This is a genomic window from Novosphingobium sp. PP1Y, from assembly GCF_000253255.1.
Classification (GTDB): Bacteria; Pseudomonadota; Alphaproteobacteria; order Sphingomonadales; family Sphingomonadaceae; genus Novosphingobium.
This window is the reverse complement of the sequence record NC_015580.1, coordinates 3,143,002-3,198,671: the sequence shown is the minus strand read 5'-3', so window position 1 is coordinate 3,198,671 and position 55,670 is coordinate 3,143,002. Positions and strand designations below refer to the sequence as shown.

The following is a 55,670-nucleotide window of genomic DNA, read 5'->3' as shown; positions in this document are numbered from 1 at the left end:
CCATCGTGCCGATGTTCCATGCCAACAACTGGGGCATGCCCTGGGGCTGCGCGGCGACCGGGGCAAAGCTGGTCTATAGCCAGGTCAACGATCCGTCGGCGCTTTGTGCGCTTATCGAGCAGGAGCGGGTTTCGCATGTCGCCGGCGTGCCGACGGTCTGGTTCGCCTTTCTCCAGCACCTCGACGAGACGGGCAAGGACATGCCGCCGATCGCTTACGCCATATCGGGCGGCGCTGCCTTTCCGCGCAGCGTCGTGGAACGGCTGATGCGCAGCGGTGTGCGGGTGGGCCATGCCTGGGGCATGACCGAGACTTCCCCGATCGCGACGGTTTCCTATGAAGGGGCCGATTGGGACACGCTGTCGTTCGACGAACAGGTCGATCGCAAATGCCTGCAGGGCAGGGTGGTCTATGGCAGCGAAGTGCGCATCGTTTCGCTCGATGACCATGAAACGCCGCTGCCTCACGATGGCAAGGCCTCGGGCGCGCTGCAAGTGCGCGGGGCCTGGACGATCAGGCGCTATTTCAAGGCGGAAGAAGATGCTGCGAATGAACAGGGCTGGTTCGATACCGGAGACGTGGCGGCGATCATGCCGGACGGTTCGGTCAGGCTGACCGACCGCACCAAGGACGTCATCAAGTCGGGCGGGGAATGGATAAGCTCGGTCGAACTGGAGAACGCCGCGGTGGGGCACCCGGACGTCGTCGAGGCGGCGGCCATCGGAATTGCGCATCCCAAGTGGGACGAACGGCCGCTCCTCATCGTCGTGCCGCGCGGTGGCAGCAGTCTGCACGGTGAGGACGTGCGCGAATTCCTGCGCGACAAGGTCGCCAGCTGGTGGCTGCCCGATGCGGTGGAACTGGTGAATGCCCTGCCGCACACGGGCACCGGAAAGATCAGCAAGAAGGACCTTCGCGTGCAATACAAGGACTACACGCTGCCGGTATGACGAAGGCGGCCGCTAGGCGGGCAGCCGCCTCGGCTCGAATTACTGGTTGGCCGCGTTGCCGGCAGCGGTCTCGGCGGCGTCGCCGACCTGTTCGGCCGCGTTGCCCACGCTGTTCGCCGCATTGGCGATGGCGTTGTCCTTGGCTGCTTCGCTGCTCGATGTCTGGCTGAACAGGTAAATCCCGCCGATAACCGCGACGAGGACAATGACCGCCATGACGATTCCGGTTCCACTGGAAGAACTCTTCTCGTGAATTACAGTCGTGTGCGGAGCCTGCGACGTTTCGCGTGTGGTTTCGTGGGTGGTGTATTCTTCGGCCATGAAGACCTCCTTTTGAATTCCTTGTCTGCAGCGAAGAACTCGCCACCCAGCGAGTTGTTTCAAAACTGACATGTCCTGCGCCGAATCGAGCCTGTTCAGGGACGAGACGTGCCTAGAGGAACGACAACTGTCCGCTTGCGTCGGGCGCCTTGAAACCGGAGCAGTCCAGATGGAGATCCGGCGGGCCGAAGCCATGCCGTTTGGCCGCAAGCCGGAAGCGATTGCGGAACAGATCGGCCCACACGCCGCTGGGGCGCATGCGCTCAAAGAAACGCGGGTCGTTGTCCTTGCCGCCGCGCATCTCGCGAATCGTCGCCATGACCTTGGAGGCTCGCTCGGGGAAGTGCACTTCCAGCCATTCGCGAAACAGCGGCGCAACTTCGTGGGGCAGGCGCACCATGATCCACATGGCGCCGCGCACGCCTTGCCCTGCCGCGGATTCCAGTATCGCCTCCAGGAATTGGTCGGTGATCGCCGGGATTACCGGAGCGATCGAGACATGGGCGGGAATTCCGGCCTCGACCAGCTTGCCCAGCGCGGCAATTCGCCTGGCCGGGGTGGCCGCCCGAGGTTCCAGCAGGCGCGAGAGGTGGGCATCGAGGCTGGTCACTGAAATGCCCACGCCCACCAGATCGAATTGCGCCATCTCGCGCAGGATGTCGAGATCGCGCAGGACCCGGTCCGACTTGGTGGTGATCGTCACCGGGTGGCGCGTCTCCAGGCAGACTTCGAGGATCTCGCGCGTGATGCGGTAGTGCGCCTCGATCGGCTGGTAGGGATCGGTATTGGTTCCCATCGCGATCGGTGCCGGCCGATAGCCTGGCTTTGCCAGCGTGGTGCGCAGGAGCCTTGCCGCATCGGGCTTGGCGAAGAGCCTGGTTTCGAAATCGAGGCCGGGCGAAAGGTCGTGAAAGGCGTGGCTGGGCCGCGCGAAACAGTAGATGCAGCCATGTTCGCAGCCGCGATAGGCATTGATCGAGCGATCGAAGGGAATATCCGGCGATTTGTTGAAAGACAGGATCGTGCGGGGATGCTCCTCGGTCACGCTCGTGGCCGGGTTGCGGGGAGGGCCGTCGATGTCGGCGACGCTGTCGAGCCAGTCCCCGTCGGCTTCCCGTCCGGGCAGGTTGAAGCGAGAGCTTGGCGCCCCGCTGGCAGCGCCTCTTCCCTTGAGAGGTTGCATGCCACGATGTGAACATAAAGAGAACAAAAGTCAAGGGCGCTACCTGCGCCGCATGACGTGCAGGTAAAGAAAAAGCCCTCCCCGCGTGGGGGAGGGCTCTTCCTGTTCCGGCAGCCGGAGCTGCTCGAATCCATGGACCGTAAAGGTCAGGCCCAGGAGGCCATTTCCTTCTCGAGGTTCTCGACGATGGCTTCGAAGAACTGCTCGGTGGTCATCCAGCTCTGCTCGGGACCGATCAGCAGCGCGAGGTCCTTGGTCATCGCGCCGCTTTCGACGGTCTCGATGCAGACGCGCTCGAGGGTCTGGGCGAACTTCACGACGTCCGGCGTGTTGTCGAACTTGCCGCGGTACATGAGGCCACGCGTCCAGGCGAAGATCGAGGCGATCGGGTTGGTCGAGGTCGACTTGCCCTGCTGGTGCTGGCGGTAGTGACGGGTGACGGTGCCGTGGGCGGCTTCCGCTTCGACGGTCTTGCCGTCGGGTGCCATCAGGACCGAGGTCATCAGGCCCAGCGAGCCGAAGCCCTGTGCAACGGTGTCCGACTGCACGTCGCCGTCGTAGTTCTTGCAGGCCCAGACGAACTTGCCCGACCACTTGAGCGCCGAGGCGACCATGTCGTCGATCAGGCGGTGCTCATAGGTGATGCCGGCTTCCTTGAACTTCTCGGCGAAGCCCTCGGTGTCGAACACTTCCTGGAACAGATCCTTGAAGCGGCCGTCGTAGGCCTTCATGATCGTGTTCTTGGTCGACAGGTAGACCGGCCACTTCAGGCCGAGGCCGTAGTTGAACGAAGCACGCGCGAAGTCGCGGATCGATTCGTCGAGGTTGTACATGGCCATGGCGACGCCCGGAGCCGGGAAGTCGAACACGTCGAGGTCGATCTTGTCGCCGTTTTCACCGTCCCAGACGAGACGCAGCTTGCCGGGGCCAGGGATCAGGGTGTCGGTGGCGCGGTACTGGTCGCCGAACGCGTGACGGCCCACGACGATGGGGTCGGTCCAGCCCGGAACCAGGCGGGGAACGTTCGAGATCACGATGGGTTCGCGGAAGACGACGCCGCCGAGGATGTTGCGGATCGTGCCGTTGGGCGACTTCCACATCTTCTTGAGGCTGAATTCCTCTACGCGGGCTTCATCGGGGGTGATCGTCGCGCACTTCACGGCAACGCCATACTGCTTGGTGGCGTTGGCGGCGTCGACGGTGATCTGGTCGTCGGTCTCGTCGCGCTTGGTGACCGAGAGGTCATAGTACTTGAGGTCGATGTCGAGGTAGGGGAGAATCAGACGCTCGCGGATCCATTCCCAGATGATCCGGGTCATTTCATCGCCGTCCATCTCTACGATGGGATTTGCTACCTTGATTTTTGCCATGCTTGAAAGCTCCCCTGGGGATGAGAATTTGGGCGTCTCTTAAGGAGAGGGTGGACGCTTAGCAAGGCAAGGAACGGCATTTTGGCGCCAGTTCGCCTGCGCGGTGGCGTCGATCCGATCTTCCCCGGAGGCGTTGGCGCGCTCCGACCGATTGCGACCGGTCACCATGCCGGTCCCGGAAAGCAGAAAACCCGCCGCTTTCGCGACGGGTTTCTAGCCATCAGGCCTGGGGAATGGTGGGCGTAGCAAGGATTGAACTTGCGACCCCTACGATGTCAACATAGTGCTCTACCACTGAGCTATACGCCCATTCCGTCCAGAGCTCCTTGCGGGCGTTCCCGCTCGGAGGACTGGCCCTCTAGCGTCATGTTTCAGGTGATGCAAGCCGCTTTGGCAGGAATTTTTCAATTAAAGTCGAGCGTGCTCGGGAAGGCCGAAAACCCGCTGCACTTCCATGACAAGATCGCGAAGATGGAAGGGCTTGGAAAGGACTTTCGCCTGCGGTGCCTCGCGGCTGGCGCGCAGGGTGACGGCGGCAAAACCGGTAATGAACATGACCTTGGTCATCGGCGAGACTTCGGCGCAGCGCTGCGCCAGTTCGATGCCGTCCATCTCTGGCATGACGATGTCCGAAAGCAGCAGGTCGAAAGTCTCGGTTTCCAGATGGGGCAGGGCGCTTGTGCCGCAATCGACGGCAACCACATCGTATCCGGCATTTTCCAATGCCCGTGCCAGATAGGTGCGCATCGCCTCATCGTCTTCGGCTAGCAGGATGCGGATCATCGCCTTGTCGTCCCGTATTTCCATGTCGTTGAACGTGGTCGCTTTCGGTGCGACCGGAAGATGGGTCATACGCTAGGACGGGTTAACATTCTCGTCTGGATTTGGGACTGACCGGGAACGGGACGTTTTGACAGGCGAAAGTGAAAGGACCAGTTTCAAGGGCATGGTGAGCAAAGTGGGCGAGAGTGATTCGCAAAGACGAACGGGAGGGCAGATTCCCGGCGCTCCGGCGAGCCCGGCTTTCACGATCACCGCAGCCGAACCCTCGGCGATACCCGTACTCGTTGCCGTCCCCCATGCGGGCAGGGTCTACCCCAGCGGCCTGCTGCGCGAGATGCGCCATCCCGAGTCGGTCTCGCTGCGGCTGGAGGACCGTTACGTCGATCGTCTTGGCGAGGAGATCGCGGCGCGAACCGGGGCGAGCCTGCTGATGGCCCACGCCCCGCGAGCGATGATCGATCTCAATCGCGCGCCCGAGGATATCGATTGGGAAATGTTCGAGCGTTCGGCGCGGCCCGAGCGCAATGGAGAGATGCCGAGCCGGCGGGTCCTGAGCGGGCTGGGGCTGATTCCGCGGCGCTTGCCCGGCCTGGGAGAACTGTGGCGTTCGCGCCACGCAAGGCAGGATCTTACCGCCCGGGTCGATGGGATTCACGCGCCTTATCATGACGCCCTGGCCGAGCAGTTGGGCAATCTGCGTGAGCGCTGGGGGGCGGCACTGCTGCTGGATTTGCATTCGATGCCGCCGTTGCCGAATCGATTCGGCGTTACGGGCGCGCAATATGTCGTCGGCGACCGATTCGGTGTGACTTGCCACGGCAGCGTGATCGCCACGGCCTTTGCCCATTTCGCGGAGCACGGCCTGCCGGCTGCACACAATCGCCCTTATGCCGGGGGTTACGTGCTTGAACGCCACGCGCAGCCGCAGCGCGGGCTGCATGCTTTCCAGCTCGAGATCGACCGCAGTTGCTATCTCGATGCGAATCTTTCCGAGCCGGGAGAGGGCCTGCCGCGAGTCGTCGATGTGCTCGTGGCAATGGTCCAACGTCTGGCGGCTGTCGTCGCCGATCTCGGGCAGGCTGCCGGCGGCAGGGAGTGGCCGCTGGCTGCAGAATGACTTGCGCGCATAAGTTGGCGAAATCTGGCGGTTTTCGCCGGGTTTTCTGAAAACTCTCTCTGGCCATTAAAAAACCACCTCGTGCGATGCACGAGGTGGCCAAGGTTCAGGGAGGAGGTGCACGATGTGCACCAACCCGACCGGGCCATGAGGGTAGCGCCGATCAGGCATTGCAATAATATGCAGGCCTGAGGCGAGATTCAAGAGGTTCTTTAAAACAACTCGGAATCGCTTTGCACGAAGTTTCCGAACCGACCGTGGCGAATTGGACGAGAGTGTGACAAATTTGTCAAAACCCTCGTCCGCATCGGTTTTTCGGTCAGGCGTTGGCCGGCACCAGAGGGCCCTTGCCCTGGCTGATCTGGCGGCCGAAAATGTCACGCACGAGTTCGAGCGAGAACAGGTGTGCGTAGATCAGCGGCAGCATCCCGTTCTGGTTCCACTGGCGCAGGATGTCGCCGCGCATCTCGCGCAGCTTTTCCTCGTTGACCATCTGGAAGCCGCGATAGTTGAAAGGCTGGCCCTGGCCGGTCTCGATGTTCAGCTCGCCGTCCATCAGCAGGTCGTGCTTCTTGAGCTCGGCGATGAAGTTGGCGGTCTTGTTGCCCGCGATCTCGAAGTTCTCACAGAACTGGAGCATGTTCTTGGTGGCTTCGGCCGGATCTGCGCCGTCGAAGAGCGCCTGGCCTTCGTCAAGCTCGCCGACAAGGTCGCTGGTCGGGTCGAAGCACAGCGAGAGTTCATCGCTTTCCTGACGCAGCTTGGCGAGCATGAAGGGGTAACGACGGACATAAGCCGGGATGTAGACCGGGGAGTTCACGGTGCCGTCTTCGTCGACAAAGACGTTCACGCCCTCGTTCATGCCCATCAGCGCGAGTGGGACCGGATTGTCGCCAGTGGTGAAGATGATGGGGAAGTTGCGCTGGGCCTGCGGGAATTCCTCGACCGTGAGCGGGACGGAATTCACCCCGACCAGCCAGGTGGCCTTGTCGGTCGCGCGCGTCTTCCACGAGGCATGCTGCTGTGAATTGAGCGGGATAAGGTCCTTGTAGAACAAGGGCAGGGCAGAATTTTGCGGCGCGCTGGCCATTACGATCTTCTCCGCAGGCTGGGTAGATTTTTGGATAGGTCGCTTTAGTGGCTGGGTTGCAGGCGCGCAAGCGCGCTGGCCGCGTTGCGCACGGGCACAGGACCTCCTTTTTGCGGAGCGCTTCAGATCAGTTTGCCGGGGTTGAGAATGCCCTTCGGATCGATTGCCTGCTTGACCGCCCGCAGCATGGACAGAGCGACCGGATCGCCGAGACGCGCCAGTTCGTCGCGCTTCATCTGCCCGATGCCGTGCTCGGCCGAAATCGAGCCGCCCCACTCGGTTACGAGATCGTGCACATAACGGCTGATGTCCTTGCCCGGGCCGGTCTGCCAGGCGAGTGCGTCCTCCACGTTCGGCGCAATGACATGATAGTGCACGTTGCCATCGCCCAGGTGCCCGAAAGCGACGGCTTCCGTGCCGGGCCATTTCGCCTCGATCATCGGCGCCGTCGTCTCGACGAATTCTGGCATCTTCTCGACCGGCACGGAAATGTCGTGCTGCATCGCCGGTCCGCGCTCGCGCTCGGCGGGAGAAATCGATTCGCGCAGCAACCAGAAGGCTTCGGCCTGGGCTTCGCTGGCCGACATGACGGCGTCTTCGACCAGTTCGCTCTCGAAAGCCGCGGCCATCATGGTTTCGCACCGCTCGCGCAGCGTATCGGCCGCGGCGCGATCGGCCACGACTTCGATCAGTACGTGCCAACCGTGGCGCCCTTCCAACGGCGCGCGGGAATCGGGCAAGTGATGCAGCACGGCATCGAGACAGGCCTGGGGTAGCACCTCGAAGCCTTCGAGCGCCTCGCCCATGGCGTCTTCGCAAAACAGCATGAGCTTGCGCGCATCGCCAAGGGCGGGCACGCCTGCCCAGATCACGACGCGGTCGGCGACGGCGGGCAGCAGCTTGAGCGTGGCCGCGGTGACGACGCCCATCGTGCCTTCTGAGCCGATCAGCAATTGCTTGAGGTCGAAGCCGCGATTGTCCTTCTTCAGCGGCGTCAGCATCGAGAAGACCTGGCCGTCAGGCAGGACAGCCTCGAGGCCCAGGACGAGCGCGCGCATGGAGCCATGGCGCAGGACCTGGCAGCCGCCGGCGTTCGTGGAGATCAGGCCGCCCACGGTCGCAGAACCTTTTCCGCCCAGGGTGAGCGGAAAGCGCAGGCCCTTGGCATCTGCCGCTTCGTGCAGTGTCTGCAGCACCACGCCGGCCTCGCAGGTGGCGCGGCGACCTTCGGTGTCGATCTCGCGAATCGCGTTCATGCGCCGCAGCGAAAGGACCACAGCTGTGCCCGATTCGTCCGGGGTGGCCCCGCCCGACATGCCGCTGTTACCGCCTTGCGGCACGATAGGTACGCCATGGGCCCCGCATAGCTTGACGAGGGCGACGACTTCGGCGGTGCTGGCGGGAGAGGCCACGCCGATCGCGCGCCCGGTGTAGCGTCCGCGCCAATCGGTCAGCGAAGGTGCAACAAGATCGGGGTCGCGCGTGATTCCGCGAGGGCCAAGCAGGGAGAGGGCTTCTTCGAAAAATGTGTCGGAACCGTTCATGAGTTCGCTATGCCACAGCGAACTGGCCGTTTCATCCTCAATCCTTGCAATTGCTTGCACGCCTTGCCTGACCGTGCGCGATGTGATCGACTTCCGTTTCAAGTTAAGCGGTGGTTCAAGCTCATGGGCTATGGCTGCACTTACGGCGTCACCGTGTTCAGGGAACCTGCTCGACGATGAATCTTGCGACTGCGATGCTTTATCCGATCATGGTGCTGCTTCCGGCAGCAGGCCTGGTCGATAGCGAGCGGTCGATGGATAAGAGCGGATTCGATGCGGGCTGGCTGCCCGACGATGACGGCACGGCGGTCTATTCCAGGCGCGAAGCCGATGCCGTGCCGTTCAGTGACGAGACGCGCGCCGCGCTTCCTGCCTGGCCATTCACCGTTTCTGCCTTTCAGCGGGTGGAGCCGCAGGATGCATGGCAGGTCAGGATCGAGCAGCGCATGACGATCCGCATTACCCCACGCAGCCCGCGCACCGCGCCGCCCGACATGTTCGTGGGCCTTCCCGATGGCGAGATCGGTTCGCATTTTTCCGAGCGAAAGATCGGCAAGTGTCTGTCGATCGCGGGCATCGCCGGGGTTCAGCCGGATGGCGACAATCGCCTGCTCCTGTTCATGCGCGACCGGCGTCTCGTCAGTGCCGAACTGGAGCGGGCCTGCAGGGCACGGGACTTCTATTCCGGCTTTTACCTGTCGCATACATCCGACGGACAATTGTGCGTCGACCGCGACACGCTGCTTTCGCGCAGTGGCATGAATTGCAAGCTCACCCGGATCCGCCAATTGGTTGAAGTCGATCATTGAGCGAATTCGCGCAGCTCTTTCGCGGATTTCCTTGACTTTTATACTGGATCACGCATAGGGCGCGGCCAGTTGCACAAACGATGCGCGCGGTGATGCAAAATCCCGCTAGCTTCCTTGCGACCTGTTACTCTCGTATTTCCGGAAACTTGTTCGCCTATGAACTTTGCCGATCTCGGCCTGTCTGAAGAATTGCTGCAAGCGGTGGAAGCCGCGGGCTATACCGAACCGACTCCGATCCAGGCCCAAGCGATTCCGCCGGTCCTGATGATGAAGGATCTCATCGGCATCGCCCAGACCGGCACCGGCAAGACGGCCAGCTTCGTGTTGCCGATGATCGACATTCTTGCGCATGGCCGCCGCCGCGCGCTGATGCCGCGCTCGCTGATCCTCGAGCCGACTCGCGAACTTGCCGCCCAGGTTGCCGAGAATTTCGAGAAGTACGGCAAGAACCACGACCTGAAGATGGCGCTGCTCATCGGCGGTGTGCAGATGGGCGACCAGGTGAAGGCTCTGACCGAGGGCGTGGACGTTCTCATCGCCACGCCGGGCCGCCTGATGGATCTGTTCGAACGCGGGAAGATCCTGCTGACGGGCTGCGAACTGCTCGTCATCGACGAAGCGGACCGCATGCTCGACATGGGCTTCATCCCCGACATCGAGAACATCTGCTCGAAGCTGCCGACCAATCGCCAGACGATGCTGTTCTCGGCAACGATGCCGCCGCCGATCAAGAAGCTGTCGGACCGCTTCCTGTCGAACCCCAAGTACATCGAAGTGGCGCGCCCGGCGACGGCCAACATCAACATCGTCCAGCACAAGGTTGCCGTGACGGCCCGCAAGAAGCGCGAAGTCCTGCGACACCTGCTGCGGACCGACAATGTCTCGACCGCCATCGTCTTCTGCAACCGCAAGACGACCGTGCGCGAACTGGCCAAGAGCCTGAAGGGCCACGGCTTCGGTGCCGGCGAGATCCATGGCGACATGGACCAGCCTGCGCGCCTCGCCGAACTCGACCGTTTCAAGAGCGGCGACGTGAACATCCTCGTCGCCTCCGATGTGGCGGCCCGGGGTCTCGACGTGAAGGGCGTGAGCCACGTCTTCAACTTCGACACGCCCTGGCACCCAGACGATTACGTCCACCGCATCGGTCGCACCGGCCGCGGCGGCGCTTCAGGCCGCGCATTCACGTTCGTGGCGCCCGAGGATGCCGAAGCTATCGACAATGTCGAGAAGCTGACCGGGCACAAGATACCGCTGTTCGATCTCCAGACCGAAGAAGCCGAAGAGGCGCGCGAGGAGAAGCCGAAGGCGCGCCGTGCGTCCAGAGAGACGGCAAGGGATACGGACAGGCGCGAGGTTCCGGAAAAGCGCGAGGTTCCGGAAAAGCGCGAGGAGTCGGCCAGGCGTGCGCCGCGACGTGAAGCGCGTGCACCTGCCGAGGAGCCACGCCGCGAACGCCGCCAGCGCCGTAGCGAGGCCGAGCCCGCCGATGACGGCTGGAACGGTCCGGTTCCCGAATTCCTCAAGGTCTCCGCACTGGCCTGAGATTGCGGTCGCGCGGTCGAGACCGGTCGCGCGTGATCGTGCGGCGGTGACCGTTCCGGTTCCGCCGCCGCGTCAGGCGATCTTGACGAAGCTGTCGATCACGCGCTTGCGGCCCGACTGCTCGAAGTCGATCTCCAGCTTGTTGCCTTCCTGCCCGGCCACGGTGCCGTAGCCGAACTTCTCGTGAAACACGCGCGCGCCGATGGCGATATCGGTGCGCGGCTTGGCCGCGAAGCTGGCCGCGCTGCGCGTCGTCTCGGCGATCCGGCGGGGTTTCGTTTCGAATTCGCGTGCGGCAGCCCGCTGCCAGCCCGGGCCGCGCGTCATCGTGCGCGCGGGTTGGGCGCGGGCGACGTCGGCGAAGGGATCGGCATGTTCTGACCACTGCGCGCGCCACAGCGAAGCACCGCCGGTGAGCGTCGTCTCGCTTTCGACGTGATCTTCGGGCAATTCGGCGATGAAGCGCGAGGGGATCGAGCTGGTCCACTGGCCGTAGATGCGGCGGTTGGCGGCGTGGAGGATGGTGCACTTGCGGCGCGCCCGGGTGATCGCGACATAGGCAAGGCGGCGCTCTTCCTCGAGGCTGGCAAGGCCGCCTTCGTCCAGCGAACGCTGCGAGGGAAACACGCCTTCCTCCCAGCCAGGCAGGAATACGTGGTCGAATTCCAGGCCCTTGGCGGCGTGCATGGTCATGATCGTGACCTTTTCCTCGTCGCTGGCCGCGTCGTTGTCCATGACGAGGCTGACATGCTCGAGGAAGTCGCCGAGGCTTTCGTACTCTTCCATGGCGCGGGCAAGCTCGACAAGGTTTTCCAGCCGTCCGGAGGCTTCGGCTGTCCGCTCGGCCTGCAGCGCGTCGGTATAGCCGCTTTCGTCGAGAACGGTGCGCATCAGGTCCGCCGGGTTCTCCGTCTTCTCCAGATCGCGCCACCGGGCGAAGTCGCGCATCAGCGACAGGAAAGTGTTGCGCGCACGGGCGGGCAGTTCGTCGGTATCGACGATTTCGATGGCGGCCGCGGCAAGAGGGATGCCCTGGCGGCGCGCGAGCTGGTGCAGCTTCTCCAGCGCCTTGGCGCCAAGTCCGCGCTTCGGGGCATTGTAGATGCGCTCGAAAGCGAGGTCGTCGGCGGGCTGGGCGATAACGCGCAGGTAGGCCAGCGCATCGCGGATTTCGGCGCGTTCGTAAAAACGGAAACCGCCGACGATCCGGTACTTGAGGCCGATCGAGATGAAGCGGTCTTCGAACTCGCGCGTCTGGTACTGCGCGCGCACGAGAATGGCCATCTGGTCCAGCGGGGCGCCCTCGCGCTCGAGCCGCTCGATCTCGTCGCCCACGCGGCGCGCTTCTTCCGGTGCATCCCAGACGCCGATCACGCGCACCTTGTCCCCGGGGTGGCGCTCGGTCCACAAGGTCTTGCCGAGGCGCTGGCTGTTCTCGTTGATGAGGCCCGAGGCAGCGGCAAGGATCTCGGGCGTCGAGCGGTAGTTCTGTTCGAGCCGGATCACTTTCGCGCCGGGAAAATCCTTTTCGAAGCGCAGGATATTGGCGACTTCTGCGCCGCGCCATGAATAGATCGACTGGTCGTCGTCACCCACCACGCAAATGTTCTGGCGGCCCTGCGCGATCAGGCGCAGCCACAGGTACTGGACCTGGTTGGTGTCCTGATATTCGTCCACCATGACGTACTTGAAGCGCTGCTGGTACTGCTCCAGCACCTCGCGATGGGTGCGCAGGATGTTGAGCATGTGCAGCAGCAGGTCACCGAAGTCGCAGGCGTTCAGCGTCTTCAGGCGGTCCTGGTAGAGGCTGTAGAACTTCTGGCCGCGGCCGTTGGCATAGGCTTCGTTCTCCGCTGCATCGAGATCCTGCGGATTCAGCCCGCGGTTCTTCCAGCGATCGATGCACCCGGCAAGCTGGCGGGCGGGGAAGCGCTTTTCATCGACGCCTTCGGCCTGGATGAGCTGCTTGAGCAGGCGCAGCTGATCGTCGGTGTCGATGATCGTGTAGTTGGGTTGCAGCCCCACCAGTTCGGCATGGCGGCGCAGCATCCTGGCAGCGATGGCGTGGAAGGTGCCGAGCCACGGCATGCCCTCGACCGCGGGGCCGACGAGCTGGCCGACCCGGTCGCGCATTTCGCGCGCGGCCTTGTTGGTGAAAGTGACGCACAGCACTTCGCTTGGCCATGCAAGGCGATTGCGGATGATGTTGGCAAGACGCCGGGTAAGGGCGGCGGTCTTGCCCGTGCCTGCGCCTGCCAGCATCAGGACCGGCCCTTCGGTGGTCAGCACGGCCTCCTTCTGGGGCGCGTTGAGGCCGTCGATCAGGGGATCGTTGCTGGCGGCAGGCATGCCGCTGGGCGAGGTATCTTGCAGGCTGTTCACACGTGAACAACTAGGGAACGGAACATCGCGGCGCAAGGCCGCTTTGCCGCATGCATGGAACATTCCCGGGCGTGAAACGTCGGTCCGGCAACGGATACACAGTGGAGAGAGACCATGCGAAAATCGATTCTCGCAGGCGGATCGGCGCTTGCTCTGGCGGCCTTGCCCGGTGCGCTACTGGCCCAGAACGCGCCGCCTGCAGCCGCCGATCCGGCGCGAGTCGCCTCGGCGGCGCCGGTAACGCTGACGCCGGAGCAGCAGGCCATGTACGACGGCTGGCCGGCAGACCGTCAGGCCGAGTACGATGCCTGGCCGGACGAGTACAAGGGCTATTACTGGACGCTCGTTCCCGAGCGGCAGGAAGGGTACTGGGCCCTGACGCCCGACCAGCGCGGACAGGTCTACAAGATGAGCCCGCAGCAGCGTGAAACCGCGTGGGCGTCGATCATCCAGCAGCTCAACGGCGAAACTCCCACAACCCCTGCAACACAGGCGAATCCACCCGGCGAGGGCATGCCGACTGCCGGGGTGCCTGCGCCGCAAGCGGCCGAACAGGCCGTGCGCCCCGCGATGCCTGCGGACGAAAGCTATCAGGGCGGCCCCTACAAGGGGGCGCTGACGCCGCCGCCTGCCTCTGCGATGAACAAGGATTATCCGGTCTGCAGCAAGACCGTGCAGGACAGCTGCCGCAATCCCGGAGGCAAGTAACGGCCCCGGTTTTTTGAGTACGAAAAGGGTCCCGCCGCGTGGCGGGGCCCACTTCATATCGGCGCAATATCAGGATTCGATGCGGCGCAGGATTTGGAGCCGTGCCTTGCCGACATCGCGTACGGCGTCGGTTTCGAACCCGCGGATCGCAACGTCCTCGCCGCGCGCCGTCTCCAGGCTCACCCAGGTGGTTTCCCCGATCCAGCCGAGTCGCGTGAGCTTGTCCACGGCGACCGCACCGGCTCCGGTATCGTAAGGCGGATCGAGCAGCACGAGGTCGAGCGGCTCCTTCGCCGGACCCAGCGAGAGTGCCGAGCAGGCCCGAACGTCGCATTGCGACTGGGCCTGCAGGTTGGCGATGTTGCGACGGATGGCGCGGATCGCGGCAGCGTCCTGATCGACGAAGAGGCAATGCGCTGCGCCGCGCGACAGGGCTTCGAGGCCGAGCGCGCCGGAGCCTGCGAACAGGTCGGCGACCTTCAGCCCTTCGAACGTGCCGAGGCGGCTCGTCAGCATCGAGAACAACGTCTCGCGGGTGCGGTCGGCGGTCGGACGCGTCGCGTCACCTTCGGGCGTAGCCAGCTTGCGCCCGCGCCAAGCGCCGGCAACGATTCGCAGGCCGGTACTTGTGCCCTTCATTCGCCTTTGCCCTTGCCGAGGGAGCGGCGGAAGGTCTCGAGATCGCGCTGCGAAACTTCTCCGACCGTGCCCTTGGGCAGGTCGCCCAGCACGAAGGGGCCGTAGGAAATGCGCAGCAGGCGGCTGACCTTCAGGCCGAGATGTTCCAGCACGCGGCGCACTTCGCGGTTCTTGCCCTCGGTCAGGGTCATTTCGATCCACTGGTTGCGCCCCGTCCGACGCTCCATATTCGCGTCGATCTTGCCGTATTGGATGCCGTCGATCTCGATGCCGTCGATCAGGTCCTCGAGCTGGGCCTGCGTGATATCGCCGAAAGCGCGGGCGCGGTAGGTGCGCGGGACGCCGTTGGCGGGCAGTTCCAGCTGGCGCTTGAACTCGCCGTCGTTGGTCAGCAGCAGCAGGCCCTCGGTGTTGAGGTCAAGTCGGCCGATCGGCATGACCCGGCCGCTGCCGGCAGGCAGGGCATTGCGCAGGGCATTGTAGATCGTCGGGCGGCCGGCGGGATCGCGTTCGGCGGTCAGCAGTCCGGCAGGCTTGTGGAAGACGAACAGGCGGGTCGCCTCGGGTGCCTTCACCGGCTGGCCGTCGACGGTTACGCCGCGCAGATCCTTCAGGACGGTCGAGGGCGCGGTAATCGGCTCGTCGCCCAGCTTGACGCGGCCCTCGGCGATCATGCGTTCCGCTTCGCGGCGGCTGGCGACGCCAGCGCGGGCGAGCAGCTTGGCGATCCGTTCGCCCTCGCGCTCGGGCAGCGAGGGATCGCGGGGCGTCGGCGGTGCGGCCGGGCGCGGGACACGAGGCTTGCGCGGCGCATTGCCGCGCGCGTCGTCGCTGCCGGGACGGTTTTTGTCGCTGCCGGGACGGCTGTTGAGGGGACGCTTGCTGCCGGTGGCCGCGCGCGGGCGTCTCGGTTCACCGGGTTTCTGGGGAGGTCTGGCCATGGCAGCGCCTTAGCTGTTGATCGCCGGTTCATCCAGCCTTCCCATACAGGTGGGGGCTGCGTATCCCGAAACCCCGCACGCCGATGGAGTTTCATGAATGGCCGCAGCCGCGACAGATCAGCCGAAGAAGCCGGGCTGGCGCCGCGTCCTTCGAGCACTCGGGAACCGCAAGACGGGTTTCATGGCACTGTTCGGCTTCGCATCGGGCCTGCCTTACGCGCTGCTGCTCGGCACGCTCTACGCATGGCTGTCCGACGCCAAGGTCGATCTGGAGACGATGGGCGTATTCTCGCTGATCGGCCTTGCCTACTCGTTCAAGTTCCTCTGGTCGCCCTTGCTCGACCGGGTGGAACTGCCGCTGCTCAAGCGGCTCGGCAAGCGCAAGCAGTGGATCGTCTCGGCGCAGCTCATGCTGGGGCTGATCCTGCTGGTCCTTTCGACCCTCAATCCGCTCACGGCCCTTGGCTGGTTCTCGCTGCTCGCCGGGATCGGCGCCTTTGCGTCGGCGACGCAGGACGTCGTCGTCGATGCCTGGCGGGTCGATGTCGCCGACGAGGAAGCGACGATCGACATGCTCTCGACCGTCTATCAAATGGGCTATCGCATCGCGGCGCTGGTCGGCGGCGCGCTGGCGCTGTTCTTGGCCGAGCGCACCGACTGGCCGACGGTCTATGCGACGATGGGGGCAATCATTGCGCTTGTCGGCGTGCTGGGTCTCTTCGCGCCCGATGCCGAAGTCACCGCCGCCACGATCGGCGCTGCCGAAGATGAGCTGCTGGCACTGCGCGAAGCGGGCGAGATCGATCCGCGCGTGCGCAAGTGGGCGCTTTTCGGCATCGGCCTGCTCTGGGCCTGGGCGCTGATCACGGTGGGCCTGTTCATGGTCCGCTCGCTTGGCAGCGATCCGGAAACACGCCCCGATTCGGTCGCCTTCATCGCTACGAAGGGACCGCTTGTGGTCATCGCCACCGTCGTCGTGCCGGCGCTGGTGGCTGCATGGCTGGTGCGCATGAAGGACAAGGGGCGCTACGTGCTGACCGCCGCGAGCCCCGCCCGCAGCGCGATGGACCGCTTCGTCGACCATGGCTACCGCGCCCTGATCCTGCCCCTGACCGATTTCGTCGGGCGACTGGGCTGGGCGGTCATCCTCGTTTTCGCACTGGTGCTGACCTACCGGATCACCGATGCGATCTGGGGCAGCTTTGCCTATCCGTTCTACCTTGGCGAACTGAAGTACTCCAAGGACGAGGTCGCGATTGCTTCCAAGTTCTTCGGCGTCGGCGCGCTCGTCGTCGGACTGGCGCTGGGCGGAACCTTGCTCACGGTCATGGGACGCATGGCCACGCTGACCTTCGGTGCGCTGATCGCCGCCCTGACGAACCTGCTCTATGCCGATCTTGCCCTGGGCGGCGCGCGTATTGCCGCGGTCAGCGATGCGAGCGGCTTCACCTGGCTCGTCTCGCACCTTGGCGGAGACCAGCGGCTGGCCAAGCTGATGCTGGCGATCGCGGGCGAGAACATTGCCGTGGGCATCGCCGGCGCGGCTTTCGTCGCATATCTCTCCTCGGTCGTCGCCAAGGGCTACAGCGCCGTCCAGTACGCCTTGCTGTCATCCCTGACCTTGCTGGTCGGCACGCTCGGGCGCGGCGCACTCGGGCAGATGATCGAGGAATACGGCTATTATCCGGTGTTCCTGCTCACCACGGCCATGGGGATGGTCGCGGTCGTCCTGTGCCTGATCGAGTGGGCGCGCGTTGCAAGGCTGGGCCGGGCATCGGGCATCGACGCGACCGCGCTCGAAGGCGCCTGACCGGCTCGATCCTGCCCTGAGCTATTCAAGCCATCGCGCGGCGCCAGCGTAAGCCGGGGCGGCGCCTAGTCGGGAATTTCGTCGTTGTCCCGCAGCACCGTACCGGCGAGGTACAGCGAGCCGCCGATCAGTACGACGTCATCCTGCTGCGCATCGATCCGGAGCGCTGACAGCGCCTCGCGAACATTGGCCGCTGCAACGGGGGCGGGGATATCCGGGACCTGGCGGAAGGCTTCGACGTCATGGCAATCGTGGCCGGGCACCGGCACGACCGTGACGCTGGCAAGTCTTTCGCGCAGCGGTTCGAGCAAGGCCTGCGGGGCCTTGTTGGCCAGCATGCCAAGAACGAGGTGAACCCTGGTCGGCCGCCGGAAATGCGTGGCGATGGCGTTGCCGGCGTCCGGGTTATGCCCGCCGTCGAGCCAGCAAGCGGTGCCTGCAGGAAGCAGCGCCGTCAGCGGACCATTGCCGAGCCGTTGCAGGCGGGCAGGCCAGCTGGCTTGGACCATCGCCTCGGCATAGGCGCTTTCCGGGATCTCGACGGCCTGCTGGTGGCGCAGCATGGCGATGGCCAGTCCGGCGTTCACGCCCTGGTGCAGGCCCGGCATGCGGGGCGTGGGCAGCGACAGGCTGCCTTGGGCGTCCGAGTACGTGAGCCCTTCGGGCGAAGCGACGATCGTCCAGTCCTGGCCGCGGCGGATCACCGGCGCGCCGACGATGGCGGCCTGCCCCTGGATCGCCTGATTCATCGCCGGTGTATAGTCGAGCGTGACCAACGCCGCGCCGGACTTGGCAATGCCCGCCTTCTCGAAGGCGATACGGGCCATGGCATCGCTCGGCACATTGTCTTCGGGCACGAGGAGGAAAGCCTCGTGGTCGATGCCGAGCGAGGCGATGCCGCCCACTACCGGGGTCTCGATGACATTGGTCGCGTCGTAGCGGCCGCCAAGGCCGACCTCGATCACGCAGGCATCGGCAGGATGGCGCGAGAAGGCAAGGAAAGCCGCCGCGGTCGACACTTCGAAGAAACTTGCGCCGATCCCGGCGGCCTCGGCCACGTCCAGCACTTCGTCCAAGTGCCGGGCCAGCGTTTCGTCCTCGATCAGCTTGCCCGAAACACGGATGCGTTCGTTGAAGCGCACGAGATGCGGGCTGGTGAAGACGTGGACGGTCTTGCCGGCTGCTTCCAGCGCGGCGCGCAGGAAGGCGCAGGTCGATCCCTTGCCGTTGGTCCCGGCGACGTGGAACACCGGTGGCAGGTTGCGCTGCGGATTGCCGAGCCGTTCGAGCAGCACGCGCACAACGTCGAGACCGATGCGGCCCTGCGGCACCGAAAGGGCGCCGAGGCGATCGAGCTGGGTCTGGACGCGGGGGTCGTCCGAAACCGCAAAGTCGCGCATGGGATCAGCGTGCCGAATGTACCGCCTGGGCCAATGCCGCGGTCAGTTCGCGCAAAGGACCTGCGGCATTGTCGCCATGCTGCTTGACGAGGTCGATGAAGGCCGAGCCGACGACCACGCCATCTGCGACCTTGGCGATCTTCCCGGCCTGCTCGGGCGTGCGCACCCCGAAGCCGACGGCCACGGGAATGTCCGAAGCGGCCTTGAGCCGGGCTACGGCGTCCTCGATCGAGGCCTGCGCGGCCTGCTGCATGCCGGTGATCCCTGCAACCGATACGTAGTAGAGGAAGCCGGAAGAGCCTTCGAGAACGGTCGGAAGACGGGCAGTGTCGGTCGTCGGCGTCGCCAGGCGGATCAGCGAAACGCCGGCCTCGCGCAGCGCCGGACCGAGTTCGGGGTCTTCCTCGGGCGGAACGTCCACGCAGATGACGCCGTCGACACCGGCCTTGCGGCATTCCTGCGCGAACCATTCCGACCCGCGAATCGTCATCGGGTTGGCATAGCCCATCAGCACCAGCGGTACTTGCGGGTGGCGGGCGCGAAATTCGGCGGCCATGCGGAAGATGTCGGCCGTGCGCGTGCCCTTGGCGAGACTGCGCAGGTTCGCTTCCTGAATCGCGGGGCCATCGGCCATCGGATCGGTAAAGGGCATGCCCAGTTCGATTACGTCGGCGCCGCCTTCGACAAGCGCGTCGAGATTGGCTGCCGTATCGCCGTCACCGCCGGTAATGAAGCAGACGAGCGCAGGGCCCTTGGAAAAGGCAGATTCGAAGCGGGTCATGTCTTAGAGTTCCACTCCCAGCACTTCGGCGACGGTGAAGATGTCCTTGTCGCCGCGGCCCGAGACGTTGACGACGAGGATCTTGTCCTCGTCCATTTCGGCAGTGAGCTGCGGTAGGGCGGCCAGCGCGTGAGCGCTTTCGAGCGCCGGGATGATCCCTTCGAGTGCGCAGCACAGCTTGAACGCCTCGAGCGATTCGTCATCGGTGATCGGCACGTAGCGCACGCGGCCGCTTTCGTGCAGCCAGGAATGCTCGGGCCCGAGGCCGGGATAGTCGAGACCGGCGCTGATCGAGTGCGCCTCGGTGATCTGGCCGTCCTCGTCCTGCAGCAGGTAGGTCTTGTTGCCGTGGAGGATGCCGGGCTTGCCGCCGGTTAGGCTGGCGGCGTGCTGGCCGGTTTCGATACCGTGCCCCGCCGCTTCGACACCGACCATCGCCACTTCCGGATCGTCGAGGAAGGGGTGGAACATGCCGATCGCGTTCGATCCGCCGCCCACGCAGGCCAGAACCATGTCGGGCAGGCGGCCTTCGGCTTCGAGAACCTGCTGGCGGGTCTCGTTGCCGATCACGCTCTGGAAGTCGCGCACGAGTTCCGGATAGGGGTGCGGTCCTGCCGCGGTGCCAATGATGTAGAACGTGTCGTGGACGTTCGCGACCCAGTCGCGCAGCGCCTCGTTCATCGCGTCTTTCAGTGTTTCCGCGCCGCTGGTGACGGGCTGGACCTCGGCGCCCAGCAGCTTCATGCGGAACACGTTGGGCTTCTGGCGCTCAACGTCCTTGGCGCCCATGAAGATCGTGCAGGGCAGGCCGAAGCGCGCGGCGACGGTTGCCGTGGCCACACCGTGCTGACCGGCGCCGGTCTCGGCGATGATCCGGGTCTTGCCCATGCGGATCGCCAGCAGGATCTGACCGATGCAGTTGTTGATCTTGTGCGCGCCGGTGTGATTGAGGTCTTCGCGCTTGAAGTAGATCTTCGGGCCCTTGCCCTGGGGCGCCAGCTTGCGGAAGTGCTCGGTCAGGCGCGGCGCGAAGTAAAGCGGGTTCGGGCGGCCCACGAAGTTCTTCAGCAGGTCCTGGAACTCTTCCTCGAATGCCGGATCCTGCTTGGCCTTGCGATACTCCTTCTCGAGATCGAGGATCAGCGGCATCAGCGTTTCGGCGACGTAGCGCCCCCCGAACTTGCCGAAGTGACCGGTTTCGTCGGGCTGGGAACGCAGCGAATTCACGGGCGTGATGGAAGTCATAATCGGGCCGATTGGCAGAGGAGCGCGGCCAAGTCCAGAGCCTTCGCGCGCTGGGAGCTTCACTCACGAATTCAATTGCAAATTATGCATCTACACGTGAGCATATAACACGATAGTGTCCTTAAATGGCCGATTTGTGACACTTTCGACCTTTTCTGAATAATTTTGTTCATCTGGCGGCAAGGATGCGGGGCCCAGCGGGGCGGTCCCCGATGAGGGTCGGGGGAAGAATACTGGAGTTTAAAAATATGCGTATTGCACTTGTCTCGCTCGCCGCGGTTGCTGCCGCAGCTGTTGCCACCCCCGCCATGGCCAACGAAGCCCGTATCGAGGCGCGCACCGGCCTTATCTGGAACGGCAGCGACAGCGAAGCAGTTGCGGGCGTCGCAGCCGGCTACGACTACGACTTCGGCGACAAGTTCTTCGTCGGCATCGAAGGTTCGGCTGACAAGATCCTGACCGACGACACCCGCGTTTCGTGGGGTGCTGGTGGCCGCGCCGGCGTCAAGGTCTTCCCGGGCAGCAAGCTCTACGCTGCGGCCAACTGGCAGTCGAAGCCCTGCCGTTACTGCAACAGCGCCGTCGGCGTTGGCGGTGGCTGGCAGCAGGACCTCGGCCAGAAGATCTATGCCAAGGTCGAGTACAAGCACCAGCTCATCGGCGACAACACCCCCGATGCCGATCTCGGCCTCGTCGGCGTTGGCGTGAAGTTCTGATTTCGGGCCCAGGCCTGAACTGAAATCGCTCCTCGGAGCGTAAGCCAGGGGAAGGGCGGTCCATGAGGGGCCGCCCTTTCTCTTTGTGCGTTCAGCGCGCCTGGACTGCGCGGCAGAAGGCGGCGATCAGGTCGTCGTCCTTGACGCCGGGCGCACTTTCCACGCCCGAGGACGTGTCGACGAGCGGCGCTGCAGTCAGGTCGAGCGCCTGGGCGACATTGTCGGGCGTCAGACCGCCGGCGAGCCCCCAGGCCACCGCGCCCTTCCAGTTCGCCACCAGCTTCCAGTCGAAGCTCAGCCCCATGCCGCCGGGCAGGGTGCCCGCAGGCGTCTTGGCGTCGAACAGAACCCGGTCGACGGCGCCGGCATAACTATCGGCGCGCGCGACATCCGTTTCGCTCGCCACCGAAAGCGCCTTCCAAACGGGAATGCCGAAGCGTGCGCGCAGTTGGGCGGCACGCTCGGGCGTTTCCTTGCCGTGGAGCTGCAGGACGTCGAGCCGGGCTGCGGCCACCGCTTCGCCGAGCATGGCATCGTCGGCATCGACGAACAGGCCCACGCGGAAAATGCGTCCCTGTGCACGGGCGGACAGAGCTGCAGCTTCAGCAGTCGTGACATTGCGCGGGCTCCTGGGGAAGAAGACGAACCCGGCAAAGGCGGCGCGCGCGCGGATCGCCGCATCGAGCGAACCGGGCTCGCGGATTCCGCAAATCTTGATCTCGGGTGTTGGCATCGCGCAGTCGTCGCCTATGTAATGGCCCCCAGTCATTGCCGGGGACGAAGATGTACCGTGTCGCGCGCTATCTAATGCCATTTGCCGCCGCCGCAATGCTGGCGGGCTGCGGGATCAAGGAGTCGGTGAAGGACGCGAGGGTCGAAGTGGGCCAGTTCCACGCCGCGCTGGATGGTGGGCAATGGAAGAAGATCTGGATCTCAGCGGATCCCGATCTTCGCAAGAACACGGAAAAGGCGAAGTTCGAAAAGCTGCTCGAGGCGGTCCATCGCAAGCTGGGCGGCGTGAAGGACAGCCAGCAGGTCAGCCTCAACGTGAACACCGGAACCGGTGGCACTTTCGTGACCGTGATCATGCAGACCACGTTCGAGAAAGGCACCGGCACCGAGGAATTCGTCTATCGTCGCGGCGAGGGGAATGCGTTGGCGCTGGTGCGCTACGACATCCAGTCGCAGGACATGATGTTGAACTGAGGACGATGTCCGGGCGTCAGGGCGCCAGTTCGAACTGGACCGTGACGCTGGTGTTGAGTTCCAGCTCACCCGCGGCGACCGGCGGAGCCGCACCGACCTTGCTCGATTCCATGCGCACGGCCATCGGCATCGGCCGCGGTGCATAACCGCCGCTCTCGCTGATCGAGATGATCCGCACCACGCGCAAGCCTGCCGCTTTCGCGTAAAGCTCTGCGCGTGCGCGCGCCTGCTTCATGGCGTCGATCCGGGACTCGTCGCTCGCCGCATCCGGTTCGGCCAGCATGAAGTTGGGGCCGTTGACCTGGTTGGCGCCCGCGCTGACCAGTGCGTCGATTACCTTGCCCATGTCGTCCAGCTTGCGCTGGCGCACCATGACGTTGTTGTTGGCCTCGTAGCCGACGATAGTCCGGGTATCGCTGTCATAGCTGCCGTCGGGCTGGCGCTTGGGCTGCGAATAGACCGGGTTGAGGCTGAGATTGCTGGTCTGGATGTCCTTGTCGGCGATACCCGCCTTCTTCAGTGCAGCCATGACCTGCGTCATCTGCCGCGAATTGGCGGATAGCGCTTCGCTGGCGGTGCGACCCTGCGTGGCGACACCGGCGGTGTAGCCCGCCATGTCGGGTGTGCGCGTGGAACTGCCCTGTGCAGTGACAGTCAGGAGCGTATGCCCCGCCGCAATGGCGGGCACGACATCGCTCTGCTGGGCAAGAGCCGGCGGCGCGATGGCAGTGGCAAGCGCGGCGGCGGCAATCAGGCTCAGGCGTTTCATTGTGTATCTCTCCGTCTTGGTGACCGTGCAACGGTCTGGACGGAAAGAGGTTTCAGCGCGCTGAACCGAGTGGGCGATTCAGAGGGTGCCCTCGATCGCGCGGGCAGCGGCGAGGGGGTCTTCGGCGCGGCTGATCGGGCGGCCAATCACCAGCACGCTGGCGCCGTTGTCGCGCGCCTGACGCGGGGTGACGATGCGCTTCTGGTCGCCGTTGCCATTGCCGCTGTCGGGGCGCAATCCGGGGACGACGAAGTATCCGTCCTTCCACTGCTTGTGCACCGCGCCGACTTCGTGGCCGGAGCAGACGATGCCGTCGAGCCCGGCCGAATGGGCCAGATCGGCAAGGCGCAGGGCCTGTTCGGCGGGGTCGGACTGGACGCCGATCGCGGTCAGGTCGTCATCGTCGAGGCTGGTGAGCACGGTGACGGCTACGACCTTGCAGTTCTCTCCGGCAGCGGCCTTGGCGTCTTCCATCATCGCCCGGCCGCCGGCGGCGTGAACGGTGACGATCGCCGGTTCCAGCACGTGGATCGCCTGCATCGCGGCGGCTACCGTATTGGGAATGTCGTGCAGCTTGAGGTCGAGAAAGATCGGCAGGCCGAGCTTGTGCAGCTCATGCACGCCGTGATGCCCGTGCGCGCAGAAGAATTCGAGCCCCAGCTTGATCCCGCCGACGTGGCCCGCGACCTTGCGCGCCAGCGCTTCCGCTGCATCGAGGCGGGGCACGTCGAGGGCGAGATAGATGGGGTTGTTGCTCATTCTCAGGCTTCCGGAGAGGGGGTGGGCGTTGACGTATCGAGTGGATCGACAGCCAGTGGGGTATCGCCGGGCTGCGAAGTCATGGACGGCATCGAGCTTGCCCGGATCGAGTTCTCCAGCGAGGCGATGCGGCGGGTCAGGCGCCAGCGCACGGCACGCAGATAGAGCCATACCGGAAGCATGCCCAGGAGGAAGAACAGCAGGGCGACGACGCCCACCGGCCATTCGAAGTGGACGTAGTTGCCATCGTCGAGCGGCCAGAAGTTCACGGGAACCTTGGTCCAGTTCATGGCAATGAACGCCACGAGGATCGCCGTGAGCGCGATCCACAGGACGGTGCGTATGACCTGCATTTTTCCTCCTGTGCTCCCTTCGGGATTTTCACGATGCTAGGCGTGAAATCAGGGCATTGGAAGACCGGGCAAAAGGCTTAGTTGCCGAACACCCGCGCGAAGATCGTGTCGACGTGCTTGAAATGGTAGTCGAGATTGAACTTGTCCTCGATCACTTCGGCCGGCAGGGCCTTGGCAACGTCCGCGTCGGCCTTGAGCAGTTCCAGCAGGCTGAGCTGCCCGTCGGATTCCCATACCTTCATCGCGTTGCGCTGAACGAGGCGGTAGCTTTCGTCGCGCGTAAGACCTGCCTGCGTCAGCGCCAGCAGGACGCGCTGCGAGTGAACCAGCCCGCCCATGCGGTCGAGGTTCTTCTGCATCCGTTCGGGGTAGACGAGCAGCTTGTCGATCACGCCGGTAAGGCGCGCGAGCGCGAAGTCGAGGGTGATCGTCGCGTCCGGACCGATGAAGCGTTCCACCGAGGAGTGCGAGATGTCGCGCTCGTGCCAGAGCGCCACGTTCTCCATTGCCGGGAAGGCATAGGATCGGATCATGCGCGCCTGGCCGGTCAGGTTCTCGGTGAGGACCGGGTTGCGCTTGTGCGGCATGGCCGACGAGCCCTTCTGGCCCGGCGAGAAGTATTCTTCGGCCTCGAGCACTTCGGTACGCTGGAGGTGGCGGACCTCGACGGCGATGCGCTCGATCGAGCTGGCGATTACGGCGAGTGTGGCGAAGAACATGGCGTGGCGATCGCGCGGGATGACCTGGGTCGAAACCGGTTCGATCTCGAGGCCCATCTTATCGGCGACATAGGCTTCGACCGAAGGATCGACGTTGGCGAAGGTGCCGACGGCACCGGAGATGGCGCAAGTGGCGATCTCTTCGCGCGCGGCGACGAGGCGCTTGCGGCAGCGCGCGAACTCGGCATAGGCCTCGGCCATCTTGAGGCCGAAGGTGACCGGCTCGGCATGGATGCCGTGGCTGCGGCCGATTGTCGGGGTGTACTTGTGCTCCTCGGCGCGGCGCTTGATCGCGGCCAGCAGGTCGTCGAGGTCGGCAAGCAGGATGTCGGCAGCCTTGGCGAGCTGGACGTTGAGCGTCGTGTCGAGAACGTCCGAGCTGGTCATGCCCTGGTGCATGAAGCGCGCCTCGGGGCCGACTTGCTGGGCAACCCAGTCGAGGAAGGCGATGACGTCATGCTTGGTAACGGCCTCGATGGCGTCGATCGCGGCGACGTCGATCACCGGATTGGTTGCCCACCAGTCCCACAGGGCCTTGCCGGCGCTTTCGGGCACCACGCCCAGTTCACCCATCTTGACGGCGGCGTGCGCCTCGATCTCGAACCAGATGCGGTAACGGGCTTCGGGTTCCCAGATCGCGGACATCGCGGGGCGGGCATAACGGGGGACCATGGTTCGACTCCTTCAGACCTGACGCGCGTGTGCCGCTAGGGGCAGGGCGCGCGAAAGGCAAGGGCGGGTAAGACTGAAACGCAAAAGCCGTTGTCGGATCTTCGCCGGCCGGCCCTGCGCGATAGCGCGGCCTGGTCGCGGGAACGCTATCGCGCGATCGAGATATAGCCGCGTGCCGCCCGGTGCCCATCTTTCGTCCCGTCCGCGAATATAAGGGATGTTACGAGGTCGGCCAGAAGCGATACTGCCTCGGACATTTTTTCGTCTCTGCGGCTTGCTAGAAAGTCAAAGTCAGCCTTATAATGCAACAAGTTAAGTGCCGAAAAAGGGTGTCGGTGCGACACTGGGGTTTATAAATGAACAATGCTATCAGCCGGGCGGGGCATGGGTGATGATGGCGCCGATCCGGCGCCTCGTCCGCTCGACGTGTTTCCCAGCCTGACGCCAAAGCAGCACGAAGTCCTGGGCTACGTCGCGGAGAATCGCACGAGCAAGGAAATTGCGTTCGAACTCGGCATTTCGGTCAGTGCCGTCAATCAGCGCATCGAGAGCATCCGCAGCCGCACCGGCTCACCACCGCGAGCAGAACTGGCACGTGCCTATCGGGCCTACCTGCAGGAGCAGGAAAAGGCGGTCGAGCCGGAGGAAGAGGCGTCTGGATCAGTGGAGCCGGTGGAGCTCCTGCGCGAAGACGATGAGCAACAGCGCGCGCCGGAAGTTGGCACTGCCAAGGTCAGTGTCGATGCCCGGGCACAGTTTCCGCAATCCCAAAACCCGGAAAGGGCGGATTTTTCCTTCGGGGATGCGCCATCCCGCACTCTCCTGGCAAAGGCCTTCATCATCACTGGGGGCACGGTCGTTGTCGTGCTGGTAGCGCTCGGCATCGTCGTAACGTTGCACAAGGTCTTCTGAAGCCGAGCGGGATGGGCATGAGAAATGCTCCGGCTCGTTTCAGCCAATTGCGCACTCGCGTCATCCCATCGGGCGTTTGACTTCAAGGGAAACGCCATGAAAGTGTTCGCAGGTGCAAACGCGTCGTTCCGACAGGCGGTCCTGCCTGCGGTTCATCCCTATTTGGCTCAAGCTATTCAACTCATCCCGGTGGAGACTTCGGATTGACCCAGATCGTCACGGTTCAAACCCAGCCTTTCGATGGACAGGCCCCCGGCACGTCCGGCCTGCGCAAGAAGGTGAAGGTGTTCCAGCAAGCGAACTACGCCGAGAACTTCATCCAGTCCGTTTTCGATTCCGTGACGCGTGAGCGGGGGGCGACCCTGGTTATCGGCGGGGATGGACGTTTTCATAACCGTACCGTTATCCAGCAGGCGATCCGCATGGCGGCGGCGAACGGCTATGGCCGCGTGCTCGTGGGGCGCGGCGGCATTCTCTCGACCCCGGCGGCCAGCCATGTGATCCGCAAGTACAAGGCCAGTGGCGGACTGGTCCTGTCGGCCAGCCACAACCCTGGCGGTCCCGACGAGGATTTCGGCATCAAGTACAACATCGCCAACGGCGGTCCCGCGCCCGAGGGCGTGACGAGGGCGATCCACGCCCGCACGCTGGAGATCGACCGCTGGCTTACCGTGGAAGCCCGGGACGTCGATCTCGACCGGATCGGCGACGTCGAAGTGGGAGCGATGACGGTCAGCGTGATCGACCCGGTCGCCGACTATGCGGACCTCATGGAAGAGCTGTTCGACTTTGCCGCGATCCGAAAGGCTGTTGCTGGCGGGTTCACCATGCGCTTCGACGCGATGAGCGCGGTGACCGGCCCCTATGCCGTCGAGATCCTTGAGAACCGTCTGGGTTTTGCGAAGGGCACGGTCGTCAACGGCACGCCGCTTGAGGATTTCGGCGGTCATCATCCGGACCCCAATCTCATCCACGCCCGGGAACTCCACGATCTGATGATGGGTGAGGACGCGCCGGACATCGGGGCTGCCTCCGACGGTGACGGAGACCGCAACCTGATCATCGGGCGCGGGCGCTTCATCACGCCCTCGGATTCGCTGGCCATGCTGGCGGCCAACATAGAGATTGCGCCGGCCTATAAGGGGCGCCTGGCCGGAATTGCCCGTTCGATGCCGACCAGCGCTGCTGCCGACCGCGTGGCCGAAGAGCTGGGTGTACCGTGTTTCGAGACGCCGACGGGCTGGAAGTTCTTCGGAAACCTGCTCGATGCCGGCAAGGTGACGATCTGCGGCGAGGAAAGCGCCGGTACAGGTTCGGACCATGTGCGCGAGAAGGACGGTCTTTGGGCCGTGCTCCTGTGGCTCAACATCCTGGCGGTAAGGCAGATCCCCGTGGATCAGCTGGCCCGCGAACACTGGGCCCGGTTCGGCCGCAATTACTATGCCCGTCACGATTATGAGGGGATCGACAAGGACGGCGCCGATGCCCTGATGGCAGGTCTCAGGAACAGTCTGGATTCTCTTGCGGGCCGCTCCGTTGGCGCGCTGCGCGTGAAGCTCGCCGACAGTTTCTCCTACACCGATCCGGTTGACGGCTCGGTCAGCGAGAATCAGGGCATTCGGGTGCTGTTCGAGGATGGCTCGCGCATCGTTTTCCGTCTTTCCGGCACCGGTACGCAAGGTGCCACCTTGCGCGTCTATCTCGAACGGTATGAACCGGCAGGCGGCCGGCTGGACGAGGATACCGGGGCGATGTTGGCGGAGCAGATCGCGGCAGCCGATGCGATCGCCGGGATTGCGCGCCATACCGGTCGTATCGCGCCAGACGTCATTACCTGACGGGCAGCACCCAAGGGTAGGGGCGGGGCCATGGCAATGTCCCCGGTCTGCGCACAGCATTTCCCCTGTCCATGCACCGGTTATCCCGGAGTTATCCACAGGCTTGCCCGAACCGGCGTGAACATGCCATTCCGCCGGGAATGGAACTCGAACAGTACCTTGGCCGCATCGGCCTGAGCGAAGCGCCCACCCTCGATCCGGGCGGGCTGGCCCAGTTGCAGCTCGCCCACAGGCGCGCCATCGGTTTCGAAAATCTCGATATCCGCTTGGGCCGCGGCATTCGCATCGACAGCGCTTCGGTGTTCGACAAGCTCGTGGTGCGTGAGCGGGGCGGATACTGCTTCGAGCAGAACCGCCTCTATGCCGATATGCTCACGCTCCTCGGCTTCGAAAATCGCCCTCTGCTGGCGCGCGTCCTGCTTGGCATTCCCGAGGGAGTCGCGCCGCCGCGCACCCATACGCTGCTGCTTGCGCAAGTGGATGGAAAACCATGGATCGCGGATGCGGGCTTCGGTGGCAGCTTCGTGCCGCCCCTGCCGCTGGAACACGGCGCGGAAGTGGGGACGTCTGACGGCGCACGCCACCGCCTGCTTCGCGTGGACGAGCCGGGTTCGCTGCTGGGCGAATGGCGGCTGGAGCGCGCCGGGCCGGTAAGCGCGACCGATGGCCGCAGTGCACCGCACGGGGACTGGCAGCCGCAGTACGCCTTCGATCTCACGCAAGTCGCTCCCGATGACCTGGAGATGGGCAATCACTGGACTTCGACGCGGCCCGATACGCGCTTCACTTCGCTGCATATCGCCAGCATCGTCCTGCCGGGAGGTTTCGCGGCGCTCAGCGAAAGGCAGCTGGCTGTCTATCGTGACGGGAAGAGCGAAACGCGCACGATCGACGATCCGCGAGACTACGCGCGGCTGCTGCGCGACCTGTTTCGTATCGACCTGACCGACGAGGAAGTCGCCGAGCTACCGCTGTTCGCCTGAACAGGTCAGTCCCATTCCAGCCTTAGCTCGGTGAGCGCCCCGACATTGCCGGCGCGATATCGCGGCGGCGAACCGGGCTTGACCCGGAACGACGGAATGCCCTTGAGCCATTCCTCGATGAACAGGATTGCCTCCAACCGGGCGAGCCCGGCGCCAACGCAGCGGTGTGGCCCAACGCCCATGGTGGTGTGGCGCACGGGCGACAGATTGCGCTCGAAATCGACCTTGTGGGGATTGTCGAAGCAAGCGGTGTCGAGGTTGTGGATCGAACTGTTGAGGTAGACGAGATCGCCTGACCTGAGGGTGATGCCGTCGATCTCGACGTCCCTCACGAGATTGCGGGTCACCGAGACCATCGGATAGCGGCGCATCAGTTCGTCCGCAGCTTGCGGAATAAGCTCGGGACGATTGCGCAGCAGGTTTTGGTCCTCGGGATAGCGCGCGAGATGCAGGGCAATGTTGCCAAACATCGATACCACCGTGTCGAGCCCGCCGAAAAGCAGGTTGCGGCACATGCGCTGCGCCTCGTCGAAGGTCCATTCGCGGCCCTCGATGGGAATGGAGAGGATGCGACTGAACAGGTCCTGCCCGGGTTTGCGTAGTCGTTCCTCGATATAGGGGCGCAAGTAGTCGTCGGCGGCATCGCGCAGCTGCTCGACCGTCATCGAGCCGTCGGGCCGGGTAAGCTGCTGGCCCAATGGACGCAGGCGCAGGCGGTCCTGCGTCGGCACGTCGATCAGCGTGAGGAAGATGTGAATTGGCAGGACTTCGGCGTATTCCTCCATGAATTCGCACTCGCCGTGCGGGGTGATCTGCGCGGTCAGTTCACGCGCGACCTCGCGGATCAGCGGTTCCATCGCGACGACGTGATTGTTCGCAAAGCCTTTCATTACGGCCATGCGGAACGGCTTGTGTTCGGGGGCGTCCTGCTGGAGCGGGATGAAGTTCATCGCTTCGCCGAGCCCGGGCGTTACCGCCAGCGCCTCGTTCGACAGGTTCTCTGCGTCGTTCCAGAGCTTGCGCGTCGTCTCGCCGTCGGCGGCGATCCAGTGCCCGCCATTGGCCGTTGTCCAGACCAGGGCATGGTCGCCGCGCACCGAGGCCCATGCCGCGAAGTAGTCCTCTTCGGAGCCGGGCGGGGCGAAGATGTCGAAATCGACGACCCGGTCCGCAGGAACATGGTCAGGGCGGTTCGCCGCCACAGTCGCCATAGCACTTTTCTCCCAATGTCTTGTCGGGAGCGAGGCTAGGGGGACGCGCTTGGTCGGCCTACTCGCACAAGGACGAGGTGGCGAATGACGCCGTGCCGATCTCTTGGCCGGTCAGACTTCGCGCAGACGCGGCATGAGTTCGACGAAGTTGCAGGGCCGGTTGCGGCTGTCGAGCTGCTCGGCAAGAATGCCGTCCCAACCGTCCTTCACCGCGCCATTGGAGCCGGGTAGGGCGAAGATGTAGGTCCCGCGCGCAACGACGGCAATTGCGCGGCTCTGCACGGTCGAGGTGCCGATGGTCTTGTAGGACAGCCAGCGAAACAGCTCTCCGAAGCCGGGGATTTCCTTGTCTTTGATCTTGTCGAGTGCCTCGGGCGTGACGTCGCGGCCGGTAAGGCCGGTGCCGCCGGTCGAGATGATGGCGTCTATGGCGCGGTCGTCGACCCAGTTGTTCAGCCGGTTGGCGATTCGCACCGCATCGTCGCGTTCGATCGCCCGCTCGACAAGCTTGTGGCCCGCTTCCCGGATCCGCTGCTCGAGAATGTCGCCCGAGGTATCGTCCTCGGGGCCTCGGGTGTCGGATACTGTCAGAAGGGCAATGTTGATCGGCTTGAAAGTCCGGTCGGGGTCAATGGCCACGCAAGATCGCTCCGTTCGCTGCCATGCGTACGCCCTTCGATCCGGCCAGTTCCGGGAAAGTCGGCCACATGTCCTGGGCAAGCGCCACCCGGCTTTCCGAAACGCCGCCCGCCTGGCGCTCGTACATCCAGTAATTGCGCAGGACAATGTTCACGTACCCGCGGGTTTCCCAGTAAGGGATCGATTCCATCCAGAGCAGCGGATCGCCGTTGTCATTGATCTCGGTATTCCAGCGCGTGACCGGAGCGAGACCGGCGTTATAGGCCGCCATGACCTTGGGTAGCAGGCCCTGCGTTCCCGACGCACTCTTCAGCATTTCGAGGTGCCGCTGGCCGAAGGCGAGATTGATCTCGGGCTTGTTGAGGTCGCTGGCCGATCCCGACACGCCGATGTCCGAGGCATGATCGCGTGCGGCGGAAGGCATGATCTGCATCAGGCCGCGCGCACCGGCGGGGCTGACGACGCTGGCCTGGAAGATGGATTCCTGGAGCGCATGGGCATAGACCAGCGCCGGATCGACTTTCCAGCCGCCGATGGGCGTCCACTTGGGAGTGGGGAAACGGGTCGCCGGTTCGGGCTTGCCGCCGCGCGGGGCATTGTAGGCCATCCACAATTGCGTCGAAGGCAGACCAAGGTCGCGGGCGAGGCGTGAGAGCGGTTCGTACTGGCCGGGATCGCCGATGCGGGCCTGATGGCGCAGCACTTCGTCGGCAAGGCCGTCCTCGCCGATCTCGGCGAGTTCCACGGCCGCGCGCACATTGGTGTTGTTGCGCAGCGATTGCCAGTCGGCCTGGGTAAAGTCCGCACCTGCATGCTGTTCGGGCAAGTGCACGCCGAGCTGTTCGCTCGCCAACATGCCGTAAAGCGTCTCGTCGCGCTTGGCCGCCATGCGCAGGGGTTCTGCGGCGAGGTCCGGGCGGCGGCAGCGCACGAGGGCGCGGCTCTGCCAGTAATAGGATGCAGAAGTCAGTTCCGCGTTCTCGGACGTTTTCGCGGCCTTGGCAAAGGCGTCGCCGGCGGCATCGCAATCGCCCAGGCGCCATGCGGCGAGGCCTGCCGTCCACCATGCCTCGCCAACCCAGGGGCCGGTACCGAGGGTTGCCAACTGCGCCATCTGGTAGGCCGAGGCGTCCTGGTTCTCGATAAAGAAGCTCCAGGCGACGCGCTGGCGCCACTCGGCGCGCGCCGAATTGCTCAGCCCGGCGTCGATCCCGTCGAGCAGGACTCGCGCGCCCATCGGGTCGTCGTTCTTGATGCGGTCGAGGATGCCGGAAGAAATTGCCTCGGGCATCGTGCCGTCGTTGATCGAGGAGGGACGGGTGCGCTTGGGCATCGAGGGCAGGCGGGCGAACTGCTGCTCGGTCGGCAGGTCGGGAATCGCCTCCGCCCCGCGCTTCAGGGCAAGGCGGGAAATCTGGTCGGCGCCGGGAAGCTGCGTGCCCTTGGCCAGCCAGTCCTGCAGGTCGGGCAGCTCGATCTTGGGCGAACCGGCGGCAAGATAGTATTCCGCGCGGGCCTGCTGGTGCAGCGGGCCGTCGGGCCGCTCGGCCAGCATCTGCTGGACCTTGGACCAGTTCTTGGCGTCGATCGCGTCGAACACCTGCTTGTAATAGGCGCGATCATCCTGGCTCAGCAGCGAAGGCACGGCAGTGCGGTCCGCGCGGGTGCGGAAATAGTCGACGGCGGCACTGTTCGCATATGCAGGAGCGGTCGCCACGGTCGCGGTGCACGCGATGGCGAGTCCGGCGATCCATCCTGCCTTGGCAAGTTTAGTCAAAATTCGCTTCCCCGATCGTTCGATCACTCCGCCTGCCCGGTGCGGCCCCGGCCGGTCAGGCGCAACCTGGCTCTGCGGTATCTGCGCCGGGCCGGTTCAGCCGGTCGTCCACTTGAGCCAAGCCTGCCAGAGAACGGCTTTCCATCGCGGCTGCGCCAGCAATGCAGGTAGCCCCCTCGAAGCAAGCAGAGGTATCGTTCCTCCTTCATGATGGAATGTGTGTAAAACGGCAGAGCGTTGCGGCAATTCGTGCCCAATGAGCGGCAGGACGTTTGTTCCCAGTAGGATAAGCCGTTCCGGCGCCACCAGATTGACATGATGGACAAGCACCTGGCCGAGCCCGCGCTCGTTCATCGCTGCCCAGTCGGGCGCCGGTGTCGCGCGGGGCAGGGCGCTTGCAAGGTAGATGTCCTCGCGGCGCGTGCCGAAGGCGGCCAACATGGCATCGAGCAGTCTGCCTTGCGGTCCGCCGAGCAGCGCCTGGCTGTCTTCGGGTTCCGGCATGTCGACAACGACCATCAGTTTCGCGCCCGCCTGGCCCTGTGGCAGCATCCTGCCCTCGGTGGAGCCATCGTCGAGCAGCGGTTCGCTAAGCCACCACTGGCCGAAGGCGGCGAGGTCGCCGGGCAGCGCTGCAGGATCGAAGCGGCTGGGCGGCGGCGTTGCTTCCACCTGTTCGACCGGTGTGCGCCGGGGACGCCGCGGTCCGGTGGAATCGGCGTCTTCGTCCTCAGGCGGGGTCAGCCACTGGCGCGGCTCGTCGAGGAAGGCATAGTCCACCCCCGCATCGCGCCACCAGTCCAGTGCACCTGCGATATCGTCCAGAAATTGCGTATTCGTGGCTTGAACCATCGCCGGGGTCTTGACCTGTCGGCGACGAGCAATCAAGGCACAAGAGAAATTAATCGTACGACTAAGTTGATACCGGATAACAGGATCGGAGTTGGGGGCCCCCATGATTGAACGCGAAGAGATGCCATACGACGTCGTTGTTGTCGGCGGCGGTCCGGCCGGCCTGTCGACGGCGATCCGGCTCAAGCAGGTTGATCCCGAGCTGCAGGTCTGCGTTCTGGAAAAAGGCTCCGAGATCGGCGCCCATATCCTGTCCGGCGCGACGATCGACCCCAAGGCGCTCGACGAGCTGCTTCCGGGGTGGGCCGACGACGGCTGTCCGCTGGCCGAAACACCGGTGACCGACAACCTGCACTGGCACCTGACGAAGAAGGGCAAGGTCTCGATGCCCGAGATCGTGATGCCGCCCTTCATGTCGAACGAAGGCAACTTCACGGGCTCGCTCGGCAACTTGTGCCGCTGGCTTGCCGAAAAGGCCGAGGAACTCGAAGTCGAGATCTTCCCCGGCTTCCCGGCTGCCGAGATCCTCTATGACGACAACGGCGCGGTGATCGGCGTCCAGACCGGCGACATGGGCGTTGACCGCGAGGGCAATCCCAAGGGCGACTTCCAGCCGGGCATGAACCTGCTCGGCAAGTACACCGTCTTCTGCGAAGGCGCGCGCGGCCACCTGACCAAGCGTCTCAAGGCCAAGTTCGACCTCGAGGCGAACTGCGAGCCGCAGATCTATGGTCTTGGCATCAAGGAACTCTGGGACATCGATCCCGACAAACATGCGCCGGGCCGGGTCATCCACACCCAGGGCTGGCCGCTCAGCGAGAGCGATTCCTGGGGCGGCGGCTTCCTGTACCACCAGGCCAACAACCAGGTCTCGCTCGGCTTCGTGACTGCGCTCGACTACAAGAATCCCTACGTCTACCCCTTCGAGGAATTCCAGCGCTGGAAGCAGCACCCGGAAATCCGCAAGATCCTCGAGGGCGGCAAGCGCGTGGCCTATGGCGCGCGCGCAATCAACGAGGGTGGCTGGCAGTCGGTGCCGCAGCTTGCCTTCCCGGGCGGCGTTCTGGCCGGTTGCTCGGCAGGGTTCGTCAACGTGCCGCGCATCAAGGGCACGCACACCGCGATGAAGTCGGGCATGCTCGCTGCCGAGGCGATTGCCGCCGCGATCAAGGCGGGCCGTGAGCAGGACTCGCTCATGGAATACGACAGTGCCGTTCGCGAAAGCTGGATCGCCAAGGAGCTCAAGCTCGTGCAGAACGCCGAGCCGCTGGTCGCCAAGTGGGGCGGCGAACTGGGCACGATCCTTGCCGGTGCGGACATGTGGCTGCGCACCCTGTTCGGCTTCGGTCTTGCCAAGCCGATGAAGCACCACACCGATGCCTCGACGCTGCAGCGGGCCGATCTGTACAAGCCGATCGAATATCCCAAGCCCGACGGCGTCATCAGCTTCGACCGCCTGACCAGTGTCGCCTACTCGTTCACCAACCACGAGGAAGAGCAGCCCTGTCACCTGCGGCTCAAGGATCCGACGGTACCCACCGCGATCAACCTGCCGGTCTATGCCGGGCCGGAAGCGCGCTACTGCCCGGCAGGCGTCTATGAGTTCGTCGACCCGGATGGTGCGGGGCCGCGTCTGCAGATCAACGCGCAGAACTGCGTTCATTGCAAGACCTGCGACATCAAGGACCCGACCCAGAACATCGAATGGGTCACGCCCGAAGGCGGCGGCGGACCGAACTACCCGAACATGTGATTTTCGGATCATGGCGAAATGACTGTGAAGCGTCGGGGGTTGCTCCGGCGCTTCACTCGTTTCAGGGAGGGCGCGATGACTCTTTCCGAAACCGCTTATGCGAAGATCAATCTCGCCCTGCACGTGCGCAGGCGACGCGAGGACGGCTATCACGAGCTGGAGACGCTGTTCGCCTTCGTCGATGATGGCGACCGGCTGACAGCTTCCGTCGCGGACCGCGATCACCTGACGACGCACGGTGCATTCGCCGGGAAGATCGACGATCCCTTCGACAACATCGTCGCCAGGGCGCTCACCGCCCTGCCACACGGCAAGGGCTGGTCGGTCGACCTCGACAAGCGACTGCCGGTCGCGGCGGGGCTGGGCGGCGGTTCGGCCGACGCGGGCGCGGTATTCCGCATGGTCGAGCGCGTCCACGGCCTGCCCGATGACTGGCACGCGAAGGCGGCGGAGCTGGGGGCAGACGTGCCGGCCTGCGTCCTCTCGCGCCCGTGCATCGGCACCGGGACAGGCACCGACCTTGAGGAAGTGGCCGAGAACGACCTTGCCGGATGCCCGGTCCTGCTTGTCAATCCGCGCGTGCCGGTGCCGACCGGGCCGGTGTTCAAGGCGTGGGACGGCGAGGATCGCGGGGCAATGCCGACAGGATCGCTGCGCGAGATCGCCCTAGCCGGGCGCAACGACCTGGAGGTCCCGGCCATCTCCATCTGCCCGCAGGTGGCCGATGTGCTTGCGGCCCTCGGGCGCACCGATCCGTTTCTCGCCCGCATGTCGGGCTCGGGCGCTACCTGTTTTGCCCTTTACGAAAGCCGCGAGGCCATGCTGGCCGCCGCCGAGGCGATTGCGCGCGACCATCCCGAATACTGGAAGATGACCGGAGCCCTGCGTTGATTCACGAAGCCTATCGCATCGTCGGAACCCCGCGTTTCGGCGGCATCCTTGTCGTTGCCGATCATGCCTCGAATCGCGTTCCGGACGACATCGCGCTTGGCATCGATGCCGCGCTGATGGACGAACACATCGCCATCGACATCGGCGTGGCCGGAATCGCGGAGAAGATGGCGCGTAATACCGGCACGGCGGCCTTCCTCGGCAATGTTAGCCGCCTCGTATGCGATACCAACCGCGACGAGACCGACCCGGCCGCGATCCCCGAAAGGAGCGACGGCCGCGTCATTTCCGGCAATCTCGACATCGACCGCGAAGCGCGTCTGGCGCGTTTCCATCGCCCGTTCCACGAAGCGCTGGGAGAGATCCTGCACGGCACGCCGCAGGCACTGACCCTGATCCTGCACAGCTTCACCCCGGCGCTGGAAACCCGGCCCGACGAGGAGCGCCCCTGGCACTGCGGCCTGCTTTACGATGAGGACGACCGCGGCGCGCGCCTTGCCGAGCCCTTGCTCGAGGCCGATGGCCTGATCGTCGGGGACCAGCTTCCCTATTCGGGCAAGATCTACAATTCGACGATCTGCCGCCACGTCGAAAGCGAGGGACGGCCATACCTCTACCTTGAAGTGCGGCAGGACCTGATCGCCGGCGATGCCGGACAGGAGGAATGGGCCGAGCGCCTGACGCGCATCTGCAATGAAGTGGCGATCGGCCTGGAGTAGCGCTCAAATTGTCGCGTCGGCTGCGACAGGACAGGACCTAGAGCAGCCTGCAAGGTGGCAATGCCCTCCGTCTGAGCTATTCCGCATCGCCGCCGAAGGCGATCTCGTTCAATTGCTCGCGCGTCTGTTCGTACATCATGTCGATGTCGATCCGCTCGCCTTCCTCGACGCGCTGCGAGATCATCGTCACCGGGAAGCACAGGATGCTCGTGCCCGGCCAGTTGAGCGCGGGCTGGCGGCCGTACTCGTCGTCCACCGTCACCCAATCGAGCATAAGGTCCTGCGCCAGGGCATCGCCCATGGCGATCCCCAGCGACTGCAGTTTCCAGGTGTCTTCGGGGCCGACCCATCCTTGCGCCAGGTTGGCGCGGATCACGGCCAGCTTGCCCTCGATCGTGTCGTAGGCCTCGTCGGGGTTGTTGGCGAAGTGGCCCTTGATCCATCCCCTGGCCAGATCGAGCCACTCTTGCTCCTCGGGTGCGAGGGTAAGGGGTTCAGGCATGTCCATGGCACCATGATAGCAGCAAGGCGGCCGGCGGCCAAAACCGGCTTGTGAATAGCCTGTGTGCAATCCCCGCAAGTGCCGCTTGCGCAAGAAAAGGTGCGGCGCAGGCGCCCTTCATGGTATTTTTTCGCTTCGGATGAGGTCCCATATGGCGTAGGGGCGCACCAAGCACTTGTGCGCCTGTGGGGCGCTGTTTTCGACCGGAGTTTCGCTGATGCCTGCCTATCGTTCCCGCACTTCCACCCACGGCCGCAACATGGCAGGTGCCCGTGGCCTGTGGCGCGCGACCGGCATGAAGGACGGCGATTTCGGCAAGCCGATCATCGCCGTGGTCAATTCATTCACCCAGTTCGTGCCCGGTCACGTCCACCTCAAGGACCTTGGCCAGCTCGTCGCCGGTGAGATCGAGGCCGCGGGCGGCGTCGCCAAGGAATTCAACACCATCGCGGTCGACGACGGCATCGCCATGGGCCACGACGGCATGCTCTACTCGCTGCCCAGCCGCGACCTGATCGCCGACAGCGTCGAGTACATGGCCAATGCCCACTGCGCCGATGCGCTGGTGTGCATCTCCAACTGCGACAAGATCACCCCGGGCATGCTCATGGCCGCGCTGCGCCTGAACATTCCGGCGGTCTTCGTTTCGGGCGGGCCGATGGAAGCGGGTAAGGTCGTGCTCAAGGGCAAGGAACACGCGCTCGACCTCGTCGATGCCATGGTCGCCGCTGCGGACGAGAGCTACACCGACGAGGAAGTCACCGCGATCGAGCGCTCGGCCTGTCCGACCTGCGGTTCGTGCTCGGGCATGTTCACCGCCAACTCGATGAACTGCCTCACGGAAGCGCTGGGCCTTTCGCTGCCGGGCAACGGCTCTGTGCTGGCCACCCATGCCGACCGCGAGAAGCTGTTCCGTGAAGCAGGCCGCCTTGTCGTCGACCTGTGCCACCGCTACTATGAGCAGGAGGACGAGAACGTCCTTCCGCGCAAGATCGCCAGCTTCGGTGCTTTCGAGAACGCGATGAGCCTCGACATCGCCATGGGCGGTTCGACCAACACCGTGCTGCACCTGCTTGCGGCCGCATACGAAGCAGGCTTGGACTTCACCATGACCGACATCGACCGCCTTTCGCGCAAGGTGCCGTGCCTGTCCAAGGTCGCGCCGGCAAAGTCCGACGTCCACATGGAAGACGTTCACCGCGCCGGCGGCATCATGGCGATCCTGGGCGAGCTGGACCGTGCCGGACTGATCCATCGCGATCTGCCCACCGTTCACAGCCGCACCCTTGGCGATGCGCTGGAGCGCTGGGACATCGTGCGCACCAAGGACGCCTCGGTGCAGGAATTCTTCAAGGCTGCTCCGGGCGGTGTGCCCACGCAAACCGCTTTCAGCCAGTCGCGCCGCTGGAAGGAACTGGATATCGACCGTGAAGGCGGCGTGATCCGTTCGAAGGAACATGCCTTCAGCCAGGACGGCGGGCTCGCTGTCCTGTCGGGCAATGTCGCGCTCGACGGCTGCATCGTGAAGACGGCGGGCGTTGATGACAGCATTCTCAAGTTCACCGGCCCGGCGCGGGTCTATGAAAGCCAGGATGCGGCTGTTGCCGGTATTCTCGGCGGCGAAGTCGTTGCCGGTGACGTCGTAGTCATCCGCTACGAAGGACCGCGCGGCGGACCGGGCATGCAGGAAATGCTCTATCCGACCAGCTACCTCAAGTCGAAGGGCCTCGGCGCGGCCTGCGCGCTGATCACGGACGGGCGCTTCTCTGGCGGCACTTCGGGGCTGTCCATCGGCCACGTTTCGCCCGAGGCGGCCGAAGGCGGCGCGATCGGTCTGGTCGAGAACGGCGACGTGATAGAGATCGACATCCCCGGCCGCTCCATTTCGCTGAAGATTTCGGACGAGGAACTGGCTGCGCGTCGAGCCAGGATGGAAGCGCGCGGGGCCGATGCCTGGGCGCCGGTCCATCCGCGCAAGCGCAAGGTCTCGGTTGCGCTGCAGGCCTATGCGGCGATGACCACCAGTGCCGCACGCGGCGCGGTGCGCGACGTAAGCCAGCTCAAGCGGAACTGAGCTGCATGGCGCGCGGCGCGGCGGTTGTCGGACTTTCGCGCGGCGTGCTCGCGCTGCTGCCGCTGATCGCGCTGGTCGCATGCTCGAGCGGGAAGCCGCAGGCGCCGGCGACGGCCGAAGGGGCCGACCACATCGCCTGCGCCGTGGGCGGCGCGCAAAAGCTGACCGAGGCCTGCGCCGTCGAGCGCGGCGAGGTCAACGGCAAGCTGATGCTGGTCGTTCATCATCCCGATGGCGCCTTTCGCCGCTTTGAAGTGCTGACCGACGGGCGCGGCATAGCCGTGGCCGATGGCGCCGACGAGGCGGTGACTGCGCTAAGGGACGGCTCGCTCGACGTGAGCGTGGGAACGGATCGTTATGTCTTCCCCGCGAAAGTGCGGCCCAGGCCCGATGCCACCGGAGAAACTGATGTCCAGCGAACAGACGCCCAGCGATCGGACGCGAATTGACCAGATCCTGACTGTCGCGCAGATGCGCGATGCCGAGCAGGCCCTTATCGACGCCGGGACATCGGTTGACGAACTGATGCAGGTGGCCGGTCGAGGAGCCGCGGATTGGGTCTGGCGGCTGGCTGGACATCACAAGGTCACGGTCCTTTGCGGCCCGGGCAACAACGGCGGCGACGGCTATGTGATCGCCGAGGCAATCCGCGAGCGCGGGGGGCATGCCGTGGTCATCGCTGCGACCGAGCCAAAGACCGACGCTGCCCGCAATGCGCGGGCGCTCTTCAGGGGCGAAGTCGTCGCCCTCGATGACCTTGGCGGCGATGTTCAGGTGGAAGGCGACGTCTTCGTCGATTGCCTGTTCGGCAGCGGCCTTGCGCGTCCCCTGACCGGGGAGCACGCGGCCGTCGTCAACGCTCTGGCGGCATCGCACCGCCTGTCGATCGCGGTCGACTTGCCCAGTGGCATCCAGTCCGACAACGGCATGCTGCTCAACGGGCATTTGCCGAAGTACGACCTGACGATAGCGCTGGGGGCCTGGAAATTCGCGCATTTCCTGATGCCCGCTTCTGCGCGCATGGGCGAATTGCGGCTGGTACCGATAGGCGTGGAACCGGTCGCGGGGGCCGCCTTCGCGGTGGCGCGTCCGGCAGTTGCCGCACCCTCTGCGGATTCGCACAAGTACAAGCGCGGGCTTCTTGCCGTTGTCGGCGGGGCCATGCCGGGCGCGGCGATCCTCGCCAGCATCGCCGCGCAGGGCGCAGGGGCCGGCTATGTCAAGCTGTTCGCCGACAGCAAGCGCAATGCGCCCGCCGATCTCGTCGTCGATACAGGCGCATTGTCCGATGTGCTGGCCGATGATCGCAACAGCGCGGTTTTGGTCGGCCCGGGGCTCGGACGCGACGGTCTTGCGCGCGAAAGGCTCGCCGTCGCGCTCGCCGATGCGGTACCCGCAGTCGTCGATGCCGACGCGCTGATCCTGCTTGCCCCGCGTCATCTCGCCGAACGGCAGGCCGCGACGATTGCCACGCCCCATGAAGGCGAGATGGTCGCGCTCGAACGTGCCTTCGACCTCGATGGCAGCGGTTCGCGGCCCGAGCGCGCCCTCGCGCTGGCGGCGGAAAGCGGCATGATCGTCGTTGCCAAGGGGCCGGATACCGTCATCGCTGCGCCTGACGGTCGGCTCGCCTGCGCACCGCGCGCGACCGCGTGGCTTTCGACCGCTGGTACCGGGGACGTGCTTGCCGGAGCGATCGCCAGCCGGGTCGCCAGCGGGGTGCCCGCCTTCGAGGCGGCCTGCGAGGGCGTATGGCTCCACGGCGAGGCTGCGCGGCTTTGTCCGCCGGCTTTCACTGCCGGACAGCTTGCCGAGAGGATACCGGCTGCGCTAGCGGCCTGTCTGTGAGCGAAACCGAAGAAATCCTGCGCATCGCCTCCAAGGGCGATGGCGTAACCGCAAGTGGCCGATTTGCCTGGGGCGCCGCCCCGGGGGACATGCTGCACGAGGACGGCACCCTGGAATGGGGGCCGCATCACGTGGAGCCGCCCTGCCGCCATTTCGGCCGCTGCGGTGGCTGCCAGTTGCAGCAGCTAGACGAGGAGAGCCTTGCAGCCTTCGTCGAGGCGCGCGTGGCCAATGCCTCGGTTTCGCAGGAGCTGGGCGCCGAGACGATCACGCCGCCGCATCTCTCGCCGCCGATGAGCCGCCGCCGCGTCTCGCTGCGGGCGGAAAGTTCGGGAGGCCGCATCGTCGTCGGCTTCCGCGAGGCGCGTTCGCACCGGCTGGTCGAGCTTGAGGAATGCCATGTGATGGCGCTCGAGCTGGCGGCGCTGCTGGCGCCCTTGCGCAAGCTGCTGATCACGATGGGCAAGGGCGCGCCCAAGCCGAAGAAGGGCGGAAAGCAGGGCAAGCGCCAGGAAAAGGGTGGCGCAATGCCGCGCATGGCCGCCGACATCGAAATGACCCTGGTCGAGCAGGGCGTCGACCTGGGGGTAAAGGGCCTGGCCACGGAAGGGCTAGCGGCGACCGAGGCCATGCTGGACTTCGCGCGCGACCACGGTCTTGCGCGCCTTACCATGGATGGCGGCTACGGCCACGAAGTGGTCTGGGAGCCTGAACCGGTCACGGTGAAGCTGGGCGAAGTCTCGGTGCCGTTTCCGCCGGGCAGCTTCCTGCAGGCGACGCAAGACGGCGAGGAAACGCTGGTCGGCGCGGCCTGGGAATGGCTCGCCGGGATGCCGACGGTTGCGGATCTTTTCTCCGGGCTGGGCACATTCGCCTTCGCGCTGGCGGGACCGGATAGGAAAGTGCTGGCCGCAGAGGCCGCGCGCGATGCGCATCTGGCCTGCAAGGCCGCCGCAGACCGCTCACAGCAGCCGGTTTTTGCCGTCCACCGCGACCTGTTCCGCAATCCGCTGCAGGCAGACGAATTGGGCAAGTTCGCGGCGGTTCTCCTCGATCCGCCACGCGCCGGCGCGCGAGAGCAGGTGGACTGCATCGCCGAATCGAGCGTGGGGCGGGTGGTCTATGTTTCCTGCAACCCGTCGAGCTGGTCACGCGATGCGGCGCGGTTGATCGAGGCGGGGTTCCGCCTCGTCGAACTGCGCCCGGTAGGCCAGTTCCGCTGGTCGACGCATGTCGAGCTGGCGAGCCTGTTCGTTAGGGACTGAGAGTGCGCGGGCGGCTTGTTGCGCCGCCCGTTATTCTCCGGCGGCCTTGGCCATCATGTCCATGAAGTCGCGCGCGGCTTCGCGATCTTCCTCGCTCTTGAATGCGACGTCTAGGTCGGGCGCGGCGCCGAACATGTACATCAGCGTCCACAGCGCGAACTTGCGGCTACGGTCCTTTTCCATTCCGAAGTCGACCTTCATCCGGTCGATGCCCACCTCAAGCGTGGTCGGGGCAATGGTGGTCAGGTCGTCGGTGCCGAAGTAGCGGCGCAGCTGGTCGTCGAAATCCATGACCCAAGCCTTATCAGCAGGCGCGCATCAGGCGAAGCTGCAATGTGATGCAGGCCGATCGGCATCGGCCGAGACATCGGCCGGCAGCCGTGGGTTCAGTCGCGCCGCTTCGTCCAGCCGAGGCAGGAGGCGCACAGCTGGTAGGAGACGATGCCCCAAGCGCTGGCGATAAATCCGACGAAGAAGGTGTACCAGTTCAGACCCCACCCGGTTTGGAGGACCTTGTCCACCAGCGAGGTCAGGGTCAGCAGGATGAAGAAGACCACTACGCCGAAGAAGGCGTACTTTCCTGGTTTGATAGCCGGAAAAGAGCGACCAGCTGCCACGCTCGAACTCCCAAGTTCATTGTTTCTTGGAGGTACAATATGTCGATTCGGCGCCTTGGTCCAGAGCCTGCCGGGCGTCAGAACATGGCGAGTGCAGCGCGGGCGACGAGGAACATCAGGCAGAAGCTCGAGAGCGCGAAGACACCGAAGCGCAGGCTGATCTTGTTGATGGTCGATTGCACGATCGAGTGGATTACCCGCAGGGCAACGTAAGCCCAGCCGATCTGGGCATTGAGACCATCTCCCTGGCCGATGATGGCAAGGGTGATCGCAACGGCATAGAAGACGGTCGGCGCCTCGTGCAGGTGGTTGTAATTGTGGGCCTTCCACTGGACCTGCGGCGGAAGGAGATTGTCGAGTGAATTTGCCGGGTCGCTGGCCAGCTCTTCAGGATCGACCTTCGCGGCGCTGAGGGCCGGAATGCGGGTGCCGTAGAGCCAGAACCACATGACCATGGTCCACGCGGCCAGCGCGACCACAGGTTGCAGTATCGCCATTCCGATCATTCGATTTCCCCCTCTGCCAGTGCCTTAGCGTCTGCCGAGACGGGGAACTTGTCAATCGTTCCCGGCCAGTACCGAGGCAAAGCTCGCAGGATCGGTATTGCCGCCGGACAGCACGATGGCCGTGCGCTCCGCAAGCTCGACCTTGCCCGCCAGAACGGCGGCCAGCGCAGCCGCACCTCCCGGTTCGACGACCAGGCGCAGCCTCTGGAATGCAAGCCGCTGTGCGGCCCGAATTTCCGCTGGCGTCGCGATCAGGCCGAAGGGGCAGCGTGCTTTCAGAACCTCGAAATTGACCGGACGCGTCGCCGGGGTCTGCAGGGCATCGCAAGCGGTCGGCGGCGCATCGGGCGCAACGGGGAGGATCTTGCCCGCTGCCAGGCTGCGGCAGACATCGTCCCATCCTTCCGGTTCGACCGGGATCACGCGCGAATCGGGGCACGCAAGGGCAAGGCCTGCGGCAAGTCCGCCGCCGCCGCAGGGGGTGACGATCAGATCGGGCGCGCCGTTCATTTGCCGGGCAATCTCGATGCCGACAGAGCCTTGACCCTCGATGATCCACGGGTCGCCGAAGGCATGGACCAAGGTAGCACCGCGCTCGGCCGTCAGCCGTTCGGCCACTTCATCGCGGTCCTCGCCGCCAGGCCGGTCGTAGAGCACGACTTCGGCGCCGAGCGCACGCGTGTTGGCGAGCTTCACCTGCGGCGCGTCGATGGGCATGACGATGGTCGCGGCAATGCCCAGTTCACGGGCGGCCCAGGCGACGCCCTGCGCGTGGTTGCCGCTCGATACGCCGATGACGCCGCATTTGCGTTCTTCTTCGGACAGCGCGGTCAGGCGGTGCCAGGCGCCGCGGATCTTGAACGCGCCGACAGGCTGCAGGCACTCGGCCTTGCACCAGATCCTTGTGCCCTCGACTTCGAGCGGGAGCAGGGGAGTCATGGGAAGGATTTCGCCGACCTTGCGCGCGGCGAGTCTCACGCCCTCGGCGGTCGGCTTGCGGGGGGATGCATTGCTCATCGCCGCGCTATAGTCTCAACGCGAGATGTGCACCATCTGGTAATAGCCGAGCGGTCCGCGCAAGTGCTCCAGCCTGAGGTGCTTCTCGCGCGCGATTCGGGTGCAAACGGATTCCATCCCGGTGCGCGGGGTGACGTGGAAATGGGCGAGCCACTTGCGCAATCCCCCCGAGAGCGGCGCGGGCAGGCCGGCCAGATCTCCGAAGTCGACGACGCGCACGGAGCCGCCCGGGGCCAGTGCCGCAACCGCTTGCTCCAGCGTCGCTTGCCAGCCCGGGATCATCGAGAGCGCATAGGACAGGACGATGCGGTCGAAGCCCTCGCGCCCGAACAGGCCGCGCGCATCGAAACGGGTGGCATCGCCGAGGGCCAGCCGACCGGACAGGCCCAGCCGCTTGCGGGCGTTCTTGAGCATCTCGGCGGAAATATCGAGGCCGTGGCACTGCACGCCGGGCCAGCGGCGGGCAATGAGCTGCAGGTTGCGTCCGGTGCCGCAGCCCAGCTCGAGCACGGCGTGACCGGCGCGGCATTCCAGCTCGTCGATCAGACGGTCGCGGCCGAACAGGTAGTACTTGCGCGTAAGGTCGTAGATGTGCCGCTGGCCGCGATAGACCCTGTCCATCAGTGCGGCATGGTCGGTCGCAGGTGTCGAGCCGGTCACGCGCGCAGCTCGTAGAGGTGCACGCCGCCGTAGATCGAGGAGCGGTCGGCCAGTGTCGCCGCCTGCGACTCCACCTCCCGGTATTCCCAGCGATCGAGGATGGCATCGGGCACACGGCCGGGCAGCAGCGAGGGCTCGGCGGCTGTGCGGAACAGTACGCGCGATCCCGGCCGGGCGGTGCGGGTGATCTGGCTCCACAGCTCGGCCAGTTGCGCGTCGCTCATCCAGTCCTGCGCGTCGAGCAGGATGTAGCGGTCGTAGGAGGCATCGCCGGCTTCGGCGAGGACCTGGGTGAAATTGGCATGGCGCACGGTGAGCCGGTCGAGCCGCTCGCGCACGAGGGGCAGGTTGCCGCGCTGCAGGTAAGGGGGCAGGGGATGCTCCGCGCCGCGCCCATAGCCGCGCCCGAAAGCCTGCCAGGCGAAGTAGTTGTCGTTGACGGGGAAGTGGCAAGCCAGCTTCTCGAGCCGGGCGCGCAGGACGTCCGCCATGCGCTGCTCGCCGGCAAGGGCAGAGTATTGGGCGGGCGGAATGCCAAGGCCGAACAACGATGCGGGGTGATTGGTCAGCCAGCGGACCAGGCGGCGTTCGAAGATGGGCGCGAAGCGTTCGTCGAAGACGCGGCGCTGGTCCTCGAGCGACCCTGCGCCGAGGATTTCGGCAGGATCGATCCGGTACAGCTTGGCAAGGATGTGGGCGAGGCCGATGAAATTGCCGAGCAGTCCGTGCTTGTAGATCCCGCGGGTGAAGGCACCGATCCGGCGGCGACCGACGAGATCGCGGCCTTCCCAATAGCGCCGCGTCGCCTCGTCGAGATGGGGGGCGAGCAGCAGCGAGTAGGTTTCGACATTGGACGGATGATCGGCCTCGGCAATGAAGCGTCGCACGTTTGCATAGTCTGGCAGATGGCGCACGGCGGCGTGCTTGAGCTTGTTGAGAGCGATGTGCGCGGTGTTGAGGTCGACGCAGGTGATCGAGTGCGGGTTGGCCGTCAGGTAGCTCAGTGCATTGCAGCCGCCGCTGGCGATGGTGATGATGCGGCTGTCGGGCCCGATCTTCAGCGCATCCATGTCTGCCACCGGGTCTTCCCAGATCTGGGCATAGACCAGACCCTTGAACGCCATCGCGAAAGCCTTGTCGAGTAGGCGGGAGAGGCGGGGGGATTCGTGGCGGACAACAGCCTTTTCGATGAGGGTCGAGGCACTCTTGGGCATCTGGATCAGTCCTTCGCCGCTGACGGTTTTGCGACCTTTGTCCGCCGCGCGTGACCGGGTGATGACGCGACGAAGGCAGTTTATGACAGCTCGACAATCGACATATCCGTGAACTTCGCAGGCGGATCGGCGTTGAGTTGTCACACAGGCATTCTATATGCGGCCCTTCGCACCTGTTCGTGCGCGCCCTGTCCGGGTGAATTGAAGGAGAAGATCGGTGAGCAAGGTTCTGGTGATCGGCGCAGGCGGCGTCGGCTCGGTCGCAGTCCACAAGATGGCGATGAACCCGAATATCTTCAGTGACATCCACCTCGCCAGCCGCACGGTCTCCAAGTGCGAGGCAATCGCGGAGTCGGTGAAGGAACGCACCGGCGTGACGATCGGCACTTACGCCATCGACGCCGACGACGTGGAGGCCACTTCGGCGCTCATCCGCTCGATCGGCCCCGAGCTCGTCGTCAATCTCGCGCTGCCCTATCAGGACCTGGCGATCATGGACGCCTGCCTGGCGACCGGCGTCAATTACATGGACACGGCGAACTACGAGCCCAAGGACGTGGCGAAGTTCGAGTACCGCTGGCAGTGGGAATACCAGGACCGCTTCAAGGAGGCAGGACTCATGGCGCTGCTCGGTTCGGGCTTCGATCCGGGCGTTACCAGCGTCTTTGCGATGTGGCTCAAGAAGCACAAGCTCAAGACGATCCGCACGCTCGACATTCTCGACTGCAACGGCGGCGATCACGGCCAGGCCTTCGCAACCAATTTCAACCCGGAAATCAACATCCGCGAAGTGACTGCGCCCGCGCGCCACTGGGAAAACGGCGAATTCGTCGAGACTCCCGCGATGGGCGTGAAACAGTCGTTCGACTTCGAAGCTGTCGGCCCGAAGAACATGTACATGATGTACCACGAGGAACTGGAAAGCCTTGCGAAGTTCATCCCCGAGATGGAGCGCGCGCGCTTCTGGATGACTTTCGGCGACGAGTACATCAAGCACCTGACCGTGCTGCAGAACGTGGGCATGACCCGCATCGATCCGGTCATCTACAACGGTGTCGAGATCGTCCCGCTGCAGTTCCTCAAGGCGGTTCTGCCCGAGCCGGCCTCGCTCGGCCCGACGACCAAGGGCAAGACCAATATCGGCGATATCGCGACCGGCGAGGCGCTCGACGGTTCGGGTGAGAAGACGTTCTACATCAAGAACATCTGCGACCACGAGGACGCCTACGAGGAAACCGGCAATCAGGCGGTGAGCTATACCACCGGCGTTCCGGCGATGATCGGCGCTGCCATGATGCTGACCGGCGCCTGGAAAGGTGAGGGCGTGTTCAACATGGAGCAGTTCGACCCCGATCCGTTCATGGCGATGCTCAATGAGCACGGCCTGCCGTGGACCTGCGAGGAACTGGCCGAACCGCTGCCGTTCTGAGGCTGTCTGGAGGAAATCGTTCCGGTTTCCTCCGTCCTCCCCGCTCGGACGGGGATCGCGCTTGTTTTCCCCGCGGCGATGAAGCGGGGCCCTGCCTGTGCGGGGGCGACGGTGATGTTGGGGTTTGAGTGATGGAAACCAGAGCCGGTGATCCGGGCGCATTCGCCCAATTCGACCTGTCGCGCGTCGACAGCCCCAGCTTCGTCGTCGACGCGGCGAAGCTGCGCGACAACTTGCGCGTGCTCTCCGAGGTCGGCGAGCAGTCGGGCGCAAAAGTGCTCTCGGCGCTCAAGGCGTTCTCGATGTGGTCGACCGCCCCGATCATCGGCGAGTACCTCGACGGCGTGTGCACCTCGGGCCTGTGGGAAGCGCGGCTGGCCTCCGAGTTCTACGACGGGGAGATCGCGACCTACTGCGCGGCCTACAAGCCCGACGATCTCGACGAGATCCTGCGCCTTTCGGATCACGTGATCTTCAATTCGCCCCAGCAGATCGAACGGTGCTGGCCGATCATCGAAGCCGCCCGTGCCCGTGGCGAGGATTTCGACATCGGGCTTCGCATCAATCCGCTCCACCCCGAGGGCGAAGTGCCCCGCTACGATCCGTGCGCGCCGCATTCGCGCCTGGGTTTCCCGATCGACCAGCTGACAGAAGAGCATGTCGAGTTGATCGACGGCGTGCACATGCACACCTTGTGCGAGCAGGATTTCGAACCGCTCCACCGCACCTGGGACAAGGCATTCGATTATCTCGAGCCTTATTTCGGCCAGTTCAAGTGGATCAACATCGGCGGCGGCCATCACATCACCCGCGCCGACTACCAGCGCGAGGAACTCGTCGAGTTCCTGCGCGACATGGCCGAGGACACCGGCGCGGAAATCTATCTTGAACCGGGCGAGGCGGTCGCTCTCGACGCGGGCATCCTCGTCGGCACGATCCTCGATGTGGGCTTCAACGGCATGCCGGTTGCGATCACCGACATCTCTGCGACCTGCCACATGCCCGATGTGATCGAGGCACCCTATCGCCCCGCGATGCTGGGTGAGGTGCCCATCGACGGCGACGACCTCGTCGACGAGGCGCAAGGGGGCAGGGTACGCCTTGGCGGACCGTCCTGCCTCGCGGGCGACGTGATCGGCGACTATGTGCTTCCGGTCGAGGCCAAGCCGGGCGAGCGCTTCGCCTTTCTCGACCAGGCGCACTACTCGATGGTCAAGACAACCACCTTCAACGGGGTACCGCTGCCCTCGATCTGGCTGTGGGATTCGGAAACGGATTCGCTCGAGTGCGTCCGCAAGTTCGCATACGAGGATTTCCGCGACCGCTTGAGTTGAAGGGCTTAGGCGAGTAGGGGCCTTTCGTCTCAATGCAGGCGCGATCGGGCCCCTTGGCGGCGAGTCGCCGGGACCTTCTTGTGAGCGCTGGCGTTGTTATTGGTGTGAGGGGCGGTTCTGCCGCCCCGGGTTTGCATTTTTCCGAGTGGAGAGATTTCTGGGTAACATACGGAAATCACAGGAGGTAGTCACCGGGAACCACCCTGCTGAGCAGGGCTGGAAACCCTATGTGACGTTTTTGTGAACCTTCCGGATTTTCACTTGCGATTCATCACCGCAGGCTTATATCCCGCCCCTCGCTGCCCCATGGGGACTTCCAAACCGCAAGGCAGCTTTGACGCTAACACACCGATTGGGGGTCCCTTGAGTTGCTCGAACATCCTGACGCACCGGCTGTAGTTCGCGCCCTGGCGCCTGACGAACCCGTTATCCTGAACCGCCCGCACGCTGCTGCGCGCGCTGCCCGCTTCTTTGCAACGAAGTTTCCGGGCAAGTCGCTCTATGCGGTGAAGGCGAACCCGTCCCCGGATCTCGTACAGATCCTGTGGGACAACGGCATCACGCATTACGATGTCGCCTCGATTGCCGAGGTGCGCATGGTTCGCGGCGTCCTGCCCACGGCAACGCTGTGCTTCATGCACCCGGTCAAGACCGCGAGCGCCATTCGCGAGGCCTATCGCGTTCATGGCGTGCGCACTTTCAGCCTCGATACGCAGGAGGAACTGGAAAAGATCCTCGCCGCGACTGCCGACGATGAAGGCAATCTCGCCGCCGACCTGCGCCTCTGCGTGCGCCTGCGCGTCTCGTCCGAATATTCGGAGCTGAGCCTGGCCTCGAAGTTCGGCATCGACCTGGCCGATGCCGCGCCGCTGCTGCAGGCGACCCGCCAGGTCGCCGACTGGCTCGGCGTCTGCTTCCACGTGGGTTCGCAGGCCATGACGCCTTTCGCTTATGTCCAGGCGCTGGAGCGCGCGCGTGCCGCGATTGCCGATGCCGGCGTTGTCATCGACATGATCGATGTCGGCGGTGGGTTCCCGTCGAGCTATCCGGGCATGGAGCCGCCGCCGCTCGAGGACTACTTCGCGATCATCCACCGCCACTTCGAGGCGCTGCCGATTGCCTACAACGCCGAGCTTTGGTGCGAGCCGGGCCGGGCGCTGTCGGCCGAGTACAACTCGCTGATCGTCAAGGTCGAGAAGCGTCGCGGCGATGAACTTTACATCAACGATGGTGCCTATGGCGCTCTCTACGATGCCGCGCACGTCGCCTGGCGCTTCCCGGTGCGGCACCTTCCGCGCGGTGGCAGCAACGACAATGCGGCCATCGACGTTGCCGAAATGCAGGAATTCTCGTTCTACGGCCCGACCTGCGACGATGCCGACTTCATGGAGGGCCCCTTCATGCTGCCGGCGGAAATCAAGGCGGGTGACTGGATCGAGGTGGGCATGCTCGGTGCTTACGGCGCCGCCATGCGCACTGCCTTCAATGGTTTCGGCCAGGGCGATGTCGTGACCGTATCGGACGAGCCGATGGCGAGCCTGTACACCGGCCGCAAGGATCCGCGCGTTTCGGACAACGTAGTCTCGCTGCGCTGACCGGCAGGGCACAGACCGGAATTGAAAAGCCCACCGCAGCGATGCTGCGGTGGGCTTTCTCGTTTCAGGCTTTGCTGCGGTCGGTCAGTCCTGTTCGAACAGGTCCTTGTAGGTACGCGGCTGGCAGCGCAGGTACTGCGGCGCGGCCTTGACCTGCGCGCCCAGCTTTGCGGCAGCGTGCCAGGGCCAGCGCGGATCGTAGAGGATCGTGCGGGCAATCGCGATCATGTCGGCGTCACCGGTGGCGACAATGGCCTCGGCCTGTTCCGGCTCGGTGATCAGGCCGACGGCGATGACCGGTATCGAGACCGCTTCCTTGACCTTTCGTGCCAGCGGGACCTGGTAGTTGGGGCCGACCGGGATCTTCTGTTCGGGATGGAGGCCGCCACTGGAGACGTGGATGGCGGCGCAGCCGCGCGCTTCCAGTGCGCGGGCGAAGGCGGCGGTCTGCTCGGCATCCCAGCCGCCGTCGACCCAGTCGGTGCCCGACACGCGCACGGTCACGGGCTTATCGGCCGGGAAGGCCGCGCGCACGGCGTCGTAGATTTCGAGGGGGAAGCGCATCCGGTTTTCCAGGTTGCCGCCGTAATCGTCGTCGCGATGGTTGGAGAGCGGCGAAAGGAACTGGTGGAGCAAGTAGCCATGCGCGGCGTGGATCTGGATGGCATCGATGCCCAGGCGCGCTGCGCGGCGCGCGGAATCGGCAAAGGCATCGCGGATGCGGGCAAGACCGGCTTCGTCGAGCGCTTCGGGCGGATTTTCATGCGGCTGGAACGGCACCGCAGAAGCGGAGAGGGTCTGCCAGCCGTTCTCCTCGCCCGGCGCGATTTGTGCGCCGCCATCCCAGGGGCGCGCCGTGGTGGCCTTGCGGCCGGCATGGGCAAGCTGGAGCGCGATCGGCATGTCCGACCAGCGTCGCACACTCTCAAGAACCTTGCCCATGGCCGCTTCAGTCTGATCGTCCCAAAGGCCGACGTCGGCATAGGAGATGCGCCCCTCGGGCGTGACCGCTGCAGCCTCGATGGTCAGGATTCCTGCGCCTGACTGGGCAAGCGTGCCAAGGTGAACGGTGTGCCAGTCGGTCATCCGCCCGTCCTCGGCGGAGTACTGGCACATCGGCGCGATGACGATGCGGTTGGCGAGGGTGAGATTGCCGACCTGAATTGGCTCGAAAAGCTTTGTCATGTCATTCCTCATGATCGTGTCGCCGCCGGGGGGCAGGGAGGGGATGATGCGCCTCGCGGGGACGGACGCGCAGCCGCGACGGGCAGAACTTGGGGATTGGCCGGGTCGCAAAAAAGGGCTCCGCCGCCTGAGCGGGGAGCCCTGAGGAGTAGAAATTGTTGCAGGCGCCAAAGTGAGCCTGGCCATGCCTGAAAATCAGGCGGCCAGCTTCATCTCCATGCGCTCCCAGATCTCGACCAGCGCGTTGGTCAGGTCGCGCATCATGGCCTCGGTATGGGCAGGGCCCGGGGTGAAGCGCAGTCGCTCGGTGCCGCGCGGCACTGTCGGGAAGTTGATCGGTTGGACATAGGCGCCGTACTCGGCAAGCAGGATGTCGCTGATTTTCTTGGCCTTGACCGGATCGCCCACCATCAGCGGGACGATGTGCGTGGTCGAGTCCATCACCGGCAGGCCGGCGTCGCGGAACATCTGCTTGAGCATGCCGGCCGAACGCTGCTGGCCTTCGCGTTCCTCGTTCGAACTCTTGAGGTGCTTCACCGAAGCCAGCACGCCCGCGACCAGAACCGGCGAGAGTGAGGTGGTGAAGATGAAGCCCGGGGCATAGGAGCGGATGCAGTCGATGATCTTGGTGTCGGCCGCGATGTAGCCGCCCATGACGCCGAACGCCTTGCCCAGCGTGCCCTCGATGATGTCGATGCGGTGGGCTGCCTCGTCGCGGTCTGTGATGCCGCCGCCGCGCGGGCCGTACATGCCGACCGCGTGAACTTCGTCGATGTAGGTGAGGGCGTTGTACTTGTCGGCAAGGTCGCAGATCGCGTGGATCGGCGCGACGTCGCCGTCCATCGAGTAGACCGACTCGAACGCGATCAGCTTGGGCAATGCGGGATCGGTTTCAGCCAGGAGTTCCTCGAGGTGTTCGAGGTCGTTGTGGCGGAATACCTTCTTCTCGCAGCCGGAATTGCGGATCCCTGCGATCATGCTGGCGTGGTTGAGCTCGTCCGAGAAAATGACGCAGCCGGGCAGCAACTTGGCCAGCGTCGAGAGCGTGGCGTCGTTCGAGACGTAGCCGGACGTGAACAGCAGCGCGCCCTGCTTGCCGTGCAGGTCGGCCAGCTCGCTCTCGAGCTCGATGTGATAGTGCGTGTTGCCGCCGATATTGCGGGTTCCGCCCGATCCGGCGCCGACGTCCTGCAGCGCCCCTTCCATCGCTTCGATGACCTTGGGGTGCTGGCCCATGGCGAGGTAGTCGTTCGAGCACCAGACCGTGATCGGCTTCGGGCCATTGTGACCGGCGAAGCACCGCGCGTTGGGGTAGGCCCCCTTGTTGCGCAGGATGTCGATGAAGACACGGTAGCGGCCTTCGGAGTGCAGGCGTTCGATGGCCTGGTCGAAAATGTGCTCGTAGTTCACGTAGGCGGTGTCCTGCGTTACCTCTGCGGGGCCTTTTACCCTAAAGACGGCGGCCGTTTACATTATACTTCGGTCCATGACCAGTCAGATGTCTCATTCACCTTAATCCGCAAATCCGCGCTTTACCGAGGTAAGGACTGACGGTTCATGGCCCGAGATGACGGTCATATGGGGAGCGGCTCGTGCCAGGGCATTGATCGTCATCAACCAGGAGACGATTTCCTTGCGCTCCTGCGGACGCAGGTAGCTGGTGACGATGCGCGCCGGCGGCAGCACTTCCTTCCAGCTGCTGTCGATCATCGCGGCGTCCCCGGTGAAGAGGAATTCGCGCCCGTTTGCGAGGCGGGCGTAGATCATGTTCGAACCGATGGTGAGGCCGGGCAGCGGAATGACGACGACGCCCGGCGCCACCGCATGCGGCTCGCCGGTTTCGGCCATTGGCATCGCCCGGGCGCGGGGCAGGCTGAAGCCGTCATTGCCGTTATGCAGCGGGTGATCGACCAGAAGCAGGGACAGGCTGGCGTTCTTTGCCGCGTTGTCGATCCGGCGCTCGGCCATATGGTCGAACTCGCGGACATTGTACTGCTCGGCTGCGGCGGGCGTCGTGCCGCCGTCGATGGTGATCGGACCTTTGCCCGGAACGATAAGCTCATAGGCCCGCAGCGCCGAGCGGGCAGGGCGCAGGCCTGTGCCTGCCGCCAGCTTGTTGCTCAGGATGTAGCGATAGCCAAGCTGCTCGTATTTCACGGCGGTCGGCTTCTGGCCCGGTATGCTCTCCGCGAGAGAGCGCAGCTGCGCGATCGAAAGCCCCTTCGGCATGGCGCCGTCACGGTCCGCGTCGAGCTGGAACCAGTAGTAGGGCAGGCCGACAATCAGGATCAGTGCGATAAGAAGCAGGTTCAGCCTTGGAGTCAAAATTTTCCGCCCTCGATCAGCCCAAAGTTCGCCAGCGCTTCGCGATATGCGCCCGGCGTGCCTTCCGGCCCGGTGAAGAGCGCCCGGTCGGGTACCTGGCGAGTGCATGCCTGTTCGTCAGTGAGCCGCGCGATCTGGCGTGCGATACCTGCGGCGCCGTGCACGAAGCGCACGTCCGGACCGAAGACTTCGGCCAGCTCGGTCCTGAGCAGTGGAAAGTGCGTACAGGCGAGAACGACGGTGTCGATCCGCTCGCCATCGGGCCTTGATCGCAGGGCCTCGCAGGCCTCCCGGATGATTCTCATGTCCACCGGCTCGCCGCGCAGCTTCGCTTCGGCTGCCTCGACGAGACCCGGAGCGCCATGGCGCAGCAGGATCTTGTCGGCGGCGAATTCGTGCTCGAGCCGGTCGACGTAGGCCTGCCGGATCGTCGCTTCGGTGCCCAGCAGGCCGATCACGCCGCTGCGCGTCATGGCCGCAGCCGGCTTGATCGCCGGAACGGTGCCCACGATCGGAACCTCGAGCACGTCGCGAACCATGCCCAGGGCGATCGTCGAGGCGGTGTTGCAGGCGATGCATACGAGTCGTGGCTTGAAGCGCTCCGTCATGCGGCCGAGCAATCCGGCGACGCGGGCGGCGACTTGCGCCTCGCTCTTGGTGCCATATGGCAGGCCGGCCGTGTCCGCCGCGTAGATCACCGGCATGGCGGGCT

Annotated in this window: 53 protein-coding genes and 1 tRNA gene (2 of these 54 only partly in view); 21 read left to right on the top strand and 33 right to left on the bottom strand. The window is 64.7% G+C overall.

The genetic code is table 11. The features are described from left to right. Positions 1-950 carry the 3' portion of a long-chain fatty acid--CoA ligase gene (locus tag PP1Y_RS21125; protein WP_013834017.1) on the top strand. 649 nt of this gene lie to the left of the window's left edge, so 950 of the gene's 1,599 nt are visible here — the last part of the coding sequence; the start codon falls outside the window, past its left edge; its stop codon occupies positions 948-950. A gap of 39 nt (positions 951-989) precedes the next feature. Here PP1Y_RS21125 and PP1Y_RS21120 read toward each other — a convergent pair whose 3' ends face one another. From PP1Y_RS21120 to cpdR, 5 genes are all read right to left on the bottom strand, one after another. Beyond that, a complete protein-coding gene (locus PP1Y_RS21120) occupies positions 990-1,271 on the bottom strand; it encodes a hypothetical protein (RefSeq protein ID WP_041559067.1) in 282 nt (93 codons plus the stop codon). A gap of 112 nt (positions 1,272-1,383) precedes the next feature. After that, the gene (locus PP1Y_RS21115; RefSeq protein ID WP_013834016.1) at positions 1,384-2,454 is read right to left on the bottom strand and encodes a PA0069 family radical SAM protein; all 1,071 of its coding nucleotides are present in this window, start codon (positions 2,452-2,454) and stop codon (positions 1,384-1,386) included. A gap of 146 nt (positions 2,455-2,600) precedes the next feature. Continuing rightward, entirely contained in the window at positions 2,601-3,824 is a 1,224-nt protein-coding gene (locus PP1Y_RS21110; RefSeq protein WP_013834015.1) for an NADP-dependent isocitrate dehydrogenase, read from the bottom strand. A 234-nt stretch (positions 3,825-4,058) separates the two neighbouring features. Further along, positions 4,059-4,133 (bottom strand) — tRNA-Val (locus PP1Y_RS21105). A gap of 99 nt (positions 4,134-4,232) precedes the next feature. Beyond that, complete coding sequence (gene cpdR, locus PP1Y_RS21100; RefSeq protein ID WP_041559465.1) at positions 4,233-4,607, bottom strand: cell cycle two-component system response regulator CpdR; 375 nt, start codon at positions 4,605-4,607, stop codon at positions 4,233-4,235. 163 nt (positions 4,608-4,770) lie between these two features. On the opposite strand from cpdR, the gene PP1Y_RS21095 reads away from it, so the two are divergent. After that, positions 4,771-5,724, top strand: coding sequence for an N-formylglutamate amidohydrolase (locus PP1Y_RS21095; RefSeq protein ID WP_013834013.1), 954 nt, complete (start codon positions 4,771-4,773; stop codon positions 5,722-5,724). Between the two features lie 319 nt (positions 5,725-6,043). Here PP1Y_RS21095 and PP1Y_RS21090 read toward each other — a convergent pair whose 3' ends face one another. Both PP1Y_RS21090 and PP1Y_RS21085 read right to left on the bottom strand, forming a co-directional pair. Further along, positions 6,044-6,814 carry a SapC family protein gene (locus tag PP1Y_RS21090; RefSeq protein WP_013834012.1) on the bottom strand — a complete coding sequence of 257 codons (771 nt, stop codon included), beginning with the start codon at positions 6,812-6,814 and terminating at the stop codon, positions 6,044-6,046. A gap of 122 nt (positions 6,815-6,936) precedes the next feature. Then, positions 6,937-8,358, bottom strand: coding sequence for an FAD-binding oxidoreductase (locus tag PP1Y_RS21085; protein ID WP_013834011.1), 1,422 nt, complete (start codon positions 8,356-8,358; stop codon positions 6,937-6,939). A gap of 176 nt (positions 8,359-8,534) precedes the next feature. Between PP1Y_RS21085 and PP1Y_RS21080 the strand changes: the two genes are divergently transcribed. Together PP1Y_RS21080 and PP1Y_RS21075 are read left to right on the top strand one after the other, a co-directional pair. After that, positions 8,535-9,167, top strand: a complete 633-nt coding sequence (locus tag PP1Y_RS21080; RefSeq protein ID WP_041559066.1) for a hypothetical protein — start codon at positions 8,535-8,537, stop codon at positions 9,165-9,167. Between the two features lie 156 nt (positions 9,168-9,323). After that, the gene (locus PP1Y_RS21075) at positions 9,324-10,712 is read left to right on the top strand and encodes a DEAD/DEAH box helicase (protein ID WP_007014797.1); all 1,389 of its coding nucleotides are present in this window, start codon (positions 9,324-9,326) and stop codon (positions 10,710-10,712) included. Positions 10,713-10,784: 72 nt separating this feature from the next. Here PP1Y_RS21075 and PP1Y_RS21070 read toward each other — a convergent pair whose 3' ends face one another. Beyond that, positions 10,785-13,061 carry an ATP-dependent helicase gene (locus PP1Y_RS21070; protein ID WP_013834009.1) on the bottom strand — a complete coding sequence of 759 codons (2,277 nt, stop codon included), beginning with the start codon at positions 13,059-13,061 and terminating at the stop codon, positions 10,785-10,787. Between the two features lie 147 nt (positions 13,062-13,208). Between PP1Y_RS21070 and PP1Y_RS21065 the strand changes: the two genes are divergently transcribed. Further along, the gene (locus PP1Y_RS21065) at positions 13,209-13,802 is read left to right on the top strand and encodes a hypothetical protein (protein ID WP_013834008.1); all 594 of its coding nucleotides are present in this window, start codon (positions 13,209-13,211) and stop codon (positions 13,800-13,802) included. A 69-nt stretch (positions 13,803-13,871) separates the two neighbouring features. Here the strand turns inward: PP1Y_RS21065 and rsmD are convergent, their stop codons facing one another. Further along, complete coding sequence (rsmD, locus tag PP1Y_RS21060) at positions 13,872-14,441, bottom strand: 16S rRNA (guanine(966)-N(2))-methyltransferase RsmD (RefSeq protein WP_013834007.1); 570 nt, start codon at positions 14,439-14,441, stop codon at positions 13,872-13,874. Next, entirely contained in the window at positions 14,438-15,382 is a 945-nt protein-coding gene (locus PP1Y_RS21055) for a pseudouridine synthase (RefSeq protein ID WP_013834006.1), read from the bottom strand. The genes rsmD and PP1Y_RS21055 overlap by 4 nt, the downstream gene beginning before the upstream one ends. A gap of 97 nt (positions 15,383-15,479) precedes the next feature. On the opposite strand from PP1Y_RS21055, the gene PP1Y_RS21050 reads away from it, so the two are divergent. Beyond that, complete coding sequence (locus PP1Y_RS21050) at positions 15,480-17,192, top strand: MFS transporter (RefSeq protein ID WP_013834005.1); 1,713 nt, start codon at positions 15,480-15,482, stop codon at positions 17,190-17,192. A gap of 65 nt (positions 17,193-17,257) precedes the next feature. On the opposite strand, the gene PP1Y_RS21045 is transcribed toward PP1Y_RS21050, so the two are convergent. From PP1Y_RS21045 to trpB, 3 genes are read right to left on the bottom strand one after another with little or no spacing between them, the layout of a single operon-like run. Continuing rightward, positions 17,258-18,592, bottom strand: coding sequence for a folylpolyglutamate synthase/dihydrofolate synthase family protein (locus tag PP1Y_RS21045; RefSeq protein ID WP_013834004.1), 1,335 nt, complete (start codon positions 18,590-18,592; stop codon positions 17,258-17,260). Positions 18,593-18,596: 4 nt separating this feature from the next. Continuing rightward, positions 18,597-19,373, bottom strand: coding sequence for a tryptophan synthase subunit alpha (gene trpA / locus PP1Y_RS21040; protein ID WP_013834003.1), 777 nt, complete (start codon positions 19,371-19,373; stop codon positions 18,597-18,599). 3 nt (positions 19,374-19,376) lie between these two features. Then, positions 19,377-20,618, bottom strand: coding sequence for a tryptophan synthase subunit beta (gene trpB, locus PP1Y_RS21035; protein WP_013834002.1), 1,242 nt, complete (start codon positions 20,616-20,618; stop codon positions 19,377-19,379). A gap of 248 nt (positions 20,619-20,866) precedes the next feature. On the opposite strand from trpB, the gene PP1Y_RS21030 reads away from it, so the two are divergent. Continuing rightward, positions 20,867-21,334, top strand: coding sequence for an outer membrane protein (locus PP1Y_RS21030; RefSeq protein WP_041559065.1), 468 nt, complete (start codon positions 20,867-20,869; stop codon positions 21,332-21,334). Between the two features lie 91 nt (positions 21,335-21,425). On the opposite strand, the gene PP1Y_RS21025 is transcribed toward PP1Y_RS21030, so the two are convergent. After that, a complete protein-coding gene (locus PP1Y_RS21025) occupies positions 21,426-22,067 on the bottom strand; it encodes a phosphoribosylanthranilate isomerase (protein WP_013834000.1) in 642 nt (213 codons plus the stop codon). 50 nt (positions 22,068-22,117) lie between these two features. Between PP1Y_RS21025 and PP1Y_RS21020 the strand changes: the two genes are divergently transcribed. After that, on the top strand, positions 22,118-22,540 hold the full coding sequence (locus tag PP1Y_RS21020; protein WP_041559064.1) for a DUF4019 domain-containing protein: 423 nt from the start codon (positions 22,118-22,120) through the stop codon (positions 22,538-22,540). A 16-nt stretch (positions 22,541-22,556) separates the two neighbouring features. Here the strand turns inward: PP1Y_RS21020 and PP1Y_RS21015 are convergent, their stop codons facing one another. The 4 genes from PP1Y_RS21015 to purB all read right to left on the bottom strand — a co-directional run bounded on the left by PP1Y_RS21015 (position 22,557) and on the right by purB (position 25,812). Beyond that, positions 22,557-23,309: an SIMPL domain-containing protein gene (locus PP1Y_RS21015; RefSeq protein ID WP_013833998.1), complete on the bottom strand. Its 753-nt coding sequence runs from the start codon at positions 23,307-23,309 to the stop codon at positions 22,557-22,559. Between the two features lie 78 nt (positions 23,310-23,387). After that, positions 23,388-24,068, bottom strand: a complete 681-nt coding sequence (pyrF, locus tag PP1Y_RS21010) for an orotidine-5'-phosphate decarboxylase (protein ID WP_013833997.1) — start codon at positions 24,066-24,068, stop codon at positions 23,388-23,390. Positions 24,069-24,070: 2 nt separating this feature from the next. Further along, entirely contained in the window at positions 24,071-24,421 is a 351-nt protein-coding gene (locus PP1Y_RS21005; RefSeq protein WP_013833996.1) for a LapA family protein, read from the bottom strand. Positions 24,422-24,498: 77 nt separating this feature from the next. Beyond that, positions 24,499-25,812 carry an adenylosuccinate lyase gene (gene purB / locus PP1Y_RS21000; protein WP_013833995.1) on the bottom strand — a complete coding sequence of 438 codons (1,314 nt, stop codon included), beginning with the start codon at positions 25,810-25,812 and terminating at the stop codon, positions 24,499-24,501. A 384-nt stretch (positions 25,813-26,196) separates the two neighbouring features. Here purB and PP1Y_RS24880 point away from each other — a divergent pair, with 384 nt between their 5' ends. From PP1Y_RS24880 to PP1Y_RS20985, 3 genes are all read left to right on the top strand, one after another. Beyond that, positions 26,197-26,724: a helix-turn-helix transcriptional regulator gene (locus tag PP1Y_RS24880; protein WP_065762420.1), complete on the top strand. Its 528-nt coding sequence runs from the start codon at positions 26,197-26,199 to the stop codon at positions 26,722-26,724. A gap of 203 nt (positions 26,725-26,927) precedes the next feature. Continuing rightward, positions 26,928-28,562, top strand: coding sequence for an alpha-D-glucose phosphate-specific phosphoglucomutase (locus tag PP1Y_RS20990; protein WP_013833993.1), 1,635 nt, complete (start codon positions 26,928-26,930; stop codon positions 28,560-28,562). A 140-nt stretch (positions 28,563-28,702) separates the two neighbouring features. Next, positions 28,703-29,545 (top strand): arylamine N-acetyltransferase, encoded by an 843-nt coding sequence (locus PP1Y_RS20985; protein ID WP_041559063.1) that lies wholly within the window; start codon positions 28,703-28,705, stop codon positions 29,543-29,545. 5 nt (positions 29,546-29,550) lie between these two features. On the opposite strand, the gene PP1Y_RS20980 is transcribed toward PP1Y_RS20985, so the two are convergent. From PP1Y_RS20980 to PP1Y_RS20965, 4 genes are all read right to left on the bottom strand, one after another. Next, on the bottom strand, positions 29,551-30,756 hold the full coding sequence (locus PP1Y_RS20980) for a cytochrome P450 (protein ID WP_013833991.1): 1,206 nt from the start codon (positions 30,754-30,756) through the stop codon (positions 29,551-29,553). Between the two features lie 111 nt (positions 30,757-30,867). Continuing rightward, positions 30,868-31,395, bottom strand: a complete 528-nt coding sequence (gene moaB, locus PP1Y_RS20975; protein ID WP_013833990.1) for a molybdenum cofactor biosynthesis protein B — start codon at positions 31,393-31,395, stop codon at positions 30,868-30,870. Beyond that, positions 31,385-33,199: a lytic transglycosylase domain-containing protein gene (locus PP1Y_RS20970; protein ID WP_013833989.1), complete on the bottom strand. Its 1,815-nt coding sequence runs from the start codon at positions 33,197-33,199 to the stop codon at positions 31,385-31,387. The genes moaB and PP1Y_RS20970 overlap by 11 nt, the downstream gene beginning before the upstream one ends. 69 nt (positions 33,200-33,268) lie before the next feature. Continuing rightward, positions 33,269-34,024, bottom strand: a complete 756-nt coding sequence (locus PP1Y_RS20965) for a uracil-DNA glycosylase family protein (protein WP_013833988.1) — start codon at positions 34,022-34,024, stop codon at positions 33,269-33,271. Positions 34,025-34,127: 103 nt separating this feature from the next. Here PP1Y_RS20965 and PP1Y_RS20960 point away from each other — a divergent pair, with 103 nt between their 5' ends. The 3 genes from PP1Y_RS20960 (at position 34,128) to PP1Y_RS20950 (ending at position 37,387) form a co-directional block, all read left to right on the top strand. Next, positions 34,128-35,777, top strand: coding sequence for an electron transfer flavoprotein-ubiquinone oxidoreductase (locus tag PP1Y_RS20960; protein ID WP_007014821.1), 1,650 nt, complete (start codon positions 34,128-34,130; stop codon positions 35,775-35,777). Between the two features lie 75 nt (positions 35,778-35,852). Continuing rightward, on the top strand, positions 35,853-36,668 hold the full coding sequence (locus tag PP1Y_RS20955; protein WP_013833987.1) for a 4-(cytidine 5'-diphospho)-2-C-methyl-D-erythritol kinase: 816 nt from the start codon (positions 35,853-35,855) through the stop codon (positions 36,666-36,668). Next, positions 36,665-37,387 carry an N-formylglutamate amidohydrolase gene (locus PP1Y_RS20950; protein WP_013833986.1) on the top strand — a complete coding sequence of 241 codons (723 nt, stop codon included), beginning with the start codon at positions 36,665-36,667 and terminating at the stop codon, positions 37,385-37,387. The genes PP1Y_RS20955 and PP1Y_RS20950 overlap by 4 nt, the downstream gene beginning before the upstream one ends. A gap of 76 nt (positions 37,388-37,463) precedes the next feature. On the opposite strand, the gene PP1Y_RS20945 is transcribed toward PP1Y_RS20950, so the two are convergent. Further along, entirely contained in the window at positions 37,464-37,889 is a 426-nt protein-coding gene (locus tag PP1Y_RS20945) for a DUF3806 domain-containing protein (RefSeq protein ID WP_013833985.1), read from the bottom strand. 217 nt (positions 37,890-38,106) lie between these two features. Between PP1Y_RS20945 and ilvD the strand changes: the two genes are divergently transcribed. Genes ilvD through PP1Y_RS20925 form a run of 4 tightly spaced genes read left to right on the top strand, consistent with a single transcriptional unit; the run spans position 38,107 to position 43,076 of the window. After that, positions 38,107-39,963, top strand: coding sequence for a dihydroxy-acid dehydratase (ilvD, locus tag PP1Y_RS20940; protein ID WP_013833984.1), 1,857 nt, complete (start codon positions 38,107-38,109; stop codon positions 39,961-39,963). Between the two features lie 5 nt (positions 39,964-39,968). After that, positions 39,969-40,412, top strand: a complete 444-nt coding sequence (locus tag PP1Y_RS20935; RefSeq protein WP_013833983.1) for a hypothetical protein — start codon at positions 39,969-39,971, stop codon at positions 40,410-40,412. After that, positions 40,372-41,811 carry an NAD(P)H-hydrate epimerase gene (locus PP1Y_RS20930; RefSeq protein ID WP_013833982.1) on the top strand — a complete coding sequence of 480 codons (1,440 nt, stop codon included), beginning with the start codon at positions 40,372-40,374 and terminating at the stop codon, positions 41,809-41,811. The genes PP1Y_RS20935 and PP1Y_RS20930 overlap by 41 nt, the downstream gene beginning before the upstream one ends. Then, positions 41,808-43,076 (top strand): class I SAM-dependent RNA methyltransferase, encoded by a 1,269-nt coding sequence (locus PP1Y_RS20925; protein ID WP_041559062.1) that lies wholly within the window; start codon positions 41,808-41,810, stop codon positions 43,074-43,076. Before PP1Y_RS20930 ends, PP1Y_RS20925 begins: the two co-directional genes overlap by 4 nt. A 30-nt stretch (positions 43,077-43,106) precedes the next feature. Here PP1Y_RS20925 and PP1Y_RS20920 read toward each other — a convergent pair whose 3' ends face one another. From PP1Y_RS20920 to PP1Y_RS20895, 6 genes are all read right to left on the bottom strand, one after another. Then, on the bottom strand, positions 43,107-43,367 hold the full coding sequence (locus PP1Y_RS20920) for a hypothetical protein (RefSeq protein ID WP_013833980.1): 261 nt from the start codon (positions 43,365-43,367) through the stop codon (positions 43,107-43,109). 95 nt (positions 43,368-43,462) lie between these two features. Further along, on the bottom strand, positions 43,463-43,693 hold the full coding sequence (locus PP1Y_RS20915; RefSeq protein WP_041559061.1) for a hypothetical protein: 231 nt from the start codon (positions 43,691-43,693) through the stop codon (positions 43,463-43,465). A 77-nt stretch (positions 43,694-43,770) separates the two neighbouring features. Then, positions 43,771-44,199, bottom strand: coding sequence for an MAPEG family protein (locus tag PP1Y_RS20910; protein ID WP_041559060.1), 429 nt, complete (start codon positions 44,197-44,199; stop codon positions 43,771-43,773). Between the two features lie 51 nt (positions 44,200-44,250). Further along, positions 44,251-45,216, bottom strand: a complete 966-nt coding sequence (locus PP1Y_RS20905) for a threonine/serine dehydratase (RefSeq protein WP_013833978.1) — start codon at positions 45,214-45,216, stop codon at positions 44,251-44,253. Positions 45,217-45,231: 15 nt separating this feature from the next. Further along, complete coding sequence (locus PP1Y_RS20900; protein ID WP_041559059.1) at positions 45,232-45,876, bottom strand: class I SAM-dependent methyltransferase; 645 nt, start codon at positions 45,874-45,876, stop codon at positions 45,232-45,234. Then, entirely contained in the window at positions 45,873-47,090 is a 1,218-nt protein-coding gene (locus PP1Y_RS20895; RefSeq protein WP_013833977.1) for a DUF3419 family protein, read from the bottom strand. The genes PP1Y_RS20900 and PP1Y_RS20895 overlap by 4 nt, the downstream gene beginning before the upstream one ends. A gap of 217 nt (positions 47,091-47,307) precedes the next feature. Here PP1Y_RS20895 and PP1Y_RS20890 point away from each other — a divergent pair, with 217 nt between their 5' ends. The 3 genes from PP1Y_RS20890 to PP1Y_RS20880 all read left to right on the top strand — a co-directional run bounded on the left by PP1Y_RS20890 (position 47,308) and on the right by PP1Y_RS20880 (position 51,448). Then, on the top strand, positions 47,308-48,519 hold the full coding sequence (locus tag PP1Y_RS20890; protein WP_041559058.1) for a saccharopine dehydrogenase family protein: 1,212 nt from the start codon (positions 47,308-47,310) through the stop codon (positions 48,517-48,519). 131 nt (positions 48,520-48,650) lie between these two features. Further along, the gene (locus PP1Y_RS20885; RefSeq protein WP_013833975.1) at positions 48,651-49,853 is read left to right on the top strand and encodes a carboxynorspermidine decarboxylase; all 1,203 of its coding nucleotides are present in this window, start codon (positions 48,651-48,653) and stop codon (positions 49,851-49,853) included. Between the two features lie 368 nt (positions 49,854-50,221). Next, positions 50,222-51,448 (top strand): type III PLP-dependent enzyme, encoded by a 1,227-nt coding sequence (locus PP1Y_RS20880; protein ID WP_007014837.1) that lies wholly within the window; start codon positions 50,222-50,224, stop codon positions 51,446-51,448. An 84-nt stretch (positions 51,449-51,532) separates the two neighbouring features. On the opposite strand, the gene PP1Y_RS20875 is transcribed toward PP1Y_RS20880, so the two are convergent. From PP1Y_RS20875 to murI, 4 genes are all read right to left on the bottom strand, one after another. Then, positions 51,533-52,633, bottom strand: a complete 1,101-nt coding sequence (locus tag PP1Y_RS20875) for an NADH:flavin oxidoreductase/NADH oxidase (RefSeq protein WP_013833974.1) — start codon at positions 52,631-52,633, stop codon at positions 51,533-51,535. A gap of 195 nt (positions 52,634-52,828) precedes the next feature. Further along, positions 52,829-54,043 carry a 5-aminolevulinate synthase gene (gene hemA, locus PP1Y_RS20870; RefSeq protein WP_013833973.1) on the bottom strand — a complete coding sequence of 405 codons (1,215 nt, stop codon included), beginning with the start codon at positions 54,041-54,043 and terminating at the stop codon, positions 52,829-52,831. A gap of 102 nt (positions 54,044-54,145) precedes the next feature. Then, positions 54,146-54,958 carry a hypothetical protein gene (locus PP1Y_RS20865; RefSeq protein ID WP_013833972.1) on the bottom strand — a complete coding sequence of 271 codons (813 nt, stop codon included), beginning with the start codon at positions 54,956-54,958 and terminating at the stop codon, positions 54,146-54,148. Continuing rightward, on the bottom strand, positions 54,955-55,670 hold the 3' portion of the coding sequence (murI, locus tag PP1Y_RS20860) for a glutamate racemase (protein WP_013833971.1). The gene runs 130 nt beyond the window's last position; 716 of the gene's 846 nt are visible here — the last part of the coding sequence; its start codon lies off the right edge, out of view; its stop codon occupies positions 54,955-54,957. The genes PP1Y_RS20865 and murI overlap by 4 nt, the downstream gene beginning before the upstream one ends.

Bases quoted from the DNA above. Each gene is read 5' to 3' on its own strand.
- PP1Y_RS21120 (WP_041559067.1), bottom strand. From the start codon at position 1,271: ATGGCCGAAGAATACACCACCCACGAAACCACACGCGAAACGTCGCAG.
- PP1Y_RS21115 (WP_013834016.1), bottom strand. From the start codon at position 2,454: ATGCAACCTCTCAAGGGAAGAGGCGCTGCCAGCGGGGCGCCAAGCTCT.
- PP1Y_RS21110 (WP_013834015.1), bottom strand. From the start codon at position 3,824: ATGGCAAAAATCAAGGTAGCAAATCCCATCGTAGAGATGGACGGCGAT.
- cpdR (WP_041559465.1), bottom strand. From the start codon at position 4,607: ATGATCCGCATCCTGCTAGCCGAAGACGATGAGGCGATGCGCACCTAT.
- PP1Y_RS21095 (WP_013834013.1), top strand. From the start codon at position 4,771: ATGGTGAGCAAAGTGGGCGAGAGTGATTCGCAAAGACGAACGGGAGGG.
- PP1Y_RS21090 (WP_013834012.1), bottom strand. From the start codon at position 6,814: ATGGCCAGCGCGCCGCAAAATTCTGCCCTGCCCTTGTTCTACAAGGAC.
- PP1Y_RS21085 (WP_013834011.1), bottom strand. From the start codon at position 8,358: ATGAACGGTTCCGACACATTTTTCGAAGAAGCCCTCTCCCTGCTTGGC.
- PP1Y_RS21080 (WP_041559066.1), top strand. From the start codon at position 8,535: ATGAATCTTGCGACTGCGATGCTTTATCCGATCATGGTGCTGCTTCCG.
- PP1Y_RS21075 (WP_007014797.1), top strand. From the start codon at position 9,324: ATGAACTTTGCCGATCTCGGCCTGTCTGAAGAATTGCTGCAAGCGGTG.
- PP1Y_RS21070 (WP_013834009.1), bottom strand. From the start codon at position 13,061: ATGCCTGCCGCCAGCAACGATCCCCTGATCGACGGCCTCAACGCGCCC.
- PP1Y_RS21065 (WP_013834008.1), top strand. From the start codon at position 13,209: ATGCGAAAATCGATTCTCGCAGGCGGATCGGCGCTTGCTCTGGCGGCC.
- rsmD (WP_013834007.1), bottom strand. From the start codon at position 14,441: ATGAAGGGCACAAGTACCGGCCTGCGAATCGTTGCCGGCGCTTGGCGC.
- PP1Y_RS21055 (WP_013834006.1), bottom strand. From the start codon at position 15,382: ATGGCCAGACCTCCCCAGAAACCCGGTGAACCGAGACGCCCGCGCGCG.
- PP1Y_RS21050 (WP_013834005.1), top strand. From the start codon at position 15,480: ATGGCCGCAGCCGCGACAGATCAGCCGAAGAAGCCGGGCTGGCGCCGC.
- PP1Y_RS21045 (WP_013834004.1), bottom strand. From the start codon at position 18,592: ATGCGCGACTTTGCGGTTTCGGACGACCCCCGCGTCCAGACCCAGCTC.
- trpA (WP_013834003.1), bottom strand. From the start codon at position 19,373: ATGACCCGCTTCGAATCTGCCTTTTCCAAGGGCCCTGCGCTCGTCTGC.
- trpB (WP_013834002.1), bottom strand. From the start codon at position 20,618: ATGACTTCCATCACGCCCGTGAATTCGCTGCGTTCCCAGCCCGACGAA.
- PP1Y_RS21030 (WP_041559065.1), top strand. From the start codon at position 20,867: ATGCGTATTGCACTTGTCTCGCTCGCCGCGGTTGCTGCCGCAGCTGTT.
- PP1Y_RS21025 (WP_013834000.1), bottom strand. From the start codon at position 22,067: ATGCCAACACCCGAGATCAAGATTTGCGGAATCCGCGAGCCCGGTTCG.
- PP1Y_RS21020 (WP_041559064.1), top strand. From the start codon at position 22,118: ATGTACCGTGTCGCGCGCTATCTAATGCCATTTGCCGCCGCCGCAATG.
- PP1Y_RS21015 (WP_013833998.1), bottom strand. From the start codon at position 23,309: ATGAAACGCCTGAGCCTGATTGCCGCCGCCGCGCTTGCCACTGCCATC.
- pyrF (WP_013833997.1), bottom strand. From the start codon at position 24,068: ATGAGCAACAACCCCATCTATCTCGCCCTCGACGTGCCCCGCCTCGAT.
- PP1Y_RS21005 (WP_013833996.1), bottom strand. From the start codon at position 24,421: ATGCAGGTCATACGCACCGTCCTGTGGATCGCGCTCACGGCGATCCTC.
- purB (WP_013833995.1), bottom strand. From the start codon at position 25,812: ATGGTCCCCCGTTATGCCCGCCCCGCGATGTCCGCGATCTGGGAACCC.
- PP1Y_RS24880 (WP_065762420.1), top strand. From the start codon at position 26,197: ATGGGTGATGATGGCGCCGATCCGGCGCCTCGTCCGCTCGACGTGTTT.
- PP1Y_RS20985 (WP_041559063.1), top strand. From the start codon at position 28,703: ATGGAACTCGAACAGTACCTTGGCCGCATCGGCCTGAGCGAAGCGCCC.
- PP1Y_RS20980 (WP_013833991.1), bottom strand. From the start codon at position 30,756: ATGGCGACTGTGGCGGCGAACCGCCCTGACCATGTTCCTGCGGACCGG.
- PP1Y_RS20965 (WP_013833988.1), bottom strand. From the start codon at position 34,024: ATGGTTCAAGCCACGAATACGCAATTTCTGGACGATATCGCAGGTGCA.
- PP1Y_RS20960 (WP_007014821.1), top strand. From the start codon at position 34,128: ATGATTGAACGCGAAGAGATGCCATACGACGTCGTTGTTGTCGGCGGC.
- PP1Y_RS20955 (WP_013833987.1), top strand. From the start codon at position 35,853: ATGACTCTTTCCGAAACCGCTTATGCGAAGATCAATCTCGCCCTGCAC.
- PP1Y_RS20945 (WP_013833985.1), bottom strand. From the start codon at position 37,889: ATGCCTGAACCCCTTACCCTCGCACCCGAGGAGCAAGAGTGGCTCGAT.
- ilvD (WP_013833984.1), top strand. From the start codon at position 38,107: ATGCCTGCCTATCGTTCCCGCACTTCCACCCACGGCCGCAACATGGCA.
- PP1Y_RS20935 (WP_013833983.1), top strand. From the start codon at position 39,969: ATGGCGCGCGGCGCGGCGGTTGTCGGACTTTCGCGCGGCGTGCTCGCG.
- PP1Y_RS20930 (WP_013833982.1), top strand. From the start codon at position 40,372: ATGTCCAGCGAACAGACGCCCAGCGATCGGACGCGAATTGACCAGATC.
- PP1Y_RS20920 (WP_013833980.1), bottom strand. From the start codon at position 43,367: ATGGATTTCGACGACCAGCTGCGCCGCTACTTCGGCACCGACGACCTG.
- PP1Y_RS20910 (WP_041559060.1), bottom strand. From the start codon at position 44,199: ATGATCGGAATGGCGATACTGCAACCTGTGGTCGCGCTGGCCGCGTGG.
- PP1Y_RS20905 (WP_013833978.1), bottom strand. From the start codon at position 45,216: ATGAGCAATGCATCCCCCCGCAAGCCGACCGCCGAGGGCGTGAGACTC.
- PP1Y_RS20895 (WP_013833977.1), bottom strand. From the start codon at position 47,090: ATGCCCAAGAGTGCCTCGACCCTCATCGAAAAGGCTGTTGTCCGCCAC.
- PP1Y_RS20885 (WP_013833975.1), top strand. From the start codon at position 48,651: ATGGAAACCAGAGCCGGTGATCCGGGCGCATTCGCCCAATTCGACCTG.
- PP1Y_RS20875 (WP_013833974.1), bottom strand. From the start codon at position 52,633: ATGACAAAGCTTTTCGAGCCAATTCAGGTCGGCAATCTCACCCTCGCC.